This window comes from Bacillus sp. EKM202B (assembly GCF_011066025.1).
In the GTDB taxonomy this organism is placed as follows: Bacteria; Bacillota; Bacilli; order Bacillales; family Bacillaceae_G; genus Bacillus_A; species Bacillus_A toyonensis.
Genome location: NZ_JAAMNK010000016.1, coordinates 1 through 57,671, shown reverse-complemented (window position 1 = coordinate 57,671; position 57,671 = coordinate 1). Strand labels below are relative to the sequence as shown.

The following is a 57,671-nucleotide window of genomic DNA, read 5'->3' as shown; positions in this document are numbered from 1 at the left end:
GATCTCGTTCGTCTAACAGTTGATTCGGTACTTGTGTGCCTGCTTGTCCAATTTTTTTATTCGCTTCTGCTAAACTTGCGGCAAGACGATTAAATTCATTAACATGTGCTTCAATATCTTCTGTCGTCTGTGCTTCCACTGTATCTAAGTTTTTCGCAAGACGATTTACTTGGCTTGTGAACTTCCCAGTTTCAGAAATTAATGTATCGTAGTAATTTGGTTGTTCTGGATTTTTTGCCACTTCACGAAAAGCATTAAAGAAGCCGTCCATTAAACTAGATAATGAATTTTTTCCTGTCGTCCCTACCATAGACTCTACTCGTGATAACGTTGAATTCATGTAATTATAGTAAGAGAGTTGTGATAATTGATCATTAAACTGTTTCGTCTTCACTTCATCAGTAATACGATCGACACCTAACGTTTGTACACCGTATCCAATTCTCTGTTCTGGCGTATGACCATTGCTTGCTCCAACAGATCCGTAATTCACCATTTGACGCACATAACCCGGTGTATGAATGTTAGACAAGTTTTGTTTCGTTGTTTGTAACCCCATTTGAGCCGCTAACATACCTGATAGCGGTGTATTATAATCAGATAATCTCATAAAGCTTCACTTCTCCTTTACAATAGTTCATTCATAAAGATTTGCGAATTATTGTTTCGCTCCAAATTATATTCAGAAACGGAATCCACAATACTTTCTGTAGTTTTTAATAGTACGTTTAAGTAATATTGATTTTTTAAAAGAATCATTTTTACATTCTCTTCTAATTCAACTAAGTTTTTTTGTATTTTTTCCATTTTTTCAATTTCTTCATGGGAAAAATACGAAAATAATGCACTCACGCGAGATGGCTCAACGCCCTTTTCTTTACAAAACTGAACAACCATTTCTTCAAATGCGCTCGATAATCCTTTTAAACCATCAATGTACTGCAATTGCTCTACTTGCAACTTTTGAACTGCATTTACATTTTTATGTTTTAAATTCTCATATATTTGTTCTCCAAGCGTTTGAATGTTTTCATATGCTTTTTGAATAATAACGAGCTTCTCATATAATTGTATGTACATATAGCTTCCTTCCTTTTACAAGACTAAATTTACAATTAAACCGTGGATTTCTCCAATTTGATTTAACATTTCTAAATGTCCAGTTTTTGTATTAATTAAGTTCATCACATCTTCTAATTCATTTAATCCCATTTCTGCTTGTTTCACAATCGTCATTTTCTGTGAATATCCGTAACGCGGATGACGAGACATAACGTCTTTATATTGCAATACATTATCTACGTAAAAATTCAAAAATGATTTCACTGTATTTTTGTATTCCATGACATTATCAAGCGTTAATTCCATTTCAATTTTCTCTTTTATTTCTCCAATATTATCGACAAACGCTTCCATTTGTTCTAGCAATTTATCTTTTTTCGGATCTGCATGCAAATTATCCGAAAATGCAAGTCCTGTCCTGACATTTGCTTCTTTCGGCATTTGAGTAGCAGGCGGTATATGCGATAAAATTGGATTATGCGAGATAGAACGTAGCATATATATCACCTATTTATTTTTTTATTTCTTCCTAAACTTAATCGTAAAATCCAGTTATTTATAATTATACTCTGAACAGTAATATTTTGCAGTTATTTTTTATAAAAGATATGTTACAATTTAGCATGAGGTGGCACAATTCTATGAATATTTTTCTTTGTGGTTCAAATCAATTAACAGCATTAGATCAAGATGAAATTAAAAAATTTCTAACTGACTATGCTCACAAACATAAAATTTACATATTATGTTATAAATCTATCGAAAATGAAGTTCTTCGTTTTTTCATTGAAAACGAAAGACTCGCTCAAAATTTATGCCTTTACACGCTACAACCGTTACAAGCATTAACAGATGAATTTCAAGAAGTCGTTCATTACTTAAAAAAACACGGAGCCGAGTATGTTGCTTTTGATCATCCTTCCGACTCCATTTATCGATCAGATTTTATGTTTTTTGTAAAACAAATTATTGAAGATACCGATTTAGTTCTCTGTTTTTATAACGGGGACAAACATACATCTGTCATTCCCATTGACGTTGCAAAAGAAGCGGGTATTGATGCTGTTATTTATGATTTACCAGGTTTACATGAAAAACAGATGAAAAAAAGCTTTGAACAAAAAATTCGTATGATGTAAAGGGGGAGGCACAATATCGTTATTGTGCCCATTGTAAATATGATACTTGAACAAGATTATGATCATTTTATCGCGAGTTTTAAACAACAATACAATATGGATATCGCTTCGTATAAACAAGATAGAATGCGCCGTAGAATCGATGCTTTCATTTCAAGAAAAGGATTTGACAACTACGTAAATTTCTTAAATCATTTACATACCGATCAAAATTTATTTTTAAGTTTTATAGACTATATTACAATTAACGTTTCAGAATTTTTCAGAAATAAAGAACGCTGGCAAACGTTAGAGACGAAAGCACTGCCAAAATTACTTGAACAAAATAATGGGAAATTAAAAATATGGAGTGCTGCTTGCGCTGCCGGTGAAGAACCATATACACTCTCTTTAATTTTATCAAAACATCTATCTCCATTTCGCTATGAAATTCAAGCAACGGATCTTGATTTTCATATTTTAGAAACTGCGAAACGCGGTCAATATACAGAACGTTCTTTAAAAGAATTACCTATCGATTTGAAAGAGCGTCATTTCACAAAAGAGAATGATACATATTCATTGCATCAAAACATTAAGCAAAACGTTTCGTTCAAACAACATGACCTCTTAATGCAGTCATTCGATACAAATTACGATTTAATTATATGTCGTAATGTAATGATATACTTTACAGAAGAAGCAAGAGTAAAGCTTTATGAAAAGTTTAGTCGTTCTTTACGAAAAGGCGGTGTACTATTTGTTGGTAGTACAGAACAAATTTTAACACCCGAACGTTACAACCTTCAGCGGTTCGATACATTCTTCTATGAAAAAATATAAAGTGAAACTTTAATCAGCCCATACCAATCGGGCTTTTACGGGATTTAAAAAGGTCGTCACAATGAAGTGACGACCTTTTTATATAACTCGAATTAAAATGATACCAACAATCCATATAAAGAGAAAAAGAAACGTCATAGACCATTTATGTTCTTGCATTGCATGTTTCAACGCCTGTGACAATTGTGTCATATTCATTTCTGCGAGCGCTCTCCATACACTGACATCCCGATCTTTTGCCGTGCGGTCTGTAACGCTAATTAAAATGGTTTCGTTAGACAACTTCGTTATATAAGCAGTAATAACCGTTACCATTAAATTTATATTTCCTTCTGAAGAATCACTCTCCACTCTAGAGATAAGTGCACTTACATCTAATAACGGAATATGTACCTTTCTACCAAATGATAGTTGTACTTCAGCGAAATCATATGTTCCATCTAATAAAGGAAGATCTTTTATATGCGCCTGCTTAACAAGTCCTTGTAAACTTCTAATTACTTGTTCAAATATTTTTTCTGTTTGCTTACCTTCTCCAGATAACGTATGTAACTTTTTAAAGAGTTGTAACACTGTATCCATCTCTTTAGAAAGTATTTCCTTCATAATCTTTCCATCGCCTAAACTTGCAAGTAAAATGCCTATTTCATTATTTTTCGAAATGATTTTAGACTGCCCACTAAACACTAAATTACTATGCTTTCGTTCTTTCTGAATTTCATGTTCCGAAATAGCTGCAGGCTGTTTTAATGGTTGTAGCGTCTTATTTTCAACTGTCGTACGGTTAATTTCCATTTAAATGCCTCCACTACTACGAAATGATTAGCCCCATTCTTTATTACTCTTTAAAACTAAAAATAGTACAAATAAACCTGACATAATAGTAAACACATTAGAAGCTTGTACTCCTTGTTCACTTCTTTCTTCTTTCTTATCTTCTGGCTCTGTTTTCTTTTTCGAAACGTCTTGCTTGTCATTTTTACCTGTTTTCTCTTTTTGAGCCTTTACATTACTTACTTCCTTATTATCTGCCAATGGGTCTTTTATAACGTGAGGGAATTCCTCTTTCTCTTTCAATGTTTCTTGTATAAACTCATTTACTTTCTCGTCTTGCTTCGGAATTTGAACAACTGGAAGTTTTTCTTCTGGAAGCACGATCTCTACTTTCGAATCTTCTTGCTTACTAATTTCTTTCTTATCTTCTACTTTATTTTCATTCTCTTGCTCTTCTGTTTTTTTATCATCTTCCATTTTTTGTCCCAAAACAGAAACGATATATTCACTTTCCGCAACAAGTTTATTGCCTGCAGCATCCACTATTTCTACAAATAGTTTATACTGTCCATTTGGCAAGGCATCAGTTAGTTCAAATACTTTTTGCCAATCCATGTCACGCTTGTTGTAGTCTAATAAAAAGGGAATTTCTTTATCATCTTTCCCTTTTAATGTAACGCGCACTTCTTTCACAGCAGATTCTACATCGGCAGCTTTCACTCGTATATGTATAGAATCTCCCTGTTTCCGTTCAATTAAGTTCTCTTTTGCTTCATCAATAGTAACTTTATGTAACTTCGGCAATTCTTTATCTATAGTTGGTGTTTCATTTCCAATACGAACGAGCGGGACTTTCACTTCATTTTCCATGAGCTCTTCCTTCTCATTTTCTTTGTAACTTTGAACGAGATGAAGATTCCAATCACCTTGTAAATCAAAACTCTCGACTTTATAGTTAGCAATCCATCGCTTCGTTTCTTCATCATACTCAAAAGATAGCATTCTTTCTTGTGCATACTGCTCGCCATTTCTTTGTAACTGCAATATACCTTTCATACTTTGAATGTCTTTCTCGTTTGGCTCTACAGTAATCCGCATTTCTTCGCCAACTTTTAGCTCTGGCTTATTTACTGTAATAACACCTTGATCCGTTTCTATCTTTCTTTCGCTCTTTTGTTCATTCGTCACTTCTTTTTGTTCATCTTCACCTTGATTTATTTCTACTTGCTCTGGCTGTTCTTGAAGTTTCTTATTTTCTTCTATTACTTCCAATTTATTTATTTTTTGCTCTGGCTCAATTTGTTCTTCCGCCTGACTTTGCAGGGGGAAGAACAAGCACACATGTATACATAGCCAACTCATTAGAAAAAACTTTACGTTTTTCATCTACTCGTTCAAACTCCTATTTCAACGCCTTATAGCGATTTCGTCACTTTTACTCCGAAAAACCCATCTACATTTACAAGTTCACCATATGCCACTAATACATCATTCACATAAATTCGAATCGGTTCATCAATATCTTCATCTAGTACAACCGCTTCATTTTCTTGTAAACTTAATATATCTTGAATGGTTTTCACAGTACTTCCAAATACAAATTTCACATTCATTTCTACATTTTGTAGAATGGATGTATCCATATATACTGGTTCAATCTGTTTTACTTCTTTAAATTCAATAGGTTGTACAACTGGTGCCGCAATTTCTTCCTCTTCAATTTCTTCCGGGACAATCTCTTCTTGCTCCTCCACCATTGGATACAGAAGTCTTCTTACCATTTCTTTCGCTTCGGAAATGGGTAAAATTTGATACATTTTCGATTGAAGAAGATCGCCAATTTCAAGATTGAACGTAATTTGAACGAGTTCGTCCACTTCCATTGACTCTCCCAAGTATTCCATTTCTTCTTTTAACGTTACAAATTTGACATTTGGCGGCGTCATGTCCATTTTTTCTTGAAACATTTCCGACATCGCTGTTGCAGCATGCCCCATCATTTGGTTCATGATCTCTTTAATACCGCTTAGTTCTAATTCACTAAGCTCTTTTTCCGGATCAACTTCCCCTGTTCCCATCATCATTAAATCTACCATTGTTAAGGCAACATCTTTCGTAAATACGAATACGTTCTCATTCTTTAGCCCTTCAACAAAGTCGACATTTAAAATGACAAATGGCACTGGTACTCCATCATAATGACGAACATTAATCGCCTCTACATTTGGTGTACTAATCGTGACTGGCTGATTTAAAAGCGTTGATAATACCGTTGAAGCTGAACCGATTGAAATGTTCGCAATTTCACCGAGTACATCTTTCTCTTCTTGTGTTAAATGCTCTTTTTCAACATGTTCCTCTACAATCTCAGTTTCAACCAGTTCCGCCGGTTCATCTCTTTCTTCTACTTCACCAGATAATTGCAGTAATTTATTTATCATTCGTTTCGCATGTTCCACCGAAACAATTTGTACAAGTTTAGAGTTTACAAGATTATCTATTTTTAGATCGAACGATACTTTAACTATTGTGTTATTTCCAGTTATTTCAGAGATTTTCTCCATCTCTTCTGATAGCTTTACGACTTTAATTGTCGGCGGAGACATATCTACTGTATCTTGGAAGAATTCCGACATAGATGTAGCTGCGAATCCCATCATTTGATTCATCGCTTCTTGTACAGCACTTAGCTCTAATTCACCAAGTTCTTTTCCTTCTTCCACTTCACCTGTCCCCATCATCATTAAATCAGCAATTGATAGTGCAACATCTTGCTTAAGAACAAGAAGGTTTTCCATATCTAATCCTTTTGTAAAATGAATATTTAACACAACATGTGGAACTTCAACATCACTTGTATCATATAAATCTACCAATTCTACACGAGGAGCAGTAATGTTTACTTGCCTATTTAAAATTGTTGATAATACAGTCGAAGCTGAACCAAATGATATATTTGCGATTTCGCCAAGAATATCGCATTCTTGAGGTGTTAAATGCTCATTTTCTTTTTCTAGCACAATTGTGCTCGTTTCCCCGTTTGTGTGTTGCTCAGGCATTTTCCCTGCCTCCTCATTTCTGTTTTTCTATCAAATGATATAAAGTGACACTTTAATCAATGGGACTTCTATCCATTCCTCACTGATTATTAACCCGCAACTAGCAGGATAAACTCTCAACTTATTACACTCATTATATTTTAACAAACTGATTATACAAATCGTTACTCTGTATTTATTTCCAGTTATATAATTATTTTTATACATTCATAATAATTAACCAAAAAGCTCCCCAATTGTATACAAGTGGGGAGCTTTCCTTCATTCCTATTATAAACCTTCTGGGTTTAAAATGAGGACCACTCGTCCATCACCGAGAATCGTCGCACCAGAGAAATAGTTAGAACTCTCTGCAAAGAAGTCACCTAATGACTTTAAGACGATTTCTCTTTGACCGATAATTGTGTTTACAATAAGCCCATAGCTACGATGTGTATTACGAACAATTAACACAGGAACCATTTGACCATCATATGACGCAAACGCCTCATCTACTGTTTTTTCACCAAATACTGTACTTAAATGTTTCACTTCAATAATTTGGTTACGATAATTTAACACATCTTTTCCTTGTAAGGATTGGATGTCTTCTCTCTTAATTCGAATTGCTTCCACAATATTTCCAAGAGGTAAAGCATAACGCTTATCGTTCGTTTGAACAAGCATAGATTGAATAATAGACAAAGTTAACGGAAGTTCAATTCTGAATGTACTTCCCTTTCCTTCCTCAGAATCAATAATTAAATGTCCACCTAAACTATGAATCGTATGTTTTACAACATCTAATCCAACACCACGCCCAGAAAGATCCGATACAACTTCAGCTGTACTAAATCCTGGTTGAAATATAAGATCAAACACTTCACGATCTGTTAATCTATTCGCATCTGCTTCTGTTACAACACCATTTTTAATCGCTTTTTCTAATACTTTCCCTTTATTAATACCGTTTCCATCATCCGTAATTTGAATAACGACATGATTTCCACTATGAAACGCCTCTAATTTAATCGTTCCTGTCTCATTTTTACCTGCATCACGTCGTTTTTCAACAGTCTCAACACCGTGATCAATTGCATTTCGAATTAAATGAACAAGCGGATCACCGATTTCATCAATTACAATTTTATCAACTTCAGTAGTTTCTCCTGTAATTTGTAAATCGATTTTTTTACCTAAATCTTTCGCTAACATTCGTACCATACGTGGGAAACGATTGAAGACCGTTTCAATTGGAACCATGCGCATGTTTAAAAGTACATTTTGAATATCTTTTGAAATATCTCCTAATCGATTTAAATGCTCAATTAATTCCTTGTTTTGAATCGTTTGTGCCAATTCATCAATGCGCCCACGCTCAATTACACTTTCTTCAAACATATTCATTAATGTTTCGATTTTCTCTAATTGAACACGAATGGAGCGATTCTCCACTTTAGCATTTTTCGTTTTTACTGTGCTTTTAGCTGGTGTAGTATTAGCTGGTTGTTTCGGTGCTTCTACAGGTGATACAACCTGCGCAACTGCAGAAGATTGTATCATTTTCTCTATTTGCACAGCTTCTTGTGATGTATGTCCTTGCTTCACTTCTACTTTCTCAATTTCAGAAATATGAAGCACTACTTGTTTCAATTCTTCTACATTATAATCACTATCCATAAATACGGTGAACTCAAATCCGAAAGCATCCGCTTCAATTTCTTCAATACTCGGAACAGTTTTTTGTATATTACCTACATTTTGCAATGCTTCTATACACATAATGGCACGTACTGCTTTTAAAATAGCTTGCTGTTCTACCGTTATATGTACTTCATGCGAAACTCCACCATCGTTACCTATATGATCTTGCTCTATATGTTCTGTAGGCGTTACTACATTACCGTGCAATAATGCTTCTAATTTCTGTTTAGTAGAAACTACATCAATATTACCCATTCCGCCTTGTTGTACATCTGCAACCATCTTCTCTAAATTATCAATGCACTCAAAAATCACATCAATAATATCCGCATTGACCACGATATTCCCATGACGGATTTCATCTAACACATTTTCCATCTTATGCGTTAAATCTGCCATTTCCGCAAATTCCATACTTGCAGACATACCTTTAAATGTATGGGCTGAGCGGAATATTTCTCCTACAACATCCATATCGGCTGGATTTTGTTCTAAAGTTAGCACATTTTCATTTAGCGATTGTAAATGTTCTTCTGATTCCTCAAAAAATATATTCAATAGATCTGTTTGCATTTTAATCCCCTACCTGTCTAACAAACATTTCATTTATGTATAACAATTTAGTGTTTTAAAACGAGAAAAAAGGGGGCCACACGTGTATCCTCTATCACTGTTTTGATTCCTTGTGGCACCCCTTTTATATTAGCTATTTGCTACTTTTGTTAAAGCTTCGATTACACGATCCGCTTGGAATGGCTTTACAATAAAGTCTTTCGCCCCACCCTTAATTGCATCTAATACCATACCTTGTTGTCCCATTGCCGAACAAATAACAACCTTTGCACTTGAATCAATTTTAATGATTTCTTTTAATGCTTCAAGTCCGTCCATTTCTGGCATAGTAATATCTAATGTTACAATATCAGGTTGAAGTTCTTTATACTTTTGAATTGCTTCTACTCCATTCTCCGCCTCACCGATAATTTCAAATTCAGAATTACTTTTTAATAAGTTTTTAATCATCGTTCGCATGAACATCGCATCGTCTACAACTAAAATTTTATGTGCCATTCTTTTTGATTCTCTCCTTCTATGTATAAATATATCTTAATATTTCACCTTATCATTCTCACTCATTATACAAAATAAAATGATAAAATTTAATATTTTTTTAAAAGAATTTTCGTATTTTTATTATTTTATTATTAAAATAACAATATACTATTCTTTTATATAAATAACAACGCGACGATTTTTCTCCCAGTTTTGCGGTGAATCATTTGGTACAACTGGCTTTGTGTCTGCATATCCTACCGCAGCTAACCTCTTATCGTCCACATTATACACTTCGATTAAGTGGTGAATCATATTAGCTGCTCGTGCTGAAGATAATTCCCAGTTAGAAGGGAATTTCTCATTATGAATAGGTCTACTATCTGTATGTCCTTCCACAACGATTGGATTTGGTACTGATTGGAAAAATCCGACTAATTGACTCATTATCTCTTTTGCTTCTGGTTTAACGTTCGCATCACCCGTATCAAATATTAAATTATCTACGATAACGACACTTACCCCTGTATCTTCTCGATATACATTCACTTGACTAATACCGTTATTATCTACATATGCTTTTAACTTTTTATATAATTCATCCATTCTCTTTTTTGAGATCATTTTTTCATCATTTTTTTCATGTGTTATATCTGGTATTGTATTTTCCATTACTTTTGCATCTACTTGCTCCGCATCGCTAAACTTTTCAAGCATCTTTGACAATTTTACTGCATCCTGCTTTGATGTAGCAACTAGTAATACAAAGAAAGTTAATAATAACATCGTTAAATCTGTAAAAGTCGTCATCCAACGAGGCGATCCCTTTTGCGGTCGTTTTATCATCATACCACTCCTTGCAATATTAGGCTGCTCGTTTTTCTTTTTTTATCTTTGTTTCGTACACATACGTATCAAGTTTCAACTTTAATTTAGAAGGAATTTGCCCACGATACAATTCTGAAATTGCTTCAATTACAAACTTCTTCTCTGTATATAAATCCTCAATACCACGATACACCTTTTCCGCAAGAGGTATTGCAATCATATTCGCAAGTACTGATCCATATAATGTCGTTAGCATCGCCACTGCCATTCCTGTACCAATTTGTGATGTATCTTGCAAATTTTGAAGCATAATGATAAGACCAATTAAAGTCCCTATCATACCCCAAGCTGGAGCGAAATCACCAATTTTATCTAATAATGTTGCCCCTTTTCTTAGCTCATACACTTCTGTTTCTATATCTTTCATTAACACTTCTTTTAATTCATCTTCATCGTAGCCACTTAACATTAAACGAATCCCCTTTTGAATAAAAGGGTTGTCTACTTGTTCTCCATCAACTTCTAAAGAAAGTAAACCGTTCTTTTTAGACTTTTTCGAAAAATCAACGAACAAATCCGTTAACTGTTCTAAATCTTCTTCTCTTCTATGTAAAACAGTAAAAATACTTTTCGTATATTTTTTTATTTCTCCAAATCGATACGCCACAACAATTGTCGCTGCCGTTCCCCCTATGACAATTAAAATAGATGGAATATCTAAGAAATTTTTAAAAGCTTTTATTCCACCGCCACTAAGTACGATCGCCGCTATTACAATAGCGAAGCCTACTATAATGCCCATTGGACTAGAAATATCAAACTTCCTTTTTTTTCTTTCTGGTCTAGCAAATACTTGTTTTTCGTCTCCCATATTCCTGCCCTTTCCTTTTCATTTTTATAAAACATTTTTTTATTTTAATAATGCGTTTTCACATATAACGTTCATTATACGCTTATCATCTATTTATCGCAATATACTCATAAAATTGACACATTTCATTTCCATATTAGAATTATGGTATGGAAATAAGAGGAGGATCACGATGGAACATAACATTTTACAAGTCATTGCATTAGCAGAAAAACTAAAATACGAAATGCGACATAGCTGGCTTTCTAACGGACGCCAAGAAAGTGTTGCCGAACATACATGGCGCATGTCTCTAATGGCCATTTTAGTTGAGCCTTATTTAGATCAAAAAGTAAATATTGAAAAGTTACTTAAAATGGTTATTATTCACGACCTAGTCGAAGCTGAAGCTGGCGATATCCCTGCTTTTGATACAATGAATAGTCACGAATTACAATTACAAAAACAAAAAAATGAACTTGAAGCAATTTTAAATATTAAACAAACATTAAAAGGTTCTCTCGGTGAGGAATTATATAATTTATGGATGGAGTTTGAAGCGAAAGAAACGTACGAAGCAAAAGTTGCTAATGCGCTTGATAAATTGGAAGTAAAAATTCAGCATAACGAGGCTGACATTAATACGTGGCTACCAATTGAACATAAAATGACATTCCAAGTCGCAAAACATACAAACTTTGACTCTTTCCTATCTAAATTACAAAAAATTATTGAACAAGATGGAGAAAAGAAATTATTAGCTGCTGGCATTGACGTTGAAGCTTGTAAGAAATAATGAAATAAGACACTCTACTAGAGTGTCTTATTTCATTATTGTTGATACTGCCTGCTTGTAAATCAGCTGTTGCTTTCCATCTACTAACATTAAAACTGTAAATTTGTCTACGCCAGCAACTTCTCCGACTATTCTCACACCACTCTTTAAGAAAACTGTAACAGTACCTTTTTCTTCTTTTATTTGCTTATAAAGCTCATCTTGTAAATGTTCCAATAACGTTTCTCCCCTTTCTTCCGTTGAATATCTTAATATAAAAAACTATAAATTATTCATTTATGGATCTTATCTTTTACATTCATAAACTTATTAATTAGTATATCTAAATCTCGGCTAAATAACAAAACTTTATCATGATCCAATCCGTGTCTCGCAACAAGTTGAATTAACTCTTTCTTTTTGTTTTCTATTTTATTTTGTAATCGTCCCATCTCCATCTCTAAACTAAAACTCCCTTTTCCCATAATATTACTTGTAAAATTATAGTACATATTCCCTCATAAAAAAATATAAAAATGGTTTTTTTTACAATTTTTACGTTTTTAACATACTCTTAATCCGTAAACGCTTTATTTAGTAAGATTTCCCGCACATGTAATATAGAAAAACCTGAATCACACAGACATTTGTCTAATTCAAATACAGACTGGCTCCTTTTCCACATGAAAAACATATTGTATATAGTAGTCCATGAATTATATAGATTAATTTACAAAAAGGAGGAAAACACATGAGCTATGGTGGTAGTTGTGCTGGTTTCGGCGGTGGATTTGCTTTGCTTATCGTACTATTCATCCTTCTAATCATTATCGGATGTAGCTGCTGGGGTGGCGGCGGATACGGATATTAATCATCCTATCCTTACCAAATGAATTAAAAACTATACGAAAACAGCTCATATTTGAGCTGTTTTTTCATACTTTCGTATGAATTTATATCCCTCTTATTTCTGATTTGATCTAACAAAATATCGTTTACTATGAAATAAGAAACATTTTTACTAAGGGGGATTACAATGATTAAAGGTCTTTATGAGGCACATTTACCCGTCCGTAACTTAGAAGTATCAATACCTTTTTATGAATCACTAGGGCTAAAATTATATAAAAGAGGTGACGATATTGCTTTCTTTTGGATTAAAGAAAATGAGAGTTGGCTCGGACTTTGGGAAGGAACAGAATACAAAGTTACTTATCACCCATCTTTGCGACATATTGCCTTCCAAGTAAGCTTGCTTGATTTAGAAAATGCAATACATTGGCTAAGTCAAAAAGGAATTTCAGCAAGAAAAGACTTTGGAATGGAGCCAATTGAACCGATCGTTTTTCCAGAATTGGCACACGCCTCCGTATACTTTAACGATCCTGATGGAAATAGTTTAGAATTGATTGCACAATTACCTGTTGAACTTTCTGCAGCAGAGAACATGTATTTAAGTGAATGGAAAAGACAAGTTCAAGCATCATTAATACATGAGGATTAATCTTTTATGTCAGTTTCTTATTCCACACTGCTTAAAACAAATACAAACTTTAGAAAGCTGTTTTATGGTCAAACATTAAGTGTACTGGGAGATTGGTTTCATACGGTAGCTTTATTCACATTCGTTTATAGCGTAACAGAATCTCCGTTTATGATCGCACTAACTTTTATGAGTAAAGGGTTACCTCAACTTCTTCTTAGTCCTTTTATTGGAGGGTTTGTGGATCGATTTCCAACAAAGAAGATTATGATTTCCACCGATGTTTTAAGAGGAGTTATTGTACTCACTTACTTATTAGCAACCTATAAGATTGAAATTATTTTCGTAGCTAATATATGTTTGTCGGTCCTCTCTTGCTTATTTGAGCCTGCTAAACAATCAACTTTAAAAATGATTATTAGGCAAAAACATTTAGTAACTGCAAATACACTTTCTAGTACAGTTAATGGCTTTATGTCAATTATGGGCGCCTCATTAGGTGGGATTATCGCCCAGGCTTTAAGTATAGAAATTGCTTTTATCATTAATAGCCTATCATACTTTGTTTCCGCTTTAATCATTTATAAGTTGAATATCCCTTCTCACAAAAAATTTAACATAAAAAAGTCATTTTTTGTGGATATAAAAGATGGATACACGTACATATTACAGAAAAAAATTATATTAGCATTAATTCTTGTCGGAATTTCATGGGGGATTATTGGTGGTGCTTATCAACTTCTTTTAACAATTTATGCCGAAAGGATCTTCCATGCTAATATTGGAATTTTATATAGTGCTCAAGGATTAGGTCTTATTATTGGTAGTCTATTCGTTAATCTATATGTATGTAAAAATAAGGAGACAATGAAAAAAGCATTTGGCTTGGCGTACTTACTACAAGGATTTTTCTTTCTCGGATTCGTTCTATCCAATCAGCTTATTATCGGTATTATTACTTTACTCTGCATGCGTATCGCAGGGGGCATTATCGTCCCTTTAGACACAACCTTATTACAAATGTATACCGAAGAAAACATGATTGGTAAAGTTTTTTCATTTCATTATTCCATATATGGTTCTCTCATTCAGCTATCTATGTTTATTACAGGCTGGCTTTTAGAAACCCTTTCTCCGCAAGTAATTGGTTGCCTGTTAGCTATATGTTGTATTTTTGTTAGTTTTATATGGCTTTTCTTATTTTATCGCGGGAAGCTTAGTGAAGATCCTACCGATACTATATAGCTCACTGCTAATTTTTATTTACTCTCATTTGTTATCGTTATATAACAATCAAATTAAATAAAATACAAGTCATTTCATTTCATTAAAAGGCCCTTTACTTGAACACCATTTGAGAGGAAATCAAATATTTATGTTAAAATAAAAGTAAGATTGTGAAAGATTGCACTTATTCTATAGGCTCAAAACAGCTACATTCGATTTTCGTAGTAATAAAATATGTATTGAATTTGATTAAATAGGAGGGCTATTTTGGAGATTACATTAATTTTCATATGTATAATATTGGTGGCTTCTGTTTTGCAAGCCAGTACAGGTTTTGGCTTTTCTATAATGGCAACACCTTTCTTACTCATGTTATTTCTACCGCAAGAAGCTATACAAATAAACATTATTTTATCATTAATTATTTCCATATCACTCATTTGGAAAATAAGAATGGACATTGACTTTATTTTGCTGAAAAGATTTATTTTTGGAAGTATAGTTGGTGTACCTTTTGGTATTTTACTCTTCATTTCCATTAACATAAACACTTTTAAATTAGCAATTAGCATCCTACTCTTACTATTAACATTGTTGCTACTATGTAACTTTAAGGTTAGATCAACACCATTTAGAGATTTCGTAGTTGGTGGATTATCAGGTCTTTTAACGACAAGTATCGGTATGCCAGGACCTCCCTTGTTACTTTACTTTACAGGAACTGATACTGAAAAAGAGAAGTTAAGAGCAACTACTTTGGCTTTTTATCTGTTTATATATTTCATTAGTCTACTAACTCAAATACTCTTTACTGGAACGGACATAACAATTTGGAAATCAAGTTTTTATGCAATTCCAATTGTATTTTTAGGTTTGTTTATAGGTCAAATTATTTTCAAATGGCTTAATCAACAAGTTTTTAAAATATTTACATATATCCTTTTGAGCTGTACAGGTATTTATCTTCTTATTGATAGTTTGCATTTGTTATAGAAAATGCTTTAGATTGCGCAATAACAGCTTGGTTCAAATGAAATTATTGTTGTATTTTTAAGCTACAAAATCATCCGATAAAAAGCGGCTATTATGCCGCCTTTTACATTAAATATTTTATAAAGCAAAGACCTGAACTTACTATCACGAGTATATTAAAGAATAAGAAAAAACCTTTTTCGAAATCTGTATACTTTTCTACTTTTACTCCGCGTTTTTTCAACTCCATAATAATCATCGCAACTTCATGTGCATACGCAATACTTCCAAACTGTATATAATTGTTATTATATTTAATCTCAAAAACGTTTTTCATTTTTTTATGTTGCGAAATAGATTGTATATCTCCTATTGGCATGCTATGTTCATTTGTTTTTTTGAAATAACAATCTAACCCTTTCATTATCACTCTTTTATTCGTTAAAACGATATAATAATAAAAAGTAGCTCCTACGTAATATATATTCGGTATAACTTTGTTATTTGCCATATATCCTTCATCTACTAATAGTTCCTTCTGAATTTCTTCACCAGCTTGTAATTCGTTGCGAATTGATTCTTCTAACATTTGTAAAGTTAATTTTTTTAATAACTCTCCATTTCTCACATAATACTTATCTATATTTATAGACTCATTCGCTTCTTTCTCTAAACGTGTAATTTCTTCTTCTGAATATTGGAGCTCATTTAACATCGATAATAATCTTTTATCCATATTACACACTCCCTTTCCACAGTTTTTGAAGTTTTTTCTTTCCACGAGAGATTCGATTGTATATATAGTCAGCCGTTACTTTTAATTCTTTTGCAATATCGTCAATGGAATATCCATCAATATACCTCTTTAAAAAGATATATCGATCCTTTGTATTTAAATCTTGGACTATTTCCATAATCTCTTCTTCTTGTTCTATTTCATACTTATCATGGGTACCTGCATCTATTTCTACGTCTTTATCAATTTTATTCTCTTTATATACTTTCTTTTTATATTCCAATGCCTTTAATTTAGTAATACCAATCATCCAAGATTTTAAGTTGCCCTTTTCTATATCAAATTGTTCGATTTGAAACCAAATGATAGTAAATACATCATTATAACAATCATCCACATATTGTTTTTCAATAGGGGTACTTAATGATTTATGAATAATGTACAAAATTAATTTTCCATATTGATCAATCACTTCTTTCAAAGCATCTTGATCACGTTTTTTCATTGCTATAATTAAATCCTCTTCAGAATCGAAAATCATAAACATCATCCTTCCTCAGTTCCCCTTTAGCAGCTGCTTTTACTTACTATCGGCATTTCATTCTCATTTTCTATCACTTTTGTAAAAATTTATTAATTTTTATTTTCACTTTATATAATAACAAATAAAAAACCGAAGTAAAAAAGTGAATCCCACTTTCTCAGCTTCGGTTTTACAAGTAATGTTATAACTTAAACTAACGTCTCAGGTTTGTCTTTTCACTCATTTTTTATTTAACCCTTTCTCACTTAAAAACTCTTTCATATGCATTCTTTTCTCTTTGGACATAAATGAGCTCATTGATTCCGTCCATGTTATGTTTTTTTGATTTGATGATCTTTCTTTGTAATATGCGCTCATCGTTTCATCATATTCGTTTAATAATTCATCATATTTCTTTTCATCATATCCATTTTCATGAAGAATTGCTGCTACCGGTAAACGTGGTTTCACTCCATGTTCTTCATCTGGCACACCGACTGTCATTCCAAACACAGGATATACTTTATCCGGTAAATGAAGCAATTCACTCACTTCTTTCGGGTTATTACGAATACCACCAATATAACAAATACCGTATCCTAATGATTCCGCTGCTAGTGCTAAGTTTTGCGCAAAAAGTGAAGCATCTACCGTCGCAACGATAAAATCTTCCACCCCTTCATGCTTTATCTCTGTACCATGCTTTTCACACGCCATTTCAAGTCGCTTTAAGTCTGCACAACAAACAAAGAATGCTGCACACTCTTTCACGTGACGATTTCCGGATAGTTCTGCTAGTTTAGCCTTTAGGTCTTGATCGGTTACATATACAACAGAATAGGCCTGTACAAAATGCGAGGAAGCGGCATGCTGCGCAGCTTGAACCATTCTTTCTACTACATCTTTCGGAATGGATTCTTCTTTATATTTACGAACTGAAACGTGTTGCTCCATTTTATGTATGATCTCATTCATGAAAAACACTCCTTTTTTCTCTTCATAATGAAAAATTAACATATCTTTTTCAATATTCACAACTTATAAGCACAAAAAGAGCAATTCTTTTTGAATTGCTCTTTTTAAAATGTCTATCAATACGGTAAATGAAATTATATCAACGATAATTTAAATATATCAACGATTCCTTGCACTATATCAACGATTTTTCGAATATATCCACGATTCGACAAGAGATATCGATTTACCTACAAATAAAGACAAAATTACCCCAATTTATTTCTTGTCTTATTACGCTGCTTTCAAAACTTTAATACCTTTTACGATATTCCAAATGAAGTAGTAAATTCCTACAAGAATGAATACTGCATATGTGATAGCCATCCCAATTCCCACGCCATCAGATTGATCGAAGCCTAAACCGTATACGCCTGATACTGCTAATCCAGCAAATAAGATTGCGTACGGAAAAACATGTGACCAAAATGCTTTTTTCGCGTGATATTTCACTTCATCTTCCGCAACGAAGTACACGATAATTGGCAGTAAAAATGGTGCAAAAAAGATACTAAAGTAACATAGTGAAGATAGAATATTATTTCCTTTCATCCGATTCACCTCTAAATAGTTTTTGTTATCTTTATTATGTCAGGAATCCATTCTAGAAACTATCGCTTTACCTTTCATTAAGATGACAGTTTTGTAAGATTTTCCTCAAAATAAATCCCGCCTCGAATTTCGGGCGGGATCACTTTCACTATATTCGATTCATAAACCAATATTGCGTAATGGCTAAATATTCTCGGACATTCGATGGGATGATAATTGGCTTCGGTGTTTTGGCAGGAAGCCCTTCTAATTGCAAACCTTGTTTTGCTGCTATTTTTTTCGCTCTAAACATATGGAAATCGTTTGTTACGATCATACCTTTTTTCATATTGGCTGGAATTAACGGTTTTGAGAATGTAATATTCTCATCTGTACTCGTTGATTTATCCTCCATTATAATACGGTCTTCTGCAATATTTTGTTTCATTAATCCTTGTTTCATCGCTAATGCTTCTGAAATATCTTCACCTTTTCCTTGTCCGCCAGATACGATAGCGATTGTTTTCTCATGTGATTTTAAATATTCAGCTGCTTTATCAATACGATATTGTAATGAGTACGATGGTTTCGTACCATTTACTTTCGAGCCTAATACAATGATATAATCAACATCGTCGGTAGCTTTCATATGCCCATGCTTATAAATGTTATATTGTAAAAAAACCGCGTACACGGCGCAAACCGTTATAATTGCTATAATATACTTAACTATTTTCTTCTTTCTCATATCCATATACTCCTATGTTCTTTGCTTCTTTCATCATAATATCCATTTATTCGTTTGTATACAGACAAATTCCAAATAACCCTTATTTATCCTCTAAAAGGTAATATTTCTATTGTTTTTGGGAATAGTAAGTACAACTTCGCACGAAGGAGTGTCCCTATTGCTTCTCTTTTTATGTAACGTATCATTCTTTTTTATTTTATTTTTACTATCGCTTAAGTTACTCGGTAAATCCGCATTAGCACAACTAACTCCTCATGATTTTGGGGCTATTATTTTTTTATCTTATTTAGCTTTCCAAGCCATACCAGTCGCTGGTGCTTTACAAGCATTTCTCGGTATGGTCGTTATTACATGTTTGCACTTACTTCTTACAAAATTAAGCTTACTCAACAAACTAAATCGTTTCATTCTCGGACACCCCATTATTTTAATTAAACATGGTAATATTATTTTTGAGAACTTACAAAAAAGTAGATATCCCATACCCGAATTGCTTTCTAACCTTCGCGTCGCCGGATATCCAAGTGTTCATGAAATTGAATACGCTATTTTAGAAGCGAATGGAGCCATTAGCATTTTACCAAAGCGAGAACTTGTACCATTGACTCCAAAGGATATGAATATACATGTTAAGTATGCTGGATTACCAATCGCCCTTATTGTCGATTCTCAAATTCAATACGATAACTTAAAGTTGATCCATAAAGACGAAAAGTGGTTATATAAAGAGTTAAAAGAAAAAGGCATCACCCATATTAAAAATGTGGCTTTTGCGTCTGTTCAAGAAACGGATGGGTCTTTTGCGATTAGTTTAAAAGAATGAAAAATCCCCTTACTTGCTCAAGGGGATTTTCTTCATTATATTGCTTCTTTCTTTCCTGCCATATGTAACGGAACAGGATGTTTCATACGATTCATCGTAAATACGATAATTGCTGTCAATACTTCCGCAACCGGCATAACGAGCCAAATTCCGTTTATTCCAAATAACTTTGGCATAATCCATAACAACGGAATAATAAATAGTAACCCTCGGCTCATTATAATAAGTACTGATTTCTTCGTTTGTCGCACTGATTGGAAGTACTCTCCATACACAATGTTGTAGCCTAAAAATACGTATTGGATAAAGAACAAGCTAATACCTGTTAACGTTAACTCCAATAGTTCTGGCGATTGGACATCAAATAGACCAATGATATATTTCCCGAAGAATAATCCGACAATTATCGCAATGCCTCCGAGTACAACCGCAATCTTCACAGCAAACTGTAATCCTTCACGCAATCTTTCTGATAAATTTGCACCGTAATGAAAACTTGCGATTGGTTGTAATGCTGCTCCAACACCAAAGAATAATAGTAATGCCATCGCATGAATGCTATTCACCATTGCATAGGAAGCGACTCCTACTTCTCCTGCATATTGAACGAATGCGATGTTAAAACCAATCGTTACGATTGCTACTGTACTTTCTGCTGTAAAACTTGGGAAACCAATCACCATTATTTGTTTAACCGTATCCCATTCAAAATGGAATTTCGTCCACTTTAAAATACTACTCTTTCTAAAGAAGTGAGTTAATAATACAAGGAAACCAATTGCTGCCGAAAGAATAGTCGCTGAAGCAGCACCTGTTACACCCCATCCAAAGATGAAAATAAAGATATAGTCAAACACTATGTTTAATACAGCCGTTACAACAAGACCTGCCATTGCTAAATTAGGATTTCCATCATTTCGTATAAATGTACTTAAAATATTTTCTAACACGTATATCATTCCAAATGTTAATAACACGTGTAAATAGTCTAACGCATACGGTAAAATCACTTCATTTGCACCGAATAAGTATGCTAAATCTTCTATTCTCCATACGCAAATAGCCGCTAAAACGCCTACGATAATAACTGCTACAGTCATAGATTGCGTAAAAATAGACCTTGCTCTTTCAAGTTTATTTTCGCCTAGTGCAATCGAATATAATGTTGCTCCGCCCATTCCAATCCATAATGAAATGGAGAAGAAAATCGAAAATGCTGGAATAGCGACGTTTACTCCCGCTAAACCGTTCGCTCCAACTCCCCTACTAATCATGACCGCGTCAATCACAATATTAACTGACATTAATACCATTCCGAGAACTGCTGGTATTAAATATGAAATAAATAAACTTTTTATCGGTTTTTCTCTTAATTTTTCTGTTGCTTCCATACTAATATGCTCCTTTTTTCAACGCTCTGTTCACAGTTTAAACCTTCAAGTAACTTGAATGTCAAGAGAGAATTTAAAAATAGGTAACTTAATTATCGTCATTGATGCCGATTTGTAATTAGTACGAGTCTTACACCTTATTTCATTGTTTTTTCATTATAGGGATTTGAATTTCCGTTACTTGCTCCTCTGGATTTTCTGTTACAGACCAATCAATTAATGCAATCTCAATCGAATCTCCGCTCACTTCATATCCCTCTTGAGAGATGTATTTCATTAACTCCTTGTATGTTTCATCTGTTTCTTCATATGGTCCATGATGATAAGCACACGCAAATATACCTGCTTTAATTTCATCTGAACTATGTACTTGAAAAGGCATATAATCCAAAAGAATAAAAACACTATTGTATGATTGAAATTCATTTTGAATTAATGCTTTTTTGGCAACCGTTACACCGATATCTCCAGAGAATAAGCTATTATCTATTTGTTTCATATTTTTCTGCAACGAATGGATATAATACTCAAACATATCATCTGTTGTATTTGGTGCAACCGCAATCGCTGTAATCTTTCGCTGCGGGATTTCTTTAACTATGATTTTTTCAGCTTTTACTTTCGTCGCTTCCTTAATTACATAAATTCTATGTTCCATTTTTGCTAAAGCATACTCAATTTCTCTTTGCTTCTTTAACATCATTTCTTGTTGCTTTTCAAGTAAATTAAGCGCATAAGATGGGTTCCGCTCATCAATATATTTCTTAATTTCCTTTAACGGAATATTTAACTGTCGTAAAAATTTAATCGTATCTAACAGTGAAAACTGATCAATTGTGTAATAACGATAATTCGTTTGCGGATCGACAATAGACGGGTGAAAAATTCCTTTTTCATCATAATACCTTAATGTAGATTCTGCGATATTATGCATTTTTGCCATTTCTCCAATTGTAAAGCGTTTATTTATTAACATATTCCATTCTCCAATTCATTAAAAATGTTTCCTTATTTCTTCTTATTATATATTGATTCCCTCCATACCTAAATCGAATCTCATCATGAAAATCTGCTATTTTTTCATTGATTTTTTATAAATTTTATTATATATTGATTACAGGTTCAAATTACAAGTTCAAAAGAACTTGTAATCAGACCCTTTGTTTAATGGTTTTTACATATTTTCATTAGGCAAATTCCGAGAAATCGTTTAATAAAAATACAAAGTGATAAGGAGAGGATCAAATGGAATTCGAATTTTTCTTTCAAATTGCACTTATTTTATTAAGTACAAAGCTTGCTGGTGACCTTAGTGTTAGATTAGGTCAACCTTCTGTACTCGGTAAATTAATTGTCGGTATCGTTATCGGTCCAGCCGTATTTGGTTGGATTGAAAACTCAGAACTTCTAACACAATTAAGTAATGTTGGTGTTATTCTTTTAATGTTTATGGCTGGACTTGAAACAGACTTAGAAGAATTAAATGCAAATCGTAACTCTTCTTTAGCAGTTGCACTCGGAGGTATCATTCTTCCATTCGTAGGTGGTTATGTTTCCGGTCTTGTTATGGGAATGGAACAAGGGAACGCTGTATTTTTAGGATTACTTCTATGTGCGACAAGTGTTAGTATTTCCGTTCAAACACTTCGCGATTTAGGTAAGATGAAAACACGTGAAAGTACAACGATGCTTGGAGCAGCTGTATTTGATGACATTCTTGTTGTTATTTTATTAGCATTCGCAATGAGCTTCTTAGGTACAGACGATGTTAACTTAACAATGGTTATCTTGAAGAAGGTCGTATTCTTCGCTTCTATTATTTTAATCGGATGGAAAGGTGTTCCAGCGATTATGCGTTGGTTATCACCACTACGCGTATCTGAGTCTATCGTGAGCGCGGCTCTTATTATCTGTTTCTCATTCGCATATTTCGGCGAATTATTAGGAATTGCTGGTATTATCGGTGCTTTCGCAGCTGGTATCGCAATTTCTCAAACGAACTACAAACATGAAGTAGAAAAGAAAGTAGAACCGATTGCTTACGCAATGTTCGTTCCAGTATTCTTTGTTAGTATCGGTATGAATATTACATTTGATGGTATTGGTAATCAAATTTGGTTCATCTTAGCATTAACAGTTATCGCTGTCTTCACAAAACTAATCGGTTGTGGATTTGGTGCACGCATGACTGGATTTGATGCAAAGTCTTCTGCAATTATCGGTGCTGGAATGGTTTCACGTGGTGAAGTTGCACTTATCATCGCAGGAACAGGTCTTTCTTCTGGACTATTAGCACAAGATTACTTTACAGCTATCGTTATTGTCGTTATTTTAACTACAATGATTACACCACCAATGTTAAAATACACTTTTGGTGCCAAAGATAAAGCAATGAAAGCAAGTAAATAAGTTTACTATAATAAAAGGAGATTACTATTTTATAAAATAGTAATCTCCTTTTTCATTTTCTCTTTAAACAATCTCATTCGTCTTTAACCATTTTTCAAAAATAGTCCTTGCTTCTTCATCATCAATATTATCACGAAATGAATATACTTTAATGCCATAGTCATCGATATATTCACCTAGCTTCATTTCCTCCACTTTCTTATAAAAATCTTCTACCTCATAGTGCGGAATATAAGCATCCCAAACTGGTTCCTTTATTCTTTTGTACGCTGTCACTTCTAAATCATATCCATCTTCATAATATCCGATGTGATAATGTTGACTAGGATCATATTTCTCCATTCATATCCCCTCCCTTTAAAAAACTACCATATTTCACGTAATAAACAAAAGCGAGCCTTATATTACAGCTCACTTTTGTTCTTTTATTTGATTAAATACGCTCCATCGCTGTCTTCAACGTACCAACAACGAAAGCAATTTCTTCACTTGAAATAACAAGAGGCGGCGCTAATGTTAAAACATTATTATACCCTGCTGTTGTCATACCGTTTCGTCCTATAATTAAACCTTTTTCTTTACAAGCATTTACAACAGTCGCGATTTTGTCGTTATCAATCGGTTCTTTCGTCTCTTTATCATTTACTAGTTCAATTCCTACTAATAGACCTTTCCCTCTAATATTTCCAACTAGCGGATGTTCCCCGATTTCTTCTTTTAATTGCTCTAATAAAAGTGAGCCCATTTGTGCAGAGCGTCCAATTAAATCTTCATTTTCCATAATCTCTAAGTTTTTAAGTGCTAATGCACAAGCCGCCGGGTTTCCACCAAATGTATTAATATGGCGGAAAAATTCATATTCCCCAGTTCCTTTAAATGCTTCATAAATTTCTTTTTTCACAGCTGTTGCTGATAATGGTAAGTATGCACTCGTAATACCTTTCGCCATCGTAATGATATCAGGCTTAACATCATAGTTCATAAATCCAAATGCTTTTCCTGTACGCCCGAAACCACAAATCACTTCATCACTAATGAGTAGCGCACCGTGTTTTTGACATGTTTCATGAACAGCTTTCATATAGTCTTGTGGTGGCATTAAAATACCTCCGCCTGTAATGATCGGCTCCATAATAAATGCGGCTATCGTTTCACTTAATTCCCATGTCATAACACGATCTACTTCTTTCACACACTCTACATCATAAATATTTTGTGATTCCATTTCTGGCATACGATAACAATCTGGCGGTGTTACGTGTAAAAATCCTGAGGCAAAAGGCTCATATTGATATCTACGCTGCGCTTGTCCCGTCGCTGCCATTGTCGCCATTGTATTTCCATGATATCCTCGGTAACGTGACATAAATTTATAACGATGTGGTTCACCTTTATGTGCATAGTATTGCCTTGCTATTTTAAAAGCTGTTTCATTCGCTTCTGACCCACTATTTGAGAAGAAAATAACATATTCTCCTCCAAGCCACTCATTTAACTTTTCAGCAAGCTTTATTGCTGGCTCATGTGATTGCGACATCGGAAAGTACGATAATGTTTGTAATTGTTCATAAGCCGCTTCTGCGAGTTCTTTTCTTCCGTACCCACTATTCACACACCAAAGACCACTCATACCATCTAAATATCTTTTTCCATGTATATCTTCAACCCAGCACCCTTCTGCTTTTGCCCCTACCATTGTACTACTTGGACTAAAGGGACGCATGCCGTGCCAAACATATTGCTCATCTTTTGCTAATAATTCGTCAGTTTGTTTCGTTTTCATCATTTCTTCCACCTTCCATAACAACTTATTTTTCACAAAAGCTGCGCTGGTGCCATGATGATTTAAATTTCTCCTTGCTTATTTTCATTCCACAAAATTATGACAAATCCTACTTACAACACAGTAATATTTATCCCGCATTAATGGGTAGTAAAACTCCCACCCAAAAATTCAGCTGGAGCAAAGAAGTTAGGTGGGAGATTAACTGCCCGTAAAAGCCCGATTGGTGCGGGCTAATAATCAGTGAGCATGCCCCCCCTACTGATTAAAGTTTCACTTTATAAGAAAATGACAAAAGAAAAAGAGCTTTTCTTTTAATACGAAAAGCTCCTCTTTTTTAATGTGAAGATGCGTCGCTAATACCATGACCAGTATTCGATTTCACAAGAATTTCATCAAACTTCGCTACATCTTCTTTCTTACTAGAGAAAATAGTTCCTAAATATGCTGCTAGGAAACCAAGCGGAATCGAAATAATGCCAGGTGTCGTATATGGGAATAAGGCTTCTCCAACAAAAATAGCTTTTCCAGCTACAGGGTTCCAGACGTTTGGACTTAACGCTACAAGAACAATTGCTGATACGAGTCCAACGACCATACCAGAAATGGCACCCGTTGTATTAAAACGCTTCCAATAGATTGTAAATAATATAACTGGTAAGTTTGCACTAGCCGCGACTGCAAATGCTAATGAAACTAAAAATGCTACGTTTAAGGTTTGCGCAAATAACGCAAGTATAATAGATACTACAGCTACTCCAATCGAAGCATAACGAGCCATTGACACTTGCTCTTTTTCCGTAGACTTGCCTTTACGGATAATCTCGTTATAAAAATCATGCGCAAATGCTGATGCTGCTGTTAATACAAGTCCTGCTACTACAGCTAAAATGGTTGCAAAGGCAATGGCTGATACGAATGCAAATAAGAAGTCCCCGCCTAATGCTTTAGCTAATAAAGGTGCTGCCATATTACCAGCTGGATTTGCTTTAATAATTGCCTCATTTCCTACAAACGCTGCTGCTCCAAACCCTAAGAAAATTGTCATAATATAAAATGCGCCAATTAACCATGTCGCATACACAACAGATTGACGTGCCGTTTTTGCATCTCGCACTGTAAAAAAGCGCACAAGAATATGTGGTAATCCAGCTGTACCAAGGACTAGTCCTAAATTTAAAGACAGTGTATCAAGACCATCTTTATACTTTACTCCTGGATTTAAAAACGAATCTTTTAATGGTGTAGCTGTTTTCATTTGAGCAAACATTTCAGTCACACTAAAATTAAATTTTGCAAAAACGATAACAGAAATAATAAATGTACCAGCCATTAGTAATACAGCCTTAACAATTTGTACCCAACTCGTAGCAGTCATACCACCAAAAATAACGTACACTGTCATTAATGTGCCAACGATTAAAACTGCTGTCGTATATTCTATTCCTAATAATAATTTAATAAGTGCACCCGCACCGACTAATTGGGCAATCATATAAAAAATTGAAATTGTCATCGTATTCAGGGCAGCAATACCGCGAACTTTTTTCGCATCAAAACGCGCTGCAATCATATCCGCCAATGTGTACTTCCCTAAATTTCTAAGCGGTTCTGCAACTAGGTATAATACAACTAAATACGCAACTAAAAATCCAATACTATAAAAAAATCCATCAAATCCAGTTAACGCTATCGCTCCAGCAATACCGAGGAATGACGCAGCAGACATATAATCCCCAGCGATGGCCAGACCATTTTGCCAACCCGTTAATCCCCCTCCAGCCGTATAAAACTCACTCGCATTTTTCGTTTTTTTCGATGCAAAATAGGTTATGACGAGCGTACCAAGAACAATAATTAAAAATAGTGCAAACGCAGTAGTATTCAAATTCAACTCCTCCCTTTTTGCATATCTTGTAGAATTTTCCGCGAAATTTCATCAAAGGATTGAGCTTTCTTACTATAAATCATACATAATGACCATGTCATAATAAATTGCGCAAAAGCAAATACCCATGCCCATGTCACATCACCGAATGCTGGTGTATTAAGCACTTTCCAATACGATGTTAAAATAGGTAGCGCAATAAAAAAACTGAAAAAGAAAATACTCATTGGAACGATAAACTTCTTCTTCGTATTTAATAACAATTGAAATTCTTCTGACTGAACAACCTCTGTATAATTCACTTCATTTTGCAACTTACGTGCTGACGTATCATCTCGTTTCATCCCCTACTCCCCTCTCCAACTCGAAATACACTTCCCCTTCGTATACGCAAAGACTAAATTTTATAAATATTCAGAAACTTAATTTCATTTTAGACAATCCATACATTCCTGCAAAGATTTTTCGGTAGACATTTTTCGTCAATTTTCTCTAAATTTTTAATATACTTTTTCACAATAAAGTGCAACTTAAATCCGTATGGGTTTCGTACACCCCACACCGATTATTAGCCCGATTCTAACAAATACCCGTACACATTTTTTCCTCGTTAAGAAAGAAGTGGTGCTTAATTCAACGTCTTTTCCATCTTTAAGCGTTCCAAATATAAAATCGAATACTGGATTTGAAACACCAAACCAAAACTTTTCGTTTTTATAATGGTGTAATATATGCTGTTTTTTTAGCCACCTTCCAAACTTAGTGACGGGACGAATCGGCTTATGTGCAATATAACGTTTCCATTCATAAACAAGGAGCATGATAATCATTCCGATTCCAAATGAAAGTGTAACGGTAACACTTTTTGTAATACCATATGATATAAGTAAATATATAGTAAAGCTAGGTACACTAAACCATACAGGCAAAAATAAAAGTTTCAAATCATCTGGGTATACGTGATGATCATAATGTAATCTTCTTAACATTTTTAATAAAAATACGTTTTTAGGCGGCTTTAAATGGAATAAAAAACGATGGGTCATATATTCGTTAAGCGTATAAAAAACAATACCAAACAGACACGCTAACATACCGATCCATGTGAAAAATTGCATTTTTAAAATAATGATGAAAATAAATAAAATACTATACATAATAACAATATCATGCTGTAAAAAGAACTCTTTCCCTACTCTCTTCATCTTACTTCCCCTTTTTCAAAAAAAACAGCCGCAACGTATCGTTACGACTATTTCTTTTCTATTCACTTTACAAATTTGCCCGCTGTTCTATTGTCGAGAAAAAATTGTTTGTTCCAAATATATTTTGCTTCGGAATAATGTGTTCTACTGCAAACACTGTTACTTCTCCCCTTTGTACCTCTCCAATAATGAGTCCAAATACTTCATGATTTACTGCAAACGTTGGTTGTTTCGTTTGTAGCAATCTGGCTGCAGTATTAAATACCGCTTCATATAATGGATCCCTATCAGTAATTTCTTTTCGGATTTTTGGTGCTAACGTAATAATAATTTCTTTTCCGTCAATAGTGGTTCGATACATAAAAATCTCCCCTTCAATCTTATGTGAACAACTGTAAAGCTTTGTATGCAAAATGGATAGAATATCCTACTAAAATAATACCTGCTCCGGCTGTTATGTAGCCAAGTGCTTTCTGTTTTAATAAAGTCCTTCCAAAATGTACAGAAAAAGCAATATTTAAATTCCATAAAATAATACCAACAATAATGCATAGACTGTACAAGAAAGCTTCTTGTTTCGTTACCTTCGTAAGCAATGAGCTAAGTGTGCTTCCATATATACCAAACCAAAAAACAAGATTTAATGGATTGGATATAGCAATTAAAAATCCTGCCATAAACGATTGTTTAAGGCCACCTACCTCTTCTTTTTTATATTCCATATTCGAGTGGGAAATTCCTTGTTTTACACTTTGAAATCCTAAATAAAATAATAAGAAAAACCCCGTGCAGTACATAAAAGCTTGTACATATGTATACATAAACACAGAAGATAAACCGAAATAAATGAGAAGCATAAACAAAATATCTGCAGTCATTCCACCAATTCCAACAACCCACGCATGCCAAAACCCGCGTTCAATTCCTCGTTTTAACATTTCAATATTAATTGGACCTACTGGTGCCGCTAATGAAATACCTAATACAATTTGCTGTATAATTGCTCCAAACATCGCTCTATCCTTTCTACTTCCTTTACTATTAAGTAATGATGTAACCTTTAAAAATAGACTAGCTTTCATAATAAAATACCCTTTTTTATCCAAAATATACAAAAGAGCCATCTAGATGATGGCTCTTATTTCTCTACCTTATGATGAAAAGGACATTTCCCTTTTATTGGCTCAATATCGTCTCCAATAAAATATTGTTTCCATTCTCGATGGTCAGGATCACCGTAATGACTAACGTTAGGATGTTTCGGCAGCTGATCCCACTTTTCAACTCGTTCACGAACCATTTGTCTTGAATACGCCCCTTTAGGACGATCACCTTCTAATCCATCGAAAATGGTACGTGGCTGAAATCCAATAACGAGTGAATTTCCTAAATGCCTAGTCTTTCTCTGTTTATAAGCCGGTGCATTCCCAAATGCAAATATCGGTTCACCACCGAATGAAAATTCCCATAAATAATGATTTGGATCTTCAGGAACTTGCTGCGGCCATGTTTGATTATCGTGTTCATGTAAATACTGTAGTACTTTCCAAAAGTAATCACGATAATATTCAAGTGATTGTTCTTCACATTCCGGTTCCACAAAAAGAAAAAAGCCTCTTCTTACAATCGGTCGCTCTTTCATTAACTCTAAAAAAGATAACATTGTATGTGGCAAATGACTCCAATCATTATGAGAAAGAAATGAATAACGAAGTTCATTCTTTTTCAACGCTGTTAAACCGAAATAACATGGGAAAGTTGCATCTAACACGACGCTTGAAAAATTTTGAAATTCTTTTGCAACCCAATTCGGTATATCCGTTCTCATTCTCATTCCTTCATTATCTAATAAGTACGACTCGTTCATTCTTTCACCTCATTATGTATAGCATTCAATAAAGAATATTACATAACCAGCCTGTCCTATACCTTTTTGAACATTTGACCAGAAAATTATTTAAAAATACAAAAAATAAAATCGCTTACTTGACTAATTTCTACCAATTCGTGTATATTTAAATTAATCATTTAGCAGAATATTCAAGATTATAGCATTTTTAGTTTATATTATCTTTTCAAATGAATTTCACTAAATGAAAAAAGCAAATGTTTTTAGGAGGAATTGTAACATGCAAGGAAAAGTAAAATGGTTTAACAACGAAAAAGGTTTTGGATTTATCGAAATGGACGGCGCTGACGATGTATTCGTACATTTCTCTGCTATTCAAGGTGACGGCTACAAAGCTTTAGAAGAAGGTCAAGAAGTATCTTTCGATATCACTGAAGGAAACCGTGGACCTCAAGCTGCTAACGTAGTAAAACTTTAATCCAACATATGACAGGAGGTTACCTTACTTGGTAACCTCCTTTGTTATTCCTTTGTATATTTCCGTTTTACAGAGCGAAAACTATGTGAAATGCGCAATTCACAAAGGAGGCAATTACAATGGGTTCAGAAGTAAATGATTTTGAAGAAGTGAAATTTCGTGTAGAAACAGCACAAAAAATGGTAGGTTCTGCAACAATTTCAATGGATCCAGACACACTGGAGCATGCCACTACTGCAGTAGAAGCAGCTCGCTCTCAACTTGAGATTATGAAATCTGTTGCAACAGATTTAGATGAGCCATTTTTAATGAATGAGGAAAAGAAATTAAGTAAGTGCGAGCATCAATTACATGAAGCGAAGCACTAAAAAAACATCCAGAGAGTTTTCTCTGGATGTTTTTTATGACAACTGTTCTCCATATTTTTTCAACGTTTCTCCAACTGTACATTGCCTAATACAAAATGAATGGGCATAATATTTACTATTCGTTTTCCGATTATGTTCTCGCAAAAAACATCCTTCACAATACGTTTCTAATAAGTCATTTACCTCTGTAATGAGTTGCTTTTTATCCACCTTTGCACCTCTCTATTCGGTTATTTCTTTATGACTATCAATGACTGTCCCTTCTAATGCTTGCGTTGCTAATTGATGTGCTTCTTTATTTTGTTTTCTAGATATTGGCTCACATACAAGCTTTAATTTCATTTGCTTCGCCTTTCGTTCAATTTGATCTAAGTAATGATTTAAATGCTCATCATAGCAAGGCCATTCTCCAGCCAATTGCTGCAGTACAACTTGAGAGTCTCCACGAAGCGTAACTGCTTCATACTTAATCCCTAATTCTTCGAGTATATTTATACCGTATAATAATGATGCATATTCGGCTTCATTATTATCATATATACCTTCTATATATGCGTTGCGGCGAATTCGGTAGTTTGTATTTCCTTTTTTATAATACACACATATACCTACTCCAGCTTCTTTCGTCTGAAGATCATACCCACCATCAAAATAAACATATATTTCTTGAATCTCTTCCTCCACTTGTTTACTCAGCTTCTTCATTTCTTTTAATGACCATTCTGCATCCATTTCATCGTAAAATAAAAGTTCTTTCGCTCTTCCTGTTTTCTCAAAATCCTCCGCAAATTGAAGTACTTCTTCTATGTTCATATAATCTGTCGTTAATTCCGTCTGCAATCCGCGTTTTGTTTTATATAACCAATGAATTTTATATTTCATGCTAAATTCCCCTTATATAAGAATTCTTATTTATATTTTATTATATTTTATCAAGAGTCACAGTATTATATTCAATATAATCACATACAAAAAGAGCTATCCCTATAGGAATAGCTTTTTCATCTATTACATAAATCTTTCAAATTGTACTCGCTTATTAATCCAGTACATTACAGGCATCCCAATCGCCATTACTACGAATTCACCTGCTGCACATGTTAACCAAGTCCACATAAATGGTAAATCAAATGCAAGATGAAGTTCAATTGCAATCATAAACATTGTAATCGTAAAGATAACTGTATTAAAAATCATACGAGCCCAAACACCTTTAATGAATCGCATAGAAATAATCGTTGCAATTAATGCAAGAATAGATTGCCCTACTCCAAATACTAAATCATAAGCGACCATAGGTGAGAAAAAGAGATTCGTTAAAAATACACCTAATACAATTCCGTAACTTGCTTTCTTATTAAATACAACGAGATGATTAAACATCTCTGAAATACGAAACTGTACACCTGTAAAGCCAAATGGCTGAATAAGCATAGAAACAGCAATATATAATGCCGCTATAATACCATTACCGACTATTGTTCTTATATTCATGACAAAATCTCCTTAGTTTTTTTACGTGGGATGGTTTCGAACCACGTTATTCGTTTTTTAAGCAACAAGATTATATTTTACGCATTAGACACTCTTTCGTCAATAGATTCCTATCATCAACTACCTTTTTTCTTTTAGACAACGTATAATGAAACATATGAAAGATTTAGGAGGTTTCACTTCATGACAGCAACAATACAAAATGAAAAAGTAATCGTTTCCATTTCTGACAAAGGTGCAGAATTGCAAAGCGTTCGCTTAAAAGAAGATAACACAGAATATTTATGGCAAGGTGATTCTACTTATTGGGGACGTCGCGCACCAATTTTATTCCCAATTGTCGGCCGATTAGTAGATAATACATACTACGTAGATGGTAAACCATATTCTTTAACTCAACACGGTTTCGCTCGTGATCTTACGTTCTCTGTAAAAGAACAAAGTGAAACAAAAATCACTTATATCGTTACTAGTAATGAAGAAACATTTAAAAAATATCCTTACGAATTTGAACTACTCATTTCTTATGAGGTAGAAGAACAAAATATACATGTTACATATGAAGTAAACAATCCTGCTTCAAAAGAGATGTTCTTCTCAATCGGAGCGCACCCTGGATTCAACTTCCCTCTATTAGACGGCGAATCATTTACAGATTATCATCTATCATTTAACGGTTCTGAACGCTTAGAAACAAGTGTATTAGAAGGACCTTATCTTTCAAGTAAAAAACAATTAATCGCTGAAAATACGAATGAATTGCCACTTACATACGATTTATTCAAAAATGATGCACTTATTTTTGAAAATATGAATACGAATGAAATTTCTATTCGTTCTCATAAACATAATAAATTTGTAAAAGTAGAATTTGCAGGATTTCCATTTGTCGGCGTATGGACACCAGGAGATAACTCACCTTTCTTATGTATTGAACCTTGGTATGGAATCGCTGATGAAATAAATCCAGCAAAAGATTTCAAGGAAAAAAAAGGAATTCAATCTTTACAAGCGAATGAAACATTTACATGCCGTTACAGCATCACAATCGGATAAAGTGAAGGCTAATAATCAGTGGGGGATATTCATCCCCACTGATTATTAGCCTTCACCAATCGGGCATTTACGGGCAGTTGATCACCCACCTAACTTCATTGTTTCAGCCGAGTTTTGAGGTGGGTGTCTTACTGCCCGTTAACGCGGGATAAGTACTCTATCCCCTACTTCAAAGAAACATTTAAGTAGGGGATAATCTTATAATTTGGAGGTTTCTCATTTTGATTGAAGTGTATATTGATGGTGCATCAAAAGGAAATCCTGGTCCTTCTGGTGCGGGAGTATTTATTAAAGGCATACAGCCACCTGTACAATTATCATTACCACTTGGAACAATGTCCAATCATGAAGCGGAATATCATGCTTTACTTGCAGCATTAAAGTATTGCACGGAGCATAATTATAACATTGTCTCTTTTCGTACAGATTCGCAACTTGTCGAGCGAGCTGTTGAAAAAGAATACGCAAAAAATAAAATGTTTGCACCACTATTAGAGGAAGCACTACAGTACATAAAAAGTTTCGATCTCTTTTTTATTAAATGGATTCCAAGTAGTCAAAATAAAGTCGCTGATGAATTAGCTAGAAAAGCTATCTTACAAAATTAACGGGGGTATGAGTGTGAAAAAAGAGTGGCTTGCTCCTCTCGCTTTATTATTTGTCTCTTTTATTTGGGGAGCTACGTTTGTTGTCGTTCAAAATGCTATGTCTTTCGTTGGTCCATTTACTTTTAATGGCCTTCGCTTTTTATTCGCCGGAATTATTTTATTATTTGTTCAAATGATTTTCTCACAAAAAACTTCGAAACAAGATATAAAGCAGAGTAGTTTTGCCGGATTAATTGTTGGATTCTTTTTATGCGTTGGCTATTTATTACAAACATTCGGCTTACTCTATACAACTTCTTCAAAAGCAGGTTTCTTAACAGGACTAAGCATTGTTATGGTTCCAATCTTATCTTTTATCTTTTTAAAACAAAAGGCTACCATTTTCGTCGTACTCGGTATCACTGTGGCAACAGCCGGTTTATATTTATTAACAGCTGCTGATTCTTTTCAATTAAATATAGGAGATATACTTGTTCTCGGTTGCGCAATCGCATTCGCTGCCCATATTCTCATTAACGGTTTCTATTCTAAGAAAATATCACCTTTATTACTAAGCACATCCCAAGTATTAACTGTTGGTATATTTTCTTCTATTTGCGCTTTTTTATTTGAAGATTGGGAAAATTTATTTTCAATATCGCTATGGACGAATCATTCCTTTTTATTCGCCCTATTTCTAACTTCCTTATTTGCGACATCCATTGCTTTTTTCATTCAAACATCGGCTCAGAAACATACTTCTCCAACGAGAGTAGCAATTATTTTCGCAATGGAGCCCGTTTTTGCTGCATTAACAGGTGTTCTCGTTGCTAACGAACAACTTTCTATGTCTGTTATTTTCGGATGTCTATGTATTTTTCTAGGCATGATTTTTGTTGAACTACCTTCCAAAACAAAAAAAGAAGCGCAGGCCGCGTGAAGTTACGCTTGTAACTTCCGCATAAAAGCCTTAGCGCTTTTTTTATCTGTAATTTCTTCTTCTTTCAATCGTTCTAATAACGCAACAAAATAACTGCCATCAAACTGTAATTGATGTTTAATTGTCGCTTCTATTGCTGCGTTCACAATTCCATCAGATGCACCAGTATATCCTTGCCCGAACATAATAAACCCTTGTGCTTCCTCTGATAATTTAAATCCTTTCGTATGTAAGAATGAAAGATAATCTTCTACTGTTTGCATGATATTCCCACCTACTCAAAAATTCTCCACTTCCTATCATACATGTTTTTACACACTATGAGAATGAAATTTCTTTGACAACTTTGTAAATCAATCGTTTACTTCGCTTGCAATGGAGGATTTCCTAACAATCTGAAGGAATATGTACAGTGGAACTTATTTCATATTAAAGGGGAGACACGATGAAACAAGCACTATTAATTATCGATGCTCAACAAGAATTAATTGATGGAAATGAGCAAGAAAATGAAGTTTTTCGTAAAACTGAGTTATTAGCTACACTAAATACAGCTGTACAGAAAGCAATTGATTCAAATGCCCTTATTGTTTTCGTAAGAGATATCGATGTTGCTTCTGGTAGCGGCGTGGGATTTGAAGTACATAATCAAATTCAAGTACCTCAGTCTGCAATCCTTATTAATAAAGCAGCAACGAATTCATTCTATGGCACTTCTTTACTTGAACTTTTAAAAGAAGAAAAAATTAATCATATTGTGATAGGTGGATGTAAAACTGAACATTGTATTGACACAGCTGTTAGGACAGCAACTGTACAAGGATTTGACGTTACATTAATTAAAAACGGTCATTCCACAACTGATTCTAACGTATTGTCTGCAGAGCAAATTATTGGTCATCACAATAAAATTTTACACGGTCATTATAACGTTGATCATTTTTCTATGGTGAAAGATATCGAGGAAGACCTCTTCCAACCAACTCACGACCAATATCGTGATTAATAAACAAAGAATCCTTCATTCAGAAGGATTCTTTGTTACCCAAAAATTTGTGCTGCAATACTATATAGTTCTCCATTTCTTTTCAAAAATTGATCACTATTTTTCATCATAATTGGTGGTGTATTCACCTTTTTAAAACCAGTAACCTCTAATTCTTTCACAAAATCTTTCTTTACTTCTGGTACATCTATTCTTAATTTCCCATTATGCCCTTTTGCTAAATAATGAACAATATTTATTGCCATCTCATCATTTTTAGCAACTACCGGTCCTAATATTTTATTTTCCGGCGTTTGTATACTCAAACCATATCCTATTATATTTTGTTCCTTATCCTTCACAACAGTGCACTGTTCACTTTGCATCATTCTTTTCTTTAAAAACTCTTTTCTATTTGTTCCAAACGCATATTCATCTATTTTTATTATTTCTTCTAAATCACCTTCCTCATAATCCATCATATATTCTTCATTTCTTGCACATTTATGATTCGGATTGTACGAGTTACATATGTATTTAGAAACATAGCTTGCCACCCTAAATCCTAGCTTTTCGTATAAATGCTTCCCCTCATCCGTTGCAATAAGCATAATTGGTGTTCGAGCTGATACGCTATTCATGCATGAATGCGTTATCGCCTTTCCAATTCCTCTTCCCTTATAATCTGGATGTACAATTACCATTCCGATAGACGCTACTTTCTCCCCATATAATATTATTGCCGCGCTAGCAATAAGTTTCTTTCTCTCATTCCACACACCGTATACAATGCCTGCGTTAAAAATCGTCTCAATTTCTTCTCTGCTATAATCCCAACCAATATAAGAAGATAACGCAACAATATCGTCTATTTTTTCTTTTCTAATACGCTCCACTCTCATTTCCAATTCAATCATTCTCCATCTCCTTATCTAGACATTTAAATCATTATTACTAAATCAACTTGTACATGTTTCCCTTTATTTGTCACACACATATCCTATTTTGACCAAGACTATATTGTAAATGAGGTGACAACATGCCCATTACGAATCGATTTTCTACCACCACTAACGGCGCACTCGCTATTACAGGAAACACTTTAGGCTTAAGTAAAATTAGTAACCAAAACCGTGCTGGTACAATCGGGGCAATTGGTGCATTCGCAACTACGAATACTGCTTTACAAGTAACTACTTTTCCTGCTGGTACAACATTAAACTATACACAAAATAGTTCTACCGCTATTTTAAATATCCCTGCTGGTAGTACTATTCTTTACGCAGAACTCGTTTGGGGTGGAAACTATTTATCTCGTGATCAAAACATTACGAGTGTATTAGGAAACCCAGTTTCCTTTACAACACCTGTTTCAACATACTCGATTACTCCTTCAGCTGTTACGGCTTCAAACCAAACATTCGTTTCAAACTCTATTACATTTGGCTTTTACACTCGTTCAGCAGACGTAACAACCCTTATTCAAGTGGGAGGTTCTGGTTCCTATACTACAGGCGCGGTTCCTGGACTTGTAGATCCTATAGATGCTTCTAATGGAACAATTAATTCGGCTGGATGGACGCTTATCGTCGCTTATCAAAACGGGACATTGCCAGCAAGAAACTTAACCATTTATGTAGCGGGTAACCGTGTTTCTGCTGATACTGGTAGTGCAGATGTAGCTGTTTCTGGATTTTTAACACCTTCAGGAGGACCTGTAAGCGGGAGATTATTTTTAAGTTCTATTGAAGGAGATGCAGATTTAATAGGGGATCAAGCATTATTTGGACCAAATTTCAGTTCATTAAATGCATTATCTGGGCCAAATAATGCTGTAAATAATTTCTTCGGTTCTCAAGTTAATAATGCTGCAGGAAACTTAGATACAACTGGGACATTTGGAACGCGAAATCAAAGTGCTTCTACAGGTACAAACATCTCCGCTGGAAGACAGGGCTGGGACATTACTTCCATTGACATTTCCTCTTATTTAACAAACTCACAAGTATCCGCCGCAATCCGTTTAACTACTAACGGAGATGCATATATGTTAAATACAGTCGGCTTACAAATTAATATAAACTCCCCAAATATACAAGCAACGAAAAGCGTAAATAAAAGTGTTGCTGCAATTGGAGATATTCTCACTTATACAGTTACTATCCCTAACACCGGACTTCTCCCTGCCAATAACGCTATTTTTATAGATAGTCTCCCTAATGGTACTTCTTTTATACCCGGCACTGTAACAGTAGATAACGTACCACAAACAAATGCAAATCCTGCAGCTGGTATATCTCTTGGAACAATTAATAATGGTACTTCTCGCACAGTAACTTTCCAAGCTACTGTCGTTTCTCTTCCAAGTCAAAATCCTATCTCTAACACTGCTAATATTACATTTCAATATACACCCATCGCCGGAGGAACAACCTTTAATGGTCTTGCAACAAGCAACTCTGCTGGAACACAAATTAACCTCGCAGATATTAATGGAACAAAATCAGTTAACAAACTTTTTACCGATATTGGTGAAACATTAACTTACAGTATTGCCTTAGCTAATATAGGAAATATCGCTGCAACGAATATTATATATACGGATCCAATTCCTAGCGGGACTACTTTCATTCCAGGGAGTGTAACTGTGAACGGAGTTACTCAAGCAGGAGCAAATCCCGCTAATGGTATATCAATTGGATCAATTGCCGCAAATTCTACTACTACTATTTCATTTCAAGTATTCGTTCCTTCTATCCCCCAAACAAATCCAATATTAAATAGTGGTACAACAACATATCAATACATTCCTGTACCAAATCAATCTGCAGTAAGCGGAACTGATACGACCAATATCGTATCTACTCAAGTGAATAACGCTACTGTAACTATGGCAAAAGCAGTAGATAAAAATTTTGCAGATATTGGTGATACACTAACGTACACCGTTTCCTTTACAGGTACAGGTAATACAAATGCGAACAATGTTATTTTTACAGGTATCATTCCTACTGGAACAACTTTTGTTCTAAACAGTTTAACAATAGATGGCACGACACAAGTGGGCGCAAATCCCGCTACCGGCGTGAACATTGGATCCATCCCAAGCGGCACAACAAAAAATGTTGCATTTCAAGTAGTTGTAAATACAATACCCGCGTCAAATGTCGTATCTAACGGATCAAGCGCTTCTTACCAATATACCGTCAACCCTAGCCAATCACCCGTTACAAAAAACATTTCTTCTAATCTCGTTTCCACTCAAATTAACAATGCGAATGTAACATTAACAAAATCAACTAACAAACAATTTGCCACAATTGGCGAAACGATAAGTTATACAATCCTTATTACAAACAGTGGAAATGCGGCCGCTAATAACGTTCAACTAACAGATCCACTTCCAAATGGAACGATTTTAACATTAGGTTCTGTAACGCTCAATGGCGTTTTACAAAATGTAGATTCTCTCGTTGCTTTACCTATCGGCACAATTCCCGGCGGTGCTACTTTCACCTTATCCTTCCAAGTAACAGTCATTAACATTACTGCACAAAACCCTATCATTAATAACGCTTTCGCCTCTTATATTTACACTGTAAATCCAAGTTTGCCACCGACTTCAAAAACAGCAAATTCTAATTCTGTTACATCAATAATTAGACTAGCAAATCTCCATGCTAATAAATCTGTAGATAAAACGTTTGCGGAAGTTGGCGATGTATTAACTTACACCTTCGCTCTTACTAACGATGGGAATGTTGCAGCGAACAATGTATTACTATCCGATTCAATTGCGAATGGAACCGCCTTTGTACCAAATAGCGTTATAGTTAACGGTGTTACTCAACCAGGCGTTACACCAACTAGCATCAATATTGGTATCATCAATGCTAATACTACAATTACAGCTTCATTCCAAGTAGTAATAACTAGCATTCCAAATCCAAACCCTATTTCAAATAGCGCTTCCATCTCCTATAACTTTATCGTTGATCCAAACACTTCACCTGTAAGTAAGAACACTACTTCAACCACTACATTTACTCAAGTAAACGATGCAAATGTCATTTCAGCCAAAACAGTGGATCGAGAGTTCGCTACCGTAGGGGATATATTAACTTATACTGTTACTTTGACGAATGCAGGAAGTGTTTCTGCTGATAGCCCTACTTTCGTAGATACGAATCCAGACGGTACTACCTTTATTCCAAACACTTTTCTTATTAATGGTGTACTTCAAAATAACGCAGATCCAAATATAGGTGTTCCGCTACCTTCCATTGCTGCTAACGGTTCACTTACTGTCTCTTATCAAGTAACCGTCACCTCTTTACCAACACAAAATCCAACATTAAATTCATCTAGTACACAGTATAGCTTTATTTTAAATCCGGGCGATCCACCAACAATAGAAACATCTGTAAGTAACACTGTAAGTACACAAATTAATTTAGCAAATGTCGTTATTGTCAAAGAAGTAGATTTAACTATCGCCGATGTCGGGCAACCAATCACATATACAATTTCTTTAGCTAATCTTGGCAATACTATAGCAAATAATGTTATTGTTACCGATATAATTCCTAATGGCACCACTATCGTACCAAATAGTATTTTTATAGGTGGTGCTTTACAACTAGGTGCAGACCCTAGTACCGGTCTTCAAGTCGGCTCCATTCCTTCGGGTGGTTTTACAACGATTGTTTTTCAAATAAGTGCAAATGGGCTAACTTCACCAAACCCAATTCAAAACAGCGCTTCACTTCAATATAGCTTTATTGCTGATCCAAACTTACCTGCTCTCGTTAGAAACGCCGCTAGCAATATAGTAACTACACAAATTAATACTGCTAATATCGTTGCTACAAAACTAACGAGTACAAACTTCGCTGATGTTGGTGATGTCATATTATATGCGACTATTTTAACGAATAACGGGAATATCCCTGCTTCTAATGTAACATTTACAGATATCATTCCAGCGGGTACCCTCTTTATTCCTAATACTGTAACGATTAACAATATCCCTATAGCCAATGCAAATCCTGCTAACGGCATTTTTATCGGTACGATAGGAGCGAATGCATCACGTATCGTTTCATTTCAGATTTTCGTACCAAGTATCCCTGCTGTAAATCCGATTACAAATCAATCAGGCACTACATTCCAATACACGTACGATCCATCCAAACCAGTTGTAATGCAGATGATTGCTTCTAACACTGTACAGACAACTATTAATAATGCAACGATTACCGCTGCAAAATCTGCAGATAAACAGTTTGCGAACGTAAATGATATTATTACGTACACGACTACTTTAACGAATAACGGGAACACACTTGCATCAAATGTAATATTTACAGATGTAATTCCAAACGGAACATCGTTTATTCCTAATAGTGTTACTGTAAATGGGAATACACTGCCTAATGTCAATCCAGCAAGCGGAATTGCAATCGATCCAATAAATCCGAATGCGCATACGATCATCTCGTTCCAAGTACAAGTAAATTCTATCCCGAATCCAAATCCAATCCCGAACCAAAGCAATACAACGTACCAGTATGTCGTAGATCCTAACTTACCTCCAGCATCCGCTAATGCGCTGAGTAATGTAATAACAACCCAAATTAATAACGCTACTATTGTCGCTACGAAGTCTGTGAATACACCGACAGCTGCAATTGGTGATATCGTTACCTATACGATTGCAGTAACAAATACAGGTAATATCCCTGCTAGTGCAACTGTTTTAACGGATGGGCTTGGCGCAGGAGCTTCATTTATCCAAAACTCCGTAACGATCAATAATGTTCCACAACCAGGATTAGATCCATCACTTGGTGTTCACTTGGCAGATATTTCGCCAGGAGATACTGTATTCATTACTTTTCAAGCACAAATTTTAGCGATACCGCCTAGTGGCACATTAACAAATAATGCTCTTGTAAATTATGAATATACCGTGAATCCAAACCAATCTCCTGCTGTTGGTAGCACCGTAACAAATACAACAGTTACACCAATTATTGACGCTACTTTAGTAATAAATAAAAGCGCTAGTACAACTTTCGCTACAATTGGTGATACAATTACATTCACTTCATCTGTTACAAACACCGGAAATACTACTGCGAACAACATTATTTTTACTAATACAATTCCAAACGGTACTAACTTTATCCCAAATAGCTTTAAGATAAATGGTGTAACCGTTCCGAATGCAAATCCACAAAACGGTATCAATATTGGTAACTTGAATTCAAATGTATCTGTTACACTCAGTTTTCAAGTGAACATTACAACACTTCCAAACCCGAATCCAATCCCGAACAAATCATCGCTTCAATATAGCTTTATTGTAGATATAAATGAACCGCCAGTTTCACGAACAGTTCAATCTAATAAAACTTTTACACAAGTAAATACTGCTTCTGTTATCGCAACAAAAACTGCAAGCAGTGCTTTTGCTGCTGTTGGAGATACAATTACGTATACAACTACCCTCACCAATAGCGGAAATACTACCGCAAACACACCTGTTTTTATCGATATATTACCACCTGAACTTTCATTCGTTCCTGATAGCGTACAAATTAATACCATCCCACAACTTGGATTTAGACCAGATAGCGGGATTTCTTTAGACTCAATTCCAGTTGGAGGAACGATAATAATTAGCTTTCAAGCTATCGTTGGCTCAATACCAGCTACAAATCCAACTTTGAACCAATCTAGCACGACATACTCTATCATTGTGGATCCTACCCAGCCGCCGGTGACAGAAACAGCTACAAGTAATCCAACTTTAGTTCAAATTAACGAAGCGATTATTCAAGCAACGAAAAGTGTGGATCGAATATTTTCTGACGTAGCACCTGGAAATTCATTTTTAACGTACACTGTTTTATTGGAAAATATAGGTAACTCAACTGCTACGAATATCATTTTTACAGATCCAATTCCGAATAATACAGTCTTTATAGAAGATAGCGTTCGAGTAGGTGGCGTTTTATTACCTGGGGTAAATCCAGCGAATGGGATACCAATTGGGGATATTATTGCAGGAGATTTTACAAATGTCACCTTCCGCGTGCAAATAGTTAGCATTCCAAATCCAATTTTCACAATTGGACCTGGTGGACCAAACTCACCGGTTGTAAATGGTGCCTCCATTGACTATCAGTTTATTACAGGACCTAATTTACCACTCGTTTCAAGAAGTACGACATCCAATCCGGTTTCGACACAAATAAATTCCGGAGAAATTGTGGCAATCAAATCTGTAGATAAAACTTTCGCAACGATTGGCGATACAATTTCTTATACAATTACATTAAGTAACCCTGGAAATGTCACTTCACAAAATATAATTTTCACAGATATTTTACCTGACGGAACGACATTCATATCTGGCACTCTTACAAACGATTCTGGTACACAGCAAATCGGAAATCCAGCTAACGGGATTCAGATTGGAAATATAAACCCAAATGGAACGGCCGTTATTACTCTCAACGTACTTGTTACAAACATTCCAAGTATAAATCCAATTTCTAATTTTAGTTCGGTACAATTTGCACATGTGATTGATCCTAGCCAACCTGCCGTATCACAAACGAATGTGTCTAATACTGTTTCGACAACTATTAATAGTGCAATTTTAACAACCCAAAAAAGTGCTGATAAATCTATAGTTTCAGTTGGAGATACAATTACGTATACCACTACTATTACAAATACAGGGAATACAGCAGCAACGAATATAACATTCACAAGCGCTATTCCAGCTAGCACTACATTCATATCAAATTCAGTCACAATAAATGGCGTTCAGCAGTCTGGCGCACAACCGGCACTTGGAGTAAATATACCAAATATCGCTCCTGGTGAGACAGTAACTGTTACTTTCCAAGTAAATGTTATTTCTTTTCCACCTTCAGGTTCAATTATGGGTAATGACACAATTTTATATTCTTATACTGTTGATCCAAACAGCACTCCTGCTACTACTTCTACTTCAACGAATATCGTTACAACCCCAGTACTAGATGCTATGATAACGATGATTAAATCAGTCGATCAAACACTTGTAACGCTAGGTGATACCATTACCTATACGACCATTTTAACGAATAACGGAAATACAAATGCAACGAATATTACTTTCACTGACCTTATACCAGATGGTACAACGTTTATTACTGATAGCGTTACAATAGATGGCATCACGCAAATTGGTCTTAATCCTAATACAGGTATTACGATTGGAGCAATTGCTCCTAGCAGCTCAATATCTATAGCAGTTCAAGTGACCGCTACTTCTACACCAGTTCAAAATCCTATTGCAAATTCCGCTACTGCTTCGTACACATTCATCGCTGATCCAAATGCACCGATTGTTTCAAGAAATGTTACTTCAAATACAACGTTGACTACAATTAATACAGCTACCATTCTTTCACTAAAACAAGTCGATAAGTCCTTTAGTCGTATTGGAGACACACTCACCTATACTGTCACTTTAACAAACAACGGAAACTCATCCGCACAAAATGTTATTTTCACAGATACAATACCGAGCGGAACTACATTTATTGCAAACACATTTTCTATTAATGGAATTCCTCAAAGTGGTGCGGATCCATCGAACGGTGTAAATATTGGTCCTATAACAGCCGGGACTACAGTAAATGTTTCCTTCCAAGTAAACGTAATCTCATTACCAACCGAAAACCCAATTGTAAATTTCTCATCGACATCGTATCAATTAGTCTCACCACCTGATGCGGAAACTTCAATTAGTAATCCTGTTTCAACGCAAATTAAAGAAGCCATATTATCCATGACGAAAAATGAAAGTGTATCCTTTGCAGATATCGGGCAAACTGCTTTTTATACCACTTCTATTTCGAATGTAGGCAATACGGATGCAACGAATATTGTATTCACAGATGTATTACCAAGTGGACTCACGTTTGTTCCTAACACATTAACTGTCGATGGTATTTTACAACCTGATGCAAACCCAAATACAGGTGTATTACTTGCAACACTTCCACCAAATGAAATATATAGTATTGTTTTTCAAGTTACAGTGAACAGTATTCCACCTAGTAATCCGACACCCAATACAGCATCTACTAATTATGAGTTTACTGTTGATCCAAATAATCCTCCTGTTTCAAGTACAGCTAATTCTAACACTACGCTTCTTCAAATAAACAACGCGACTATTATTAGTACAAAAACAGCGAATCTTACTTTTGCGGATATTGGTAACATAATAACGTTTACACTTAACCTTCCCAATACAGGGAATGTGGCTGCAACTGATGTAACGATTATCGATATTCTTGATAGCAATTTAAGCTTCGTTCCAAACAGTTTCACAGTTAATGGGCAAACCATTCCAAACGCTGATTTATCCACTGGTGTAAATATAGGCTCCATTAATGGTAGTAATGCGGCAATCGTCACATTCCAAGCAACTGTTATTACACTTCCAACACTTAATCCCATTTCTAATTCTGCTTCTACCACATATCATTACGTCGTTGACCCTAGCCAGCCATCTATTACAACTTCCAATCAATCTAATACAACGACAACACAAATTAATAGTGCTATCCTTACTGCACAAAAAAATTCAAATGTATCTACGGTAGATATCGGGCAGGATATTACCTACACCGTTACAATTATAAATAGCGGAAATGTTAGTGCAACGAATGTTATTTTTACCGACCTTATTCCAGACGGAACTTCCTTTGAACCGAATAGTTTTACACTTAACGGAACTAGCATCCCAAATTCGGATATCGTTACAGGCGTTCCAATTGGTGATATCGCGCCAAACGAATCTGCCGTTGTAGCATTTCATATTAATGCCAATGAAATTCCGCCTATAAATCCTATTACCAATCAAGCTAGCGTTAGCTTTCAACATATCGTTAATCCAGCCAATCCTCCAGTTTCAAAAAACATTACTTCCAATAGTGTTACAACAAAAATTGAAAGTGCTATTTTAAACACTATGAAAATAGGAGATAAAGCATTTGCAACGATTGGTGATACGATTACGTATACAACGACTATTACGAACACAGGAAATATTCCAGCTAACAACGTTGTTTTCTCAGACCCTTTACCGACATGGACACAATTTGTTGCAGGATCCGTTGTTGTTGATGGCACTCCATTACCATCTGCTTCCATTATTGACGGTGTTGGTATAAATACAATCAATCCAAATCAAACTGTAACAATCATATTCCAAGTGCAAATCGTAAGCAATCCAACAACGTTCACACCTGAACTCCAAAACTTAGGGTTTGTTAACTTCCAATATAACGTAGGCAATGCATTACAGGCTCAGCCTGGCAACGTGGAAACGAACGTCTTCGTTACTTCTATTAACTCAGCAATACTTTCAGCTGTAAAAACTGCTAGTACAGCCTTTGCGAATATCGGAGAAACGATCACTTATACGGTTTTGATTCAAAATAGCGGCAATACAAACGCTACGAATCTAAACTTCTCAGACCTGATTCCAGCAGGAACGATCTTTGTTGAAAATAGTTTTGCTGTAAATGGCAGTATCATTCCAGGGGCAAATCCAAATAATGGAGTTAATATCGGAACCGTTAGCGCGAGTAGTTCCTTAACTGTTACTTTCCAAGTCATAGTTACATCTACTCCACCTTCAAACCCAATTACAAACGTAGCATCTATTCAATACGCATTTATTGTTGACCCGGCAGCCCCTCCTGTTACAGGCACAATAAATTCTAATAGCGCTTCAACACAAATTAATAACGCTACTGTTACAACGGTTTTAGAAGCAAATCGAACAATCGTATCTATCGGAGATGTAATTACGTATACAGCAACATTAACAAACACTGGAAACTTTCCTGCAAATTCTGTATTACTCATTAATGGGATTCCTGAAGGGGCATTATTTGTTCCAAATAGTGTTACGCTTAACGGGATTTCACTCCCAGATGCAAGTCCAACACTCGGTATTCCAGTTGGTATTATCGCACCAGGTAATTCTGCTACTATTACGTTCCAATTTCTTGCAACTTCTATTCCACCTCAAGGGGCAATCATAAATCAAGCCATTACAAGTTACACGTATATCGTCGATCCGAGTCAACCTCCAGTTACAGCAACATCCTCATCTAATACGGTGACTACAGCTGTCGTTGATGCATCGTTATCTGCAATTAAAAATACAGATTCTCTCGTACAATCTACTGACGGTACAATCACTTACACAGTAGTCGTTCAAAATAACGGAAATACAACTGCAAATACAGTTACTTTAACAGATTTATTCCCAGAAGGAACTGCATTTATCCAGAATAGCGTGACCATTAATAACATCTCAGTTCCAGGTGCCGATCCAAACGTAGGAATACCATTAAACTCCATCGCGCCGTCAGAAATCGTCACCGTCACATTCCAAGTTATCGTCCAATCCATTCCAAGCGTGAATCCAATTTCTAATACAGCCCGTATTGACTATACTTTTATCTCTGATCCGACCGCTCCTATCATCTCTCGAACAATTACGTCTAATCCAGCTTTCACACAAATTTCGGACGCGACTGTTCTTTCTTTAAAAGCAGTCAATGCACAACAAGCAACAACAGGTGATATTTTGACTTACACAATAACACTAGAAAATACCGGAAATATTCCAGCTACGAATCTCATATTTTCAGATACGATCCCCCAAGATACTACATTCGTAGAAAATAGTTTTACACTTAACGGAACAACTATACTTGATGCCAATCCAAATGTAGGTGTTACTTTACCTACCTTAGCAGCAAACGCTACTCACTTTATTTCGTTCCAAATTCTTATTAACGATTCATTCTCGCAAGAATCAATTACAAATCAATCCAATACAACGTATACAATTCAACCAGATCCAGGGCAACCGCCTATTACTGAAACATCTACAAGTAATATCGTCATTACAAATTTCGTGCAAGCACAATTGACAATTACAAAAACATCCAATCCAACAACTGTAGATATTGGTGGAACTATACTTTATATTTCTGAAGTGAAAAACATCGGTAATGTTGATGCAATAAATATTATTTTCACAGATTCTATTCCAGCTGGGACTACATTCGTTCCCGATAGTGTCACAATTAACGGTGTCCTGCAGCCAGGTGTAAATCCAGAAAACGGAATACCGATTGGAACAATTCCAGCAAGCAGTTCCAAAACGATACTATTTCAAGTGCAAACAAATAATCCACCTACTGAAACTGAAATTGTAAATCAATCTTCAGCAACTTACCAATATGTAAGTATTCCTACAGCTCCACCGGTGAATCGCTCTGCAAATTCTAACGTTGTTACAACATCACTTCAAAATGCAAATATTATTTCTGTCAAAAGCGCGGATGTAACTTTCGTAGCAATTGGGCAAACTATTACCTACACAAATACACTACAAAACATAGGAACCGTTCCAGCTAACAATACCGTGTTCATTGATAACATTCCAGAAGGTACTATATTCGTCGAAGATAGCTTATCAATAAATAATGTGATTCAGCCTGGAGCAAATCCTGAAAACGGAGTAATTCTTGGCACGATACAACCAAATGAAACAGTCACTATTTCATTCCAAGTACAACTTACAAATATACCAGAGAACAATACAGTCATTAACATTTCAGACACTTCATATGAATACCAAATTGACCCTAGTTCTCCAATTATTCAGCGTAGATCGTTATCAAATGCAGTAAACACGGAAGTGCGGACGGCTAATGTTCGTGCAATTAAATCCGCCAATAGATCCATTACACGCATCGGTCAAATCATCACATATACAGTCGCAGTTACAAACGCTGGTACAGTACCTATTACAAATACTCTCCTAATTGACGCGATTGCAGCTGGCACCACATTCGTTCCAAATAGCATCCTTGTAGATGGCATATCAAGGCCTAATGAAAATCCAATTACTGGAATCACCCTTAATATTATCCTTCCAAATAATACGATTATGGTTACATTCCAGGTAAATGTAGTCTCTACACCTTCTCAAAATAACATTAATAATATCGCCGTCATCCACTATGAGTATCAACCAGACCCAAGCTTACCACCAATTTCAGAAACGACCTCCTCCAATACTACAAATATACAATTTATTGATGCTATTCTTATCGCTACAAAATCCGCTAATACAGTATTAGCTAATATTGATGAAACCATTGAATATACAGTACTCATTCAAAATAACGGATCCACTACAACTAACTCCATCTTTTTTACAGATACTATAGAGGATGGAACAGTATTTATTCCAGAAAGTGTCATAGTTAACAATACTGTACTTCCTGCAGCAGACCCGAATATCGGCTTTTCCATTCCTAATATCGCATCAGGTCAAATGGCTACAATAACATTCCAAGTTTCCGTTACGAATTTACCAGCTGTAAATCCAACACCTAATACTGCAAACATCGTCTACGACTTTATTTTCAACCCTGACTTTGCACCAATTCAAAAATCTACTATTTCCAACACTACTTTCGTTCAAATTAATGATGCTGATATCGTTTCACTTAAAACTGTTGATTTGACTTCTGTAACGATTGGTGGCATTTTAACTTATACAACAACTTTAACGAATACAGGAAATACGGATGCTACTGCTGTTGTATTTACAGACAACATTCCTGATGGAACAACCTTTATAGACGGTAGCGTTTTAGTAAATAACATTCCACAGCTTAACGCCAATCCAAGTACCGGTATACTCGTAGGAACGATTGCTCCTAACATTTCTATCCCAGTCACATTTTCTGTTACAGTCGTAGCTCTTCCAGCTAGCGGCCATGTTCAAAATCAATCAACTTCTCGTTATACGATAAACGGGGAAGAACAAATATCGAATAGTAACATTACCTTCACTGAAGTTATTTCTGCTAATGTAATTGCGACAAAAACAACACCTATCCAATATGCTGACCTACAAACTATCATTCCTTATACAATTTCCATCATAAATAACGGAAATATACAAGTGGAAAACATTATCGTTACAGATATCATTCCAGCAAATACGAGCTTTATAGAGAATAGTGTTATTGTGAATGGCAACGCTCGTCCAAATGACAACCCACTTAACGGTATACAAATTGATAGCATTCCGCCTAATACGACAGCAACTATTCTATTCCAAGTACGGGTTACTTCCATTCCGCAAACAAACCCAATCTCTAACACGAGTACAATTCAATATGAATACACAGTACCAGATCAACCACCTATTACCGAAACTATTATTTCATCAGCTGCCGTAACAGAAATTCATCACGCGAATTTAAATAGTAATAAAGCTGTTGACCTTGCATTTGCAACGGTCGGTGATACGTTAACGTATACGATTACCCTAAATCAAACTGGTAATGTTGCAGCAAATGATGTAGTTATTCAAGATATTATTCCTCAAGGTACTACGTTTATTGAAAATAGCGTCATTGTAAACGGAGAAACTCTTCCAGGAGTGAATCCAGTAAGCGGCATACCAATTGGCACTATAATGGTAGGTGGAAATGCTATCGCTTCCTTCCAAGTAACTGTAACTTCTATTCCAACACCAAATGAACTCAACAACGAAGCAATTACTACTTTTAACTATATAGTCAACCCAAATAACGTACCTGTTACAAATACGACTACAACAAATACTGTCACAACAACTGTCCAAAATGATAATGTTATTGCTATAAAATCTGCTGATGTCACGAATGCCTTACCTGATCAAACTTTAACGTATACTATTACGATTACGAATAGCGGTAATGTAACGATTGAAGACCTTCTTGCCAGAGACACCTTACCAATAGATACGACTTTTGTTGCTGGTAGTGTTACGATTAACGGAATCAATCAGCCTAATGAGAATCCTGAAAATGGTATTACATTAGGTAATCTTGCTCCTAATGAATCTGTTATTATTACGTTCCAAGTGACAATATCTTCTTCTACTCTTCAATCTACAATTAATAATAATGCTTCTGTTTCCTATACCGTTATCATCGATCCAACAAAACCACCTATTACAATTACAAAACAAACAAATACCGTTACAACGACAGTCATTGATCCGATGGTTCGCATTGAAAAAACAGCAGACAAATCTATCGCCGTTATAGGAGATATCATTACATTCACATTAGCGGTATTTAATCACTCCCCAATCCCGACAATCAGTACTTCTGTTATAGACAGTATTCCAGCTGGTACAACATTTATAGAAAACAGCGTAACAATTAACGGTGCTCCGGTTCAAAATGTTCGTCCAGACACTGGTATTAATATTGGTTCTTTATCTGCAGATACAGTAGCAACTATAACATTTCAAGTTCTCGTAACTTCTATTCCTTCAAACAGTACAATTATAAATTCTGCAATAGTTACCGCTGCTTTTCAATTAACACCACAGGATCCGATTATTACTTTCATTGTTAATTCGAATATTGTTCGTATACCTGTTCAATTTATTACTGCGACAGTCACGAAAAACGCTTCCGTCAGCTCAGCTTATTTAAATCAATATTTTGATTACACGGTGCGTATTACGAATACTTCCGAGATTTCACTTTCAAATATCTCGTTACAAGACACCATTCCAGCAGGTTTACAATTTATAAACGGCACTGTCTTCATTAATGGGGAACGCTCGCCATTAGCGAACCCGAATATCGGTTTCCTAGTCGCTACTAATTTGGAACCGAACGAAACAATTATCGTGTTATTCACAGTACAAGTGATAAGTCCACCTATTCATAATGAATTTAAAAACACAGCAAACGTTTCTTTACAACTTCAAATCTCGCCTACCGATCCACCAATTACAGTAACCGTTACAAGTAACGAAAACATCGTCACCTTTATTCCAGAAAATCCAGATGAAACACTACCAAATTTTAATTGTTTCTTTGACGGTGAACGTTTCATACGCATTACTCCTCGAAATATACGAAATTACTTTTGGACTTGGATTTGGTGGCGTTAATCAAAAAGAAAAAGCTTGTAGTTCGGATAATATCCAACCTACAAGCTTTTTTCATAAACAAAATTATCAATTGCTAGCAGCACTATATGCTACATGTCGTTTCTCAATCCGTTCTTCAATTTCTTTCATATTCTCTTTATTAGTTAGTAGGGATTGTTTATTTTCTATTAATAATTGTTTAAAGGATTTTCTCACTTTTTTTCGCATGTTTATTTTCCTCCTTGGGGGATGGTTTATATAAAAGATAACTTGAAACTTTAATCAATGAAAGGATGTACCCTCACTAATTATTAGCCTACATCAATCGGGCCTTTACAGGGAGTTACTCTTCCATCATCACTCTTTATTCAGCGATAATATTGATATAGAAGTCCCACCGCCCGTTAATGCGGGATAAGGATTTATCTGTGTAGACTTATAATAATTGATTGTTGTGAAATCCATTTGAACTTCACATGAAAATTCCGTTTATTTTCTGACAACTTTGTGAACAAAAAAAGAAAGACCGATTCATTCTAAATCGGTCTTTCTAGTATTTATAACATGTTTATTAATATTTCAGGTCTTCCCCAATTCATTTCGTTACATACAAAGCGTAGTTTTTCTTCGTCCATTGTGTGTAACCCTTCTTCTAACGAACATGAAATTGGAACTTCACAATGAATTTGCGCTAATTGTAAAGAGATATTTAAATTCTCTAAATCACTTTCAATTTTTGTACGCTGCGCTTTCGTTAATGATGCTATATTTTCTAGTACTGCCGATACTGTGCCGTATTCTTGAATAAGCTTATACGCTGTTTTTTCACCAATACCTTTTACGCCTGGATAGTTATCACTCGTATCTCCCATGAAAGCTTTCGCATGGACAATTTGCCAAGGTTCTACACCTTTCTCTTCCATGATTTTTTCCGGTGTGTAATACTCGTAATTTCCAATTCCTTTACGAAGAAGCATAACTGTAACATTCGTATCAACAAGTTGAAGTAAATCTGTATCACCTGTCAAAACATAAACTTCTGCTTCATTGCAATATTGTTTTGCAAGCGTACCAATACAATCATCCGCTTCATAACCTTTCATGCCTATTACAGGCATAGATAATTTCGCAGTCATTTCTTGCACTAAATCAAATTGCGGAATTAATTCTTCTGGCGGTGCTGCACGATTTGCTTTATAATTCGAGAAAGATTCCGTTCTAAATGTCGTACTTCCCATATCCCAGCACGTTACAATGTGCGTTGGTTCGATTGCTTGTGTTGCTGTTAATAAATGCTTCATATAACCATGAATCCCGTTCGTCGGGGTACCATCTTGTCGTTTCATAAATTGTCCGTAGACACTTGTTGCGTAAAAAGCACGAAATAATAGTGCCATACCATCAACTAATAATACTTTTTTCATAATTCCTCTCCTACTAACAAAAAATAATAACCTCACGTTATCACGTAAGGTTATATAAATAGATTACCATTCTACGTTTTTTCAACTTTGTCTATTATACATTGTTTTTATATATTTAGCATCATTAACACATTAAGACGTTCTACTGCAACAAGTATGAAGTATTCCTGAATACGTATTTTTACCTGTTGAAACAACTACAGCCTTTGCATTTCCACCAATAATATTAGTACCTTTAAAACATACATTTTCAAGTTCAAGTGGATTATAGTCTTTCATCCGTTTTAATGGAATAAATCTTTTACGTTCAAGGTGGTAGCAACTTTCAAATTTCTCAACATTTGCATCGTTCCCTGTCAACACAGATTCATTTACCAATAAATCATTTGCATAAATGATACGTACATCTGCCGGTACTATATCACCTTCTGAAAGAAAAATCATATCTCCTGGTACAAGTTCTTGTACTGGTAACTTCATCATTTTCAGTTCGTTATTTAGCCCTGTACTACTAGCACATTCTACTCTAGACACAGTAATTGTTTCACATTGCAATTGATCACGCACATGTTGTTTTGAAAAACCTGGAATCATTCCACTTAACTTCATTATTACTTCTGCAATACGCGCTCTTTTTGAAGTCAATTCATTTCGACCGTATACTTGAATACGTTTTTGCGCCTCTTTCATAGATAATCCGTCTCTTGTTGTTTTAAAATACGCAAATACAGATTTTACATCTCTTGTTGCAATTTCAATTAATAAATCTTTATTTTTTTGAAGCATTGTTTGTTCTTTCATTGATTTTTTACTTTGTTTATATGACGTGTTACCCACAGTTTTGTTTACATATAACATATTATCGTCTCCTCCTTTACAACATAGGAAGAAACGCTTTGTTTCTCAATTTATCCACTTTACCGTGAAAGTGTCTAGCGCTTAATTATGTATATAAACGCTACATTATGATAAATATAGAGGGAGGAACAAGTCGTTTCCTGCCTACATCATATATTTTTGATTTGAAGTATATGGGTAACGGAACCGAGTCAGAATTTGACATGCTCCTCACCTCCTCGTTTATTTTTATAGTTTATATTATGAAATGACTCATAGATTGGTAACAAAAAAGACCCTTACTCATAAGAGAGCAAAGGTCATTGCATACACAAATAAACGATTCCTAATATAATTAGAAATCTACGGACCTCTCCCTCGCCGAGTTTTAGCACTGTATAGCATAGGTTCATTACCAGCTACGTTAAGAAAAACCTTAATTCGATCATTCCTGTTGACCCATTGGCGTCTCTCGACATTTTTGGGCAGTAGCATTTCTCTATACAGGAGCCTCACCTAACAGAGACTTATTTTAATTACATAGAAAATGTTACTCTTATTTAAAATAGATGTCAACACTTTGTATGGAAACTTTTCCTTATTACAGAAAAGCCCTCTCTGTTGTTAGCCTATTTTCTCATATATAGTACAAGTTAGCGAACGAAAAAAACTTACGTATAAAACGTAAGTTTTTAGTAAGTTACACAACCAGCAATTACAATACCAATTGAAAGTGATAAAAACATAAGAAACAGGCCGACTGCTTGATTATCTTCTTCAAGGCTTTTATTTATATTAAAGCGTGGTGTAAGCCACTCAGCTAAATAATAAACAATAATTTGGGCCAAAATACCAACCGCTCCCCACGAAACCATATCCAAAAGTGAAATGGAATTAGCGGCCGTTGAATATAAAACGATAGCTAGCCCGAGTACCCTTCCTCCAAGTACATAACTGACCGCTTTGTTACCCTGAGCCATTAACTTAAATTCTTTCACTTTCGTTGTCACTTCCATAAGGAACAAACCTATACATAAAAGTGCGAGTGATACTGCTAAATATAGTAAAAAATTAATCATTTATTTTCCCCCTTCTTAATACCTACTGGTAAATAATAAGATTCATTTCCTGTAATCTTTTCCCCAGCACGTATACCGATACTGCTCGCTTTTCCAGTGATTAAAAACGCCCCAAACACATACGATAGTTTCTCCACTCCTTTTTCAGTTTCCAAACATACAACTGGAAGCTCTATATACTTTTGAAATATCGGCAATGACGTTTTATATGTTTCATGTGCATTTCGAATCATAATATTCGTGTCTTTATCGCGAATTGTAATTGTGTCACCTTCCCTACCAAACGAAGGTTTTTGAACGAAAGAACCTTTTCCTAAAAATAAATCTGGTTCTAAATATGTAGGTAGCATATATTCTTTAACCCACTGTTGTTCCTCATTTGTATAAAAAGCCCCTTCTTCTGCTAATCCCCAAATAAGACACTGAATTGATTTTGGCTGAAGTAAAAAGGCAGACAAAGGATTTATAATAAAGAGATTTCCGTCTTTTACAAGTTGCAGCAGTTCCACACCTACCAAATCTCCTGTTTCAGGATCTTGATCCTCAATTAAATCTTCTATCGGATACGTTTGGCGATATAAAACATCAATCTTCGCCCCATCTTTATCAACTAGAGCATCTTTCGTAATTCTAAGTTCTGACATTGACACTACTTTATTTTCAACATGGCATAACTGACTTAAATACATAGTCGTATTCCAATCCTCAATATGTTCATGATGTGCTGTAAAAACAACATTTGGATTGTCTAATCCCTTTGTCGCTTCCATTACAGCTTTCGTAACACCAGAAGATAGTAATCGTTCTTGATCCGAGTTTGGATCATCATAACCTAGGTTTTCACAAACTTTTCCATTCATTTGAAAGCATTCCATAATAAAAGTTGGTGTATCACTATTAAACTCAAGCATTTTAATTTGGTTATCAACCGTTATAACGAAATCAAATCGTGAAATAACAGATTCAGGATATAATCCTATCATTCTAATGAATGATAAGCTCGCAGGAGGAAAACCAAGCTCAAGAAGCTGTTCGTCACTTAAATTTCGCAAAAGTCTAGCAGTCTTAAAAAATATTTTACCCATTCGTTCAGTCGCTAAGTGTAATTGTTCCAAAGTCTGATTTGTTATAGAAAAAACATGAAACAAACTATATTCACATTCATATAAATCCGACCAAAAATCCGGATATTTTAAATAAAATTCTTTTCGATCCCTTATGTATTGCGACATATTTTAGCCTCCAAATCCTCCCTTTGAACCGCTTCCAATTCCACCTTTAAATTCAGCAGACGATTGATACGATTTAAACGCCGATGAATTTTTAAAAGTGGATTTATTTTGATAGTATCGCCCACCATAGAAATAATGCCCACGATAACCTGAACTACTATCATCACACTGCCATACCCCAAGTTCATCATCCCAATCCCAATCAGAACAACTATTATCATTCGGTTTTGGGGGAAGATCTTGTGCGCAACCAAATAAAGTGCCAGTCATTAAAGACGTTACGACACCACCTACTAGCCATTTCGTTTTTGTCACCTTCGCACTCCCCTTTTTAAATTCTATTCCTATTATATAGGATGGCATGATAAAGTAGAAGAAAAAGGAAGAAGAGGGTAACTAACTGTTACGATTTATTTAACCGATTATAACCAATGTTAATTAAATATATCAGTAAGCCCTGCTAGTCAAGTGATTGGCTAGTAGTGAGGGTTAACTGCGGGCAATCCCTAA

General features: G+C 35.0%; 54 protein-coding genes and 2 riboswitches (1 of these 56 running past the window's edge). Of the genes, 16 read left to right on the top strand and 38 right to left on the bottom strand.

The genetic code is table 11. The features are described 5' to 3' along the window. The 3 genes in view from flgK to G9F74_RS18780 are tightly spaced (at most 17 nt apart) and all read right to left on the bottom strand, a layout consistent with a single transcriptional unit that may run on beyond the window. On the bottom strand, positions 1-610 hold the 5' end (the start) of the coding sequence (gene flgK / locus G9F74_RS18790) for a flagellar hook-associated protein FlgK (RefSeq protein WP_001239720.1). 689 nt of this gene lie to the left of the window's left edge; only the first 610 of its 1,299 coding nucleotides appear in the window; it begins with the start codon at positions 608-610; its stop codon lies off the left edge, out of view. 17 nt (positions 611-627) lie between these two features. Continuing rightward, positions 628-1,080 carry a flagellar export chaperone FlgN gene (flgN, locus tag G9F74_RS18785; RefSeq protein WP_000275891.1) on the bottom strand — a complete coding sequence of 151 codons (453 nt, stop codon included), beginning with the start codon at positions 1,078-1,080 and terminating at the stop codon, positions 628-630. A gap of 15 nt (positions 1,081-1,095) precedes the next feature. Continuing rightward, positions 1,096-1,560: a YaaR family protein gene (locus G9F74_RS18780; protein WP_000946323.1), complete on the bottom strand. Its 465-nt coding sequence runs from the start codon at positions 1,558-1,560 to the stop codon at positions 1,096-1,098. A gap of 143 nt (positions 1,561-1,703) precedes the next feature. On the opposite strand from G9F74_RS18780, the gene G9F74_RS18775 reads away from it, so the two are divergent. Together G9F74_RS18775 and G9F74_RS18770 are read left to right on the top strand one after the other, a co-directional pair. Then, positions 1,704-2,201, top strand: coding sequence for a hypothetical protein (locus G9F74_RS18775; protein ID WP_001020087.1), 498 nt, complete (start codon positions 1,704-1,706; stop codon positions 2,199-2,201). Between the two features lie 39 nt (positions 2,202-2,240). Then, positions 2,241-3,023: a CheR family methyltransferase gene (locus G9F74_RS18770; RefSeq protein ID WP_033668478.1), complete on the top strand. Its 783-nt coding sequence runs from the start codon at positions 2,241-2,243 to the stop codon at positions 3,021-3,023. 78 nt (positions 3,024-3,101) lie between these two features. On the opposite strand, the gene G9F74_RS18765 is transcribed toward G9F74_RS18770, so the two are convergent. The 7 genes from G9F74_RS18765 to G9F74_RS18735 form a co-directional block, all read right to left on the bottom strand. Next, positions 3,102-3,818, bottom strand: a complete 717-nt coding sequence (locus G9F74_RS18765; RefSeq protein WP_016108116.1) for a hypothetical protein — start codon at positions 3,816-3,818, stop codon at positions 3,102-3,104. A 27-nt stretch (positions 3,819-3,845) separates the two neighbouring features. Continuing rightward, entirely contained in the window at positions 3,846-5,183 is a 1,338-nt protein-coding gene (locus G9F74_RS18760; RefSeq protein ID WP_016108115.1) for an Ig-like domain-containing protein, read from the bottom strand. A 29-nt stretch (positions 5,184-5,212) separates the two neighbouring features. Continuing rightward, positions 5,213-6,856, bottom strand: coding sequence for a flagellar motor switch protein (locus tag G9F74_RS18755; RefSeq protein WP_001115037.1), 1,644 nt, complete (start codon positions 6,854-6,856; stop codon positions 5,213-5,215). Between the two features lie 270 nt (positions 6,857-7,126). Continuing rightward, positions 7,127-9,112 carry a chemotaxis protein CheA gene (locus tag G9F74_RS18750; protein ID WP_001192579.1) on the bottom strand — a complete coding sequence of 662 codons (1,986 nt, stop codon included), beginning with the start codon at positions 9,110-9,112 and terminating at the stop codon, positions 7,127-7,129. 129 nt (positions 9,113-9,241) lie between these two features. Then, a complete protein-coding gene (locus G9F74_RS18745; protein ID WP_000940571.1) occupies positions 9,242-9,610 on the bottom strand; it encodes a response regulator in 369 nt (122 codons plus the stop codon). 150 nt (positions 9,611-9,760) lie between these two features. After that, a complete protein-coding gene (locus tag G9F74_RS18740; RefSeq protein ID WP_000596044.1) occupies positions 9,761-10,438 on the bottom strand; it encodes an OmpA family protein in 678 nt (225 codons plus the stop codon). 19 nt (positions 10,439-10,457) lie between these two features. Beyond that, a complete protein-coding gene (locus G9F74_RS18735) occupies positions 10,458-11,291 on the bottom strand; it encodes a flagellar motor protein MotP (protein ID WP_000502107.1) in 834 nt (277 codons plus the stop codon). A gap of 172 nt (positions 11,292-11,463) precedes the next feature. Here G9F74_RS18735 and G9F74_RS18730 point away from each other — a divergent pair, with 172 nt between their 5' ends. Then, complete coding sequence (locus G9F74_RS18730; RefSeq protein ID WP_000400764.1) at positions 11,464-12,066, top strand: HD domain-containing protein; 603 nt, start codon at positions 11,464-11,466, stop codon at positions 12,064-12,066. Positions 12,067-12,093: 27 nt separating this feature from the next. Here the strand turns inward: G9F74_RS18730 and hfq are convergent, their stop codons facing one another. Further along, on the bottom strand, positions 12,094-12,282 hold the full coding sequence (hfq, locus tag G9F74_RS18725; protein ID WP_000400654.1) for an RNA chaperone Hfq: 189 nt from the start codon (positions 12,280-12,282) through the stop codon (positions 12,094-12,096). A 56-nt stretch (positions 12,283-12,338) separates the two neighbouring features. After that, the gene (locus G9F74_RS18720) at positions 12,339-12,557 is read right to left on the bottom strand and encodes an aspartyl-phosphate phosphatase Spo0E family protein (protein ID WP_000291694.1); all 219 of its coding nucleotides are present in this window, start codon (positions 12,555-12,557) and stop codon (positions 12,339-12,341) included. A 239-nt stretch (positions 12,558-12,796) separates the two neighbouring features. Between G9F74_RS18720 and G9F74_RS18715 the strand changes: the two genes are divergently transcribed. The 4 genes from G9F74_RS18715 (at position 12,797) to G9F74_RS18700 (ending at position 15,748) form a co-directional block, all read left to right on the top strand. Next, complete coding sequence (locus G9F74_RS18715; RefSeq protein ID WP_000120179.1) at positions 12,797-12,916, top strand: YjcZ family sporulation protein; 120 nt, start codon at positions 12,797-12,799, stop codon at positions 12,914-12,916. A 165-nt stretch (positions 12,917-13,081) separates the two neighbouring features. Next, the gene (locus G9F74_RS18710) at positions 13,082-13,549 is read left to right on the top strand and encodes a VOC family protein (protein ID WP_000589701.1); all 468 of its coding nucleotides are present in this window, start codon (positions 13,082-13,084) and stop codon (positions 13,547-13,549) included. Between the two features lie 6 nt (positions 13,550-13,555). Further along, positions 13,556-14,773: an MFS transporter gene (locus G9F74_RS18705; protein WP_016108114.1), complete on the top strand. Its 1,218-nt coding sequence runs from the start codon at positions 13,556-13,558 to the stop codon at positions 14,771-14,773. 249 nt (positions 14,774-15,022) lie between these two features. Beyond that, positions 15,023-15,748 (top strand): sulfite exporter TauE/SafE family protein, encoded by a 726-nt coding sequence (locus G9F74_RS18700; RefSeq protein WP_016108113.1) that lies wholly within the window; start codon positions 15,023-15,025, stop codon positions 15,746-15,748. Between the two features lie 103 nt (positions 15,749-15,851). Here G9F74_RS18700 and G9F74_RS18695 read toward each other — a convergent pair whose 3' ends face one another. From G9F74_RS18695 to G9F74_RS18675, 5 genes are all read right to left on the bottom strand, one after another. Then, the gene (locus G9F74_RS18695) at positions 15,852-16,463 is read right to left on the bottom strand and encodes a PH domain-containing protein (protein ID WP_016108112.1); all 612 of its coding nucleotides are present in this window, start codon (positions 16,461-16,463) and stop codon (positions 15,852-15,854) included. A 1-nt stretch (position 16,464) separates the two neighbouring features. Then, on the bottom strand, positions 16,465-17,010 hold the full coding sequence (locus tag G9F74_RS18690; protein ID WP_016108111.1) for a sigma-70 family RNA polymerase sigma factor: 546 nt from the start codon (positions 17,008-17,010) through the stop codon (positions 16,465-16,467). A gap of 216 nt (positions 17,011-17,226) precedes the next feature. After that, the gene (gene nfsA / locus G9F74_RS18685) at positions 17,227-17,961 is read right to left on the bottom strand and encodes an oxygen-insensitive NADPH nitroreductase (RefSeq protein ID WP_001002406.1); all 735 of its coding nucleotides are present in this window, start codon (positions 17,959-17,961) and stop codon (positions 17,227-17,229) included. 273 nt (positions 17,962-18,234) lie between these two features. Next, complete coding sequence (locus G9F74_RS18680) at positions 18,235-18,552, bottom strand: magnetosome magnetite crystal formation protein family (protein WP_016108110.1); 318 nt, start codon at positions 18,550-18,552, stop codon at positions 18,235-18,237. Positions 18,553-18,700: 148 nt separating this feature from the next. Then, on the bottom strand, positions 18,701-19,279 hold the full coding sequence (locus G9F74_RS18675; RefSeq protein WP_016108109.1) for a YdcF family protein: 579 nt from the start codon (positions 19,277-19,279) through the stop codon (positions 18,701-18,703). A gap of 160 nt (positions 19,280-19,439) precedes the next feature. Here G9F74_RS18675 and G9F74_RS18670 point away from each other — a divergent pair, with 160 nt between their 5' ends. Further along, positions 19,440-20,105, top strand: coding sequence for a DUF421 domain-containing protein (locus G9F74_RS18670; protein WP_016108108.1), 666 nt, complete (start codon positions 19,440-19,442; stop codon positions 20,103-20,105). 35 nt (positions 20,106-20,140) lie between these two features. Here the strand turns inward: G9F74_RS18670 and G9F74_RS18665 are convergent, their stop codons facing one another. Together G9F74_RS18665 and G9F74_RS18660 are read right to left on the bottom strand one after the other, a co-directional pair. After that, on the bottom strand, positions 20,141-21,496 hold the full coding sequence (locus G9F74_RS18665) for an MATE family efflux transporter (RefSeq protein WP_000388383.1): 1,356 nt from the start codon (positions 21,494-21,496) through the stop codon (positions 20,141-20,143). Positions 21,497-21,638: 142 nt separating this feature from the next. After that, the gene (locus G9F74_RS18660; RefSeq protein WP_000906738.1) at positions 21,639-22,472 is read right to left on the bottom strand and encodes a MerR family transcriptional regulator; all 834 of its coding nucleotides are present in this window, start codon (positions 22,470-22,472) and stop codon (positions 21,639-21,641) included. Between the two features lie 269 nt (positions 22,473-22,741). Here G9F74_RS18660 and G9F74_RS18655 point away from each other — a divergent pair, with 269 nt between their 5' ends. Next, positions 22,742-23,905, top strand: a complete 1,164-nt coding sequence (locus G9F74_RS18655) for a cation:proton antiporter (RefSeq protein ID WP_000393883.1) — start codon at positions 22,742-22,744, stop codon at positions 23,903-23,905. 63 nt (positions 23,906-23,968) lie between these two features. Here G9F74_RS18655 and G9F74_RS18650 read toward each other — a convergent pair whose 3' ends face one another. From G9F74_RS18650 to G9F74_RS18615, 8 genes are all read right to left on the bottom strand, one after another. Continuing rightward, positions 23,969-24,247: a DUF3986 family protein gene (locus G9F74_RS18650; protein ID WP_016108107.1), complete on the bottom strand. Its 279-nt coding sequence runs from the start codon at positions 24,245-24,247 to the stop codon at positions 23,969-23,971. Between the two features lie 91 nt (positions 24,248-24,338). Continuing rightward, on the bottom strand, positions 24,339-25,688 hold the full coding sequence (locus G9F74_RS18645) for an aspartate aminotransferase family protein (RefSeq protein WP_000850988.1): 1,350 nt from the start codon (positions 25,686-25,688) through the stop codon (positions 24,339-24,341). Positions 25,689-26,025: 337 nt separating this feature from the next. Beyond that, on the bottom strand, positions 26,026-27,576 hold the full coding sequence (locus G9F74_RS18640; protein ID WP_001098226.1) for a solute symporter family protein: 1,551 nt from the start codon (positions 27,574-27,576) through the stop codon (positions 26,026-26,028). Between the two features lie 2 nt (positions 27,577-27,578). Continuing rightward, entirely contained in the window at positions 27,579-27,920 is a 342-nt protein-coding gene (locus G9F74_RS18635) for a DUF485 domain-containing protein (protein ID WP_016108106.1), read from the bottom strand. A 186-nt stretch (positions 27,921-28,106) separates the two neighbouring features. Beyond that, positions 28,107-28,781, bottom strand: coding sequence for a sterol desaturase family protein (locus G9F74_RS18630; protein ID WP_000832143.1), 675 nt, complete (start codon positions 28,779-28,781; stop codon positions 28,107-28,109). 67 nt (positions 28,782-28,848) lie between these two features. Next, a complete protein-coding gene (locus tag G9F74_RS18625; RefSeq protein ID WP_000286358.1) occupies positions 28,849-29,142 on the bottom strand; it encodes a hypothetical protein in 294 nt (97 codons plus the stop codon). A 19-nt stretch (positions 29,143-29,161) separates the two neighbouring features. Beyond that, positions 29,162-29,794 (bottom strand): LysE family transporter, encoded by a 633-nt coding sequence (locus G9F74_RS18620; protein ID WP_000466560.1) that lies wholly within the window; start codon positions 29,792-29,794, stop codon positions 29,162-29,164. Between the two features lie 125 nt (positions 29,795-29,919). Continuing rightward, the gene (locus G9F74_RS18615) at positions 29,920-30,648 is read right to left on the bottom strand and encodes a YqcI/YcgG family protein (protein WP_016108105.1); all 729 of its coding nucleotides are present in this window, start codon (positions 30,646-30,648) and stop codon (positions 29,920-29,922) included. A 262-nt stretch (positions 30,649-30,910) separates the two neighbouring features. On the opposite strand from G9F74_RS18615, the gene cspB reads away from it, so the two are divergent. Further along, complete coding sequence (cspB, locus tag G9F74_RS18610; protein WP_001161728.1) at positions 30,911-31,108, top strand: cold shock-like protein CspB; 198 nt, start codon at positions 30,911-30,913, stop codon at positions 31,106-31,108. A 119-nt stretch (positions 31,109-31,227) separates the two neighbouring features. Beyond that, positions 31,228-31,476, top strand: a complete 249-nt coding sequence (locus G9F74_RS18605; RefSeq protein WP_000534393.1) for a DUF2564 family protein — start codon at positions 31,228-31,230, stop codon at positions 31,474-31,476. A 33-nt stretch (positions 31,477-31,509) separates the two neighbouring features. Here G9F74_RS18605 and G9F74_RS18600 read toward each other — a convergent pair whose 3' ends face one another. The 3 genes from G9F74_RS18600 to G9F74_RS18590 all read right to left on the bottom strand — a co-directional run bounded on the left by G9F74_RS18600 (position 31,510) and on the right by G9F74_RS18590 (position 32,970). Then, positions 31,510-31,686, bottom strand: a complete 177-nt coding sequence (locus G9F74_RS18600) for a zinc-finger domain-containing protein (RefSeq protein ID WP_000358801.1) — start codon at positions 31,684-31,686, stop codon at positions 31,510-31,512. A 12-nt stretch (positions 31,687-31,698) separates the two neighbouring features. After that, positions 31,699-32,358 carry a ribonuclease H family protein gene (locus G9F74_RS18595; protein WP_000875538.1) on the bottom strand — a complete coding sequence of 220 codons (660 nt, stop codon included), beginning with the start codon at positions 32,356-32,358 and terminating at the stop codon, positions 31,699-31,701. Between the two features lie 126 nt (positions 32,359-32,484). After that, the gene (locus tag G9F74_RS18590) at positions 32,485-32,970 is read right to left on the bottom strand and encodes a QueT transporter family protein (protein WP_016108104.1); all 486 of its coding nucleotides are present in this window, start codon (positions 32,968-32,970) and stop codon (positions 32,485-32,487) included. Positions 32,971-32,976: 6 nt separating this feature from the next. After that, positions 32,977-33,021: riboswitch (PreQ1 riboswitch) on the bottom strand. Between the two features lie 132 nt (positions 33,022-33,153). Between G9F74_RS18590 and G9F74_RS18585 the strand changes: the two genes are divergently transcribed. The 3 genes from G9F74_RS18585 (at position 33,154) to G9F74_RS18575 (ending at position 35,553) form a co-directional block, all read left to right on the top strand. Beyond that, the gene (locus G9F74_RS18585; protein WP_016108103.1) at positions 33,154-34,026 is read left to right on the top strand and encodes an aldose 1-epimerase family protein; all 873 of its coding nucleotides are present in this window, start codon (positions 33,154-33,156) and stop codon (positions 34,024-34,026) included. A gap of 221 nt (positions 34,027-34,247) precedes the next feature. Next, positions 34,248-34,634, top strand: a complete 387-nt coding sequence (locus tag G9F74_RS18580; protein ID WP_000573867.1) for a reverse transcriptase-like protein — start codon at positions 34,248-34,250, stop codon at positions 34,632-34,634. Positions 34,635-34,647: 13 nt separating this feature from the next. Continuing rightward, positions 34,648-35,553: a DMT family transporter gene (locus G9F74_RS18575; protein WP_016108102.1), complete on the top strand. Its 906-nt coding sequence runs from the start codon at positions 34,648-34,650 to the stop codon at positions 35,551-35,553. A 2-nt stretch (positions 35,554-35,555) separates the two neighbouring features. Here G9F74_RS18575 and G9F74_RS18570 read toward each other — a convergent pair whose 3' ends face one another. Then, positions 35,556-35,816 carry a DUF6123 family protein gene (locus tag G9F74_RS18570; protein ID WP_001195212.1) on the bottom strand — a complete coding sequence of 87 codons (261 nt, stop codon included), beginning with the start codon at positions 35,814-35,816 and terminating at the stop codon, positions 35,556-35,558. 182 nt (positions 35,817-35,998) lie between these two features. On the opposite strand from G9F74_RS18570, the gene G9F74_RS18565 reads away from it, so the two are divergent. Further along, positions 35,999-36,559, top strand: a complete 561-nt coding sequence (locus G9F74_RS18565; protein WP_016108101.1) for a cysteine hydrolase family protein — start codon at positions 35,999-36,001, stop codon at positions 36,557-36,559. A gap of 35 nt (positions 36,560-36,594) precedes the next feature. On the opposite strand, the gene G9F74_RS18560 is transcribed toward G9F74_RS18565, so the two are convergent. Further along, positions 36,595-37,455, bottom strand: a complete 861-nt coding sequence (locus G9F74_RS18560) for a GNAT family N-acetyltransferase (RefSeq protein WP_000571028.1) — start codon at positions 37,453-37,455, stop codon at positions 36,595-36,597. 122 nt (positions 37,456-37,577) lie between these two features. Here G9F74_RS18560 and G9F74_RS18555 point away from each other — a divergent pair, with 122 nt between their 5' ends. Beyond that, positions 37,578-52,610: a DUF11 domain-containing protein gene (locus tag G9F74_RS18555; protein ID WP_016108100.1), complete on the top strand. Its 15,033-nt coding sequence runs from the start codon at positions 37,578-37,580 to the stop codon at positions 52,608-52,610. 66 nt (positions 52,611-52,676) lie between these two features. Here the strand turns inward: G9F74_RS18555 and G9F74_RS18550 are convergent, their stop codons facing one another. From G9F74_RS18550 to G9F74_RS18525, 6 genes are all read right to left on the bottom strand, one after another. Then, positions 52,677-52,817 (bottom strand): FbpB family small basic protein, encoded by a 141-nt coding sequence (locus G9F74_RS18550; protein ID WP_001228051.1) that lies wholly within the window; start codon positions 52,815-52,817, stop codon positions 52,677-52,679. A gap of 329 nt (positions 52,818-53,146) precedes the next feature. Then, positions 53,147-54,013 carry a 5'-3' exonuclease gene (locus G9F74_RS18545; RefSeq protein WP_000757079.1) on the bottom strand — a complete coding sequence of 289 codons (867 nt, stop codon included), beginning with the start codon at positions 54,011-54,013 and terminating at the stop codon, positions 53,147-53,149. Positions 54,014-54,145: 132 nt separating this feature from the next. Then, positions 54,146-54,871, bottom strand: coding sequence for a P-type ATPase actuator domain-containing protein (locus G9F74_RS18540; protein WP_000967618.1), 726 nt, complete (start codon positions 54,869-54,871; stop codon positions 54,146-54,148). A gap of 344 nt (positions 54,872-55,215) precedes the next feature. Continuing rightward, positions 55,216-55,381: riboswitch (M-box (ykoK) riboswitch) on the bottom strand. 161 nt (positions 55,382-55,542) lie between these two features. Then, positions 55,543-55,929: a DUF350 domain-containing protein gene (locus G9F74_RS18535; RefSeq protein WP_000606849.1), complete on the bottom strand. Its 387-nt coding sequence runs from the start codon at positions 55,927-55,929 to the stop codon at positions 55,543-55,545. Continuing rightward, on the bottom strand, positions 55,926-57,161 hold the full coding sequence (locus G9F74_RS18530) for a glutathionylspermidine synthase family protein (protein WP_016108099.1): 1,236 nt from the start codon (positions 57,159-57,161) through the stop codon (positions 55,926-55,928). The genes G9F74_RS18535 and G9F74_RS18530 overlap by 4 nt, the downstream gene beginning before the upstream one ends. 3 nt (positions 57,162-57,164) lie before the next feature. Continuing rightward, complete coding sequence (locus G9F74_RS18525) at positions 57,165-57,476, bottom strand: hypothetical protein (protein WP_000169030.1); 312 nt, start codon at positions 57,474-57,476, stop codon at positions 57,165-57,167. Between the last annotated feature and the right edge of the window lie 195 nt (positions 57,477-57,671).

Excerpts from the sequence above, each read along its gene's own strand:
- G9F74_RS18570 (WP_001195212.1), bottom strand. The coding sequence starts at position 35,816 with ATGCAAACAGTAGAAGATTATCTTTCATTCTTACATACGAAAGGATTT.
- G9F74_RS18650 (WP_016108107.1), bottom strand. The coding sequence starts at position 24,247 with ATGGAGAAATATGATCCTAGTCAACATTATCACATCGGATATTATGAA.
- G9F74_RS18630 (WP_000832143.1), bottom strand. The coding sequence starts at position 28,781 with ATGAAGAGAGTAGGGAAAGAGTTCTTTTTACAGCATGATATTGTTATT.
- G9F74_RS18615 (WP_016108105.1), bottom strand. The coding sequence starts at position 30,648 with ATGAACGAGTCGTACTTATTAGATAATGAAGGAATGAGAATGAGAACG.
- G9F74_RS18705 (WP_016108114.1), top strand. The coding sequence starts at position 13,556 with ATGTCAGTTTCTTATTCCACACTGCTTAAAACAAATACAAACTTTAGA.
- G9F74_RS18550 (WP_001228051.1), bottom strand. The coding sequence starts at position 52,817 with ATGCGAAAAAAAGTGAGAAAATCCTTTAAACAATTATTAATAGAAAAT.
- G9F74_RS18695 (WP_016108112.1), bottom strand. The coding sequence starts at position 16,463 with ATGGATAAAAGATTATTATCGATGTTAAATGAGCTCCAATATTCAGAA.
- G9F74_RS18590 (WP_016108104.1), bottom strand. The coding sequence starts at position 32,970 with ATGAATATAAGAACAATAGTCGGTAATGGTATTATAGCGGCATTATAT.
- flgN (WP_000275891.1), bottom strand. The coding sequence starts at position 1,080 with ATGTACATACAATTATATGAGAAGCTCGTTATTATTCAAAAAGCATAT.
- G9F74_RS18540 (WP_000967618.1), bottom strand. The coding sequence starts at position 54,871 with ATGTTATATGTAAACAAAACTGTGGGTAACACGTCATATAAACAAAGT.
- G9F74_RS18645 (WP_000850988.1), bottom strand. The coding sequence starts at position 25,688 with ATGAAAACGAAACAAACTGACGAATTATTAGCAAAAGATGAGCAATAT.
- G9F74_RS18750 (WP_001192579.1), bottom strand. The coding sequence starts at position 9,112 with ATGCAAACAGATCTATTGAATATATTTTTTGAGGAATCAGAAGAACAT.
- G9F74_RS18530 (WP_016108099.1), bottom strand. The coding sequence starts at position 57,161 with ATGTCGCAATACATAAGGGATCGAAAAGAATTTTATTTAAAATATCCG.
- G9F74_RS18720 (WP_000291694.1), bottom strand. The coding sequence starts at position 12,557 with ATGTACTATAATTTTACAAGTAATATTATGGGAAAAGGGAGTTTTAGT.
- G9F74_RS18635 (WP_016108106.1), bottom strand. The coding sequence starts at position 27,920 with ATGAAACGAGATGATACGTCAGCACGTAAGTTGCAAAATGAAGTGAAT.
- G9F74_RS18710 (WP_000589701.1), top strand. The coding sequence starts at position 13,082 with ATGATTAAAGGTCTTTATGAGGCACATTTACCCGTCCGTAACTTAGAA.
- G9F74_RS18755 (WP_001115037.1), bottom strand. The coding sequence starts at position 6,856 with ATGCCTGAGCAACACACAAACGGGGAAACGAGCACAATTGTGCTAGAA.
- G9F74_RS18730 (WP_000400764.1), top strand. The coding sequence starts at position 11,464 with ATGGAACATAACATTTTACAAGTCATTGCATTAGCAGAAAAACTAAAA.
- G9F74_RS18775 (WP_001020087.1), top strand. The coding sequence starts at position 1,704 with ATGAATATTTTTCTTTGTGGTTCAAATCAATTAACAGCATTAGATCAA.
- G9F74_RS18715 (WP_000120179.1), top strand. The coding sequence starts at position 12,797 with ATGAGCTATGGTGGTAGTTGTGCTGGTTTCGGCGGTGGATTTGCTTTG.
- G9F74_RS18585 (WP_016108103.1), top strand. The coding sequence starts at position 33,154 with ATGACAGCAACAATACAAAATGAAAAAGTAATCGTTTCCATTTCTGAC.
- G9F74_RS18655 (WP_000393883.1), top strand. The coding sequence starts at position 22,742 with ATGGAATTCGAATTTTTCTTTCAAATTGCACTTATTTTATTAAGTACA.
- G9F74_RS18605 (WP_000534393.1), top strand. The coding sequence starts at position 31,228 with ATGGGTTCAGAAGTAAATGATTTTGAAGAAGTGAAATTTCGTGTAGAA.
- G9F74_RS18675 (WP_016108109.1), bottom strand. The coding sequence starts at position 19,279 with ATGAGAAAGAAGAAAATAGTTAAGTATATTATAGCAATTATAACGGTT.
- G9F74_RS18760 (WP_016108115.1), bottom strand. The coding sequence starts at position 5,183 with ATGAAAAACGTAAAGTTTTTTCTAATGAGTTGGCTATGTATACATGTG.
- G9F74_RS18735 (WP_000502107.1), bottom strand. The coding sequence starts at position 11,291 with ATGGGAGACGAAAAACAAGTATTTGCTAGACCAGAAAGAAAAAAAAGG.
- G9F74_RS18620 (WP_000466560.1), bottom strand. The coding sequence starts at position 29,794 with ATGTTTGGAGCAATTATACAGCAAATTGTATTAGGTATTTCATTAGCG.
- G9F74_RS18660 (WP_000906738.1), bottom strand. The coding sequence starts at position 22,472 with ATGTTAATAAATAAACGCTTTACAATTGGAGAAATGGCAAAAATGCAT.
- G9F74_RS18765 (WP_016108116.1), bottom strand. The coding sequence starts at position 3,818 with ATGGAAATTAACCGTACGACAGTTGAAAATAAGACGCTACAACCATTA.
- G9F74_RS18745 (WP_000940571.1), bottom strand. The coding sequence starts at position 9,610 with ATGGCACATAAAATTTTAGTTGTAGACGATGCGATGTTCATGCGAACG.
- G9F74_RS18560 (WP_000571028.1), bottom strand. The coding sequence starts at position 37,455 with ATGATTGAATTGGAAATGAGAGTGGAGCGTATTAGAAAAGAAAAAATA.
- G9F74_RS18535 (WP_000606849.1), bottom strand. The coding sequence starts at position 55,929 with ATGATTAATTTTTTACTATATTTAGCAGTATCACTCGCACTTTTATGT.
- G9F74_RS18680 (WP_016108110.1), bottom strand. The coding sequence starts at position 18,552 with ATGAAAGGAAATAATATTCTATCTTCACTATGTTACTTTAGTATCTTT.
- G9F74_RS18770 (WP_033668478.1), top strand. The coding sequence starts at position 2,241 with ATGATACTTGAACAAGATTATGATCATTTTATCGCGAGTTTTAAACAA.
- G9F74_RS18665 (WP_000388383.1), bottom strand. The coding sequence starts at position 21,496 with ATGGAAGCAACAGAAAAATTAAGAGAAAAACCGATAAAAAGTTTATTT.
- G9F74_RS18555 (WP_016108100.1), top strand. The coding sequence starts at position 37,578 with ATGCCCATTACGAATCGATTTTCTACCACCACTAACGGCGCACTCGCT.
- G9F74_RS18565 (WP_016108101.1), top strand. The coding sequence starts at position 35,999 with ATGAAACAAGCACTATTAATTATCGATGCTCAACAAGAATTAATTGAT.
- nfsA (WP_001002406.1), bottom strand. The coding sequence starts at position 17,961 with ATGAATGAGATCATACATAAAATGGAGCAACACGTTTCAGTTCGTAAA.
- G9F74_RS18625 (WP_000286358.1), bottom strand. The coding sequence starts at position 29,142 with ATGTATCGAACCACTATTGACGGAAAAGAAATTATTATTACGTTAGCA.
- cspB (WP_001161728.1), top strand. The coding sequence starts at position 30,911 with ATGCAAGGAAAAGTAAAATGGTTTAACAACGAAAAAGGTTTTGGATTT.
- G9F74_RS18780 (WP_000946323.1), bottom strand. The coding sequence starts at position 1,560 with ATGCTACGTTCTATCTCGCATAATCCAATTTTATCGCATATACCGCCT.
- G9F74_RS18545 (WP_000757079.1), bottom strand. The coding sequence starts at position 54,013 with ATGAAAAAAGTATTATTAGTTGATGGTATGGCACTATTATTTCGTGCT.
- G9F74_RS18740 (WP_000596044.1), bottom strand. The coding sequence starts at position 10,438 with ATGATAAAACGACCGCAAAAGGGATCGCCTCGTTGGATGACGACTTTT.
- G9F74_RS18690 (WP_016108111.1), bottom strand. The coding sequence starts at position 17,010 with ATGTTTATGATTTTCGATTCTGAAGAGGATTTAATTATAGCAATGAAA.
- G9F74_RS18595 (WP_000875538.1), bottom strand. The coding sequence starts at position 32,358 with ATGAAATATAAAATTCATTGGTTATATAAAACAAAACGCGGATTGCAG.